This is a genomic window from Novosphingobium aquae, assembly GCF_037572715.1.
Taxonomy (GTDB): domain Bacteria; phylum Pseudomonadota; class Alphaproteobacteria; order Sphingomonadales; family Sphingomonadaceae; genus Novosphingobium; species Novosphingobium aquae.
This window is the reverse complement of record NZ_JBBHJY010000003.1, coordinates 1-57,215: the sequence shown is the minus strand read 5'-3', so window position 1 is coordinate 57,215 and position 57,215 is coordinate 1. Positions and strand designations below refer to the sequence as shown.

The 57,215-nt window shown below is 63.7% G+C and carries 52 protein-coding genes (1 of these 52 running past the window's edge); 23 read left to right on the top strand and 29 right to left on the bottom strand.

The features are described 5' to 3' along the window. On the top strand, positions 1-217 hold the 3' portion of the coding sequence (locus WG900_RS07680; protein WP_339966083.1) for an alpha/beta fold hydrolase. 644 nt of this gene lie to the left of the window's left edge; the window shows 217 of its 861 coding nt (coding positions 645-861); the start codon falls outside the window, past its left edge; the stop codon is at positions 215-217. Then, positions 214-1,587: an MFS transporter gene (locus WG900_RS07675; RefSeq protein WP_339966081.1), complete on the top strand. Its 1,374-nt coding sequence runs from the start codon at positions 214-216 to the stop codon at positions 1,585-1,587. Before WG900_RS07680 ends, WG900_RS07675 begins: the two co-directional genes overlap by 4 nt. 6 nt (positions 1,588-1,593) lie before the next feature. Here WG900_RS07675 and WG900_RS07670 read toward each other — a convergent pair whose 3' ends face one another. The 4 genes from WG900_RS07670 to WG900_RS07655 all read right to left on the bottom strand — a co-directional run bounded on the left by WG900_RS07670 (position 1,594) and on the right by WG900_RS07655 (position 6,665). Then, complete coding sequence (locus WG900_RS07670) at positions 1,594-2,556, bottom strand: alpha/beta fold hydrolase (protein ID WP_339966080.1); 963 nt, start codon at positions 2,554-2,556, stop codon at positions 1,594-1,596. Further along, positions 2,553-3,575 (bottom strand): DUF3089 domain-containing protein, encoded by a 1,023-nt coding sequence (locus tag WG900_RS07665; RefSeq protein WP_339966078.1) that lies wholly within the window; start codon positions 3,573-3,575, stop codon positions 2,553-2,555. The genes WG900_RS07670 and WG900_RS07665 overlap by 4 nt, the downstream gene beginning before the upstream one ends. Beyond that, complete coding sequence (locus WG900_RS07660) at positions 3,572-5,056, bottom strand: flavin monoamine oxidase family protein (RefSeq protein ID WP_339966077.1); 1,485 nt, start codon at positions 5,054-5,056, stop codon at positions 3,572-3,574. Before WG900_RS07660 ends, WG900_RS07665 begins: the two co-directional genes overlap by 4 nt. Positions 5,057-5,159: 103 nt before the next feature. Next, the gene (locus WG900_RS07655) at positions 5,160-6,665 is read right to left on the bottom strand and encodes an aldehyde dehydrogenase family protein (RefSeq protein WP_339966075.1); all 1,506 of its coding nucleotides are present in this window, start codon (positions 6,663-6,665) and stop codon (positions 5,160-5,162) included. Positions 6,666-6,852: 187 nt separating this feature from the next. Here WG900_RS07655 and WG900_RS07650 point away from each other — a divergent pair, with 187 nt between their 5' ends. The 5 genes from WG900_RS07650 to WG900_RS07630 all read left to right on the top strand — a co-directional run bounded on the left by WG900_RS07650 (position 6,853) and on the right by WG900_RS07630 (position 13,660). Next, positions 6,853-8,901 (top strand): hydantoinase/oxoprolinase family protein, encoded by a 2,049-nt coding sequence (locus WG900_RS07650; RefSeq protein WP_339966072.1) that lies wholly within the window; start codon positions 6,853-6,855, stop codon positions 8,899-8,901. An 11-nt stretch (positions 8,902-8,912) separates the two neighbouring features. Beyond that, a complete protein-coding gene (locus WG900_RS07645; protein ID WP_339966070.1) occupies positions 8,913-10,787 on the top strand; it encodes a hydantoinase B/oxoprolinase family protein in 1,875 nt (624 codons plus the stop codon). A 5-nt stretch (positions 10,788-10,792) separates the two neighbouring features. Further along, positions 10,793-11,653, top strand: a complete 861-nt coding sequence (locus tag WG900_RS07640; protein WP_339966069.1) for an isocitrate lyase/PEP mutase family protein — start codon at positions 10,793-10,795, stop codon at positions 11,651-11,653. Then, on the top strand, positions 11,650-12,765 hold the full coding sequence (locus WG900_RS07635; RefSeq protein ID WP_339966067.1) for a zinc-binding dehydrogenase: 1,116 nt from the start codon (positions 11,650-11,652) through the stop codon (positions 12,763-12,765). Before WG900_RS07640 ends, WG900_RS07635 begins: the two co-directional genes overlap by 4 nt. 100 nt (positions 12,766-12,865) lie before the next feature. After that, on the top strand, positions 12,866-13,660 hold the full coding sequence (locus tag WG900_RS07630; protein WP_339966064.1) for an IclR family transcriptional regulator: 795 nt from the start codon (positions 12,866-12,868) through the stop codon (positions 13,658-13,660). 3 nt (positions 13,661-13,663) lie between these two features. Here the strand turns inward: WG900_RS07630 and WG900_RS07625 are convergent, their stop codons facing one another. Genes WG900_RS07625 through WG900_RS07605 form a run of 5 tightly spaced genes read right to left on the bottom strand, consistent with a single transcriptional unit; the run spans position 13,664 to position 19,581 of the window. Further along, positions 13,664-14,560: a DUF1838 family protein gene (locus WG900_RS07625; protein ID WP_339966063.1), complete on the bottom strand. Its 897-nt coding sequence runs from the start codon at positions 14,558-14,560 to the stop codon at positions 13,664-13,666. A 14-nt stretch (positions 14,561-14,574) separates the two neighbouring features. Next, on the bottom strand, positions 14,575-16,080 hold the full coding sequence (locus WG900_RS07620) for an aldehyde dehydrogenase family protein (protein WP_339966061.1): 1,506 nt from the start codon (positions 16,078-16,080) through the stop codon (positions 14,575-14,577). Further along, positions 16,077-17,228: an FAD-dependent oxidoreductase gene (locus WG900_RS07615; RefSeq protein ID WP_339966059.1), complete on the bottom strand. Its 1,152-nt coding sequence runs from the start codon at positions 17,226-17,228 to the stop codon at positions 16,077-16,079. The genes WG900_RS07620 and WG900_RS07615 overlap by 4 nt, the downstream gene beginning before the upstream one ends. Next, positions 17,225-18,139, bottom strand: coding sequence for a polysaccharide deacetylase family protein (locus tag WG900_RS07610; protein WP_339966057.1), 915 nt, complete (start codon positions 18,137-18,139; stop codon positions 17,225-17,227). The genes WG900_RS07615 and WG900_RS07610 overlap by 4 nt, the downstream gene beginning before the upstream one ends. A gap of 2 nt (positions 18,140-18,141) precedes the next feature. Next, positions 18,142-19,581 (bottom strand): flavin monoamine oxidase family protein, encoded by a 1,440-nt coding sequence (locus WG900_RS07605; RefSeq protein WP_339966056.1) that lies wholly within the window; start codon positions 19,579-19,581, stop codon positions 18,142-18,144. Positions 19,582-19,772: 191 nt separating this feature from the next. Here WG900_RS07605 and WG900_RS07600 point away from each other — a divergent pair, with 191 nt between their 5' ends. From WG900_RS07600 to WG900_RS07585, 4 genes are read left to right on the top strand one after another with little or no spacing between them, the layout of a single operon-like run. Continuing rightward, positions 19,773-20,762: an alpha/beta fold hydrolase gene (locus tag WG900_RS07600; protein WP_339966054.1), complete on the top strand. Its 990-nt coding sequence runs from the start codon at positions 19,773-19,775 to the stop codon at positions 20,760-20,762. Positions 20,763-20,764: 2 nt separating this feature from the next. Then, positions 20,765-22,174 carry a 3-isopropylmalate dehydratase large subunit gene (leuC, locus tag WG900_RS07595; protein ID WP_339966053.1) on the top strand — a complete coding sequence of 470 codons (1,410 nt, stop codon included), beginning with the start codon at positions 20,765-20,767 and terminating at the stop codon, positions 22,172-22,174. After that, positions 22,171-22,800, top strand: coding sequence for a 3-isopropylmalate dehydratase small subunit (gene leuD / locus WG900_RS07590; protein WP_339966051.1), 630 nt, complete (start codon positions 22,171-22,173; stop codon positions 22,798-22,800). The genes leuC and leuD overlap by 4 nt, the downstream gene beginning before the upstream one ends. Next, positions 22,797-23,429 (top strand): isochorismatase family protein, encoded by a 633-nt coding sequence (locus WG900_RS07585; RefSeq protein WP_339966050.1) that lies wholly within the window; start codon positions 22,797-22,799, stop codon positions 23,427-23,429. Before leuD ends, WG900_RS07585 begins: the two co-directional genes overlap by 4 nt. Positions 23,430-23,442: 13 nt before the next feature. On the opposite strand, the gene WG900_RS07580 is transcribed toward WG900_RS07585, so the two are convergent. After that, complete coding sequence (locus tag WG900_RS07580) at positions 23,443-24,387, bottom strand: VOC family protein (RefSeq protein ID WP_339966048.1); 945 nt, start codon at positions 24,385-24,387, stop codon at positions 23,443-23,445. Positions 24,388-24,797: 410 nt separating this feature from the next. On the opposite strand from WG900_RS07580, the gene WG900_RS07575 reads away from it, so the two are divergent. Beyond that, positions 24,798-27,344 carry a TonB-dependent receptor gene (locus tag WG900_RS07575; RefSeq protein WP_339966045.1) on the top strand — a complete coding sequence of 849 codons (2,547 nt, stop codon included), beginning with the start codon at positions 24,798-24,800 and terminating at the stop codon, positions 27,342-27,344. 122 nt (positions 27,345-27,466) lie between these two features. On the opposite strand, the gene WG900_RS07570 is transcribed toward WG900_RS07575, so the two are convergent. After that, a complete protein-coding gene (locus WG900_RS07570) occupies positions 27,467-28,474 on the bottom strand; it encodes a Gfo/Idh/MocA family protein (protein ID WP_339966043.1) in 1,008 nt (335 codons plus the stop codon). Further along, positions 28,464-29,798 (bottom strand): MFS transporter, encoded by a 1,335-nt coding sequence (locus tag WG900_RS07565; RefSeq protein WP_339966042.1) that lies wholly within the window; start codon positions 29,796-29,798, stop codon positions 28,464-28,466. The genes WG900_RS07570 and WG900_RS07565 overlap by 11 nt, the downstream gene beginning before the upstream one ends. Positions 29,799-29,949: 151 nt before the next feature. Here WG900_RS07565 and WG900_RS07560 point away from each other — a divergent pair, with 151 nt between their 5' ends. From WG900_RS07560 to WG900_RS07550, 3 genes are read left to right on the top strand one after another with little or no spacing between them, the layout of a single operon-like run. Then, positions 29,950-30,750: an alpha/beta fold hydrolase gene (locus tag WG900_RS07560; protein WP_339966040.1), complete on the top strand. Its 801-nt coding sequence runs from the start codon at positions 29,950-29,952 to the stop codon at positions 30,748-30,750. Further along, a complete protein-coding gene (locus WG900_RS07555; RefSeq protein ID WP_339966039.1) occupies positions 30,725-31,741 on the top strand; it encodes a phosphotransferase enzyme family protein in 1,017 nt (338 codons plus the stop codon). The genes WG900_RS07560 and WG900_RS07555 overlap by 26 nt, the downstream gene beginning before the upstream one ends. Next, a complete protein-coding gene (locus tag WG900_RS07550; RefSeq protein ID WP_339966037.1) occupies positions 31,738-33,054 on the top strand; it encodes an MFS transporter in 1,317 nt (438 codons plus the stop codon). The genes WG900_RS07555 and WG900_RS07550 overlap by 4 nt, the downstream gene beginning before the upstream one ends. Here WG900_RS07550 and WG900_RS07545 read toward each other — a convergent pair. Then, positions 33,051-33,881 (bottom strand): DUF1838 family protein, encoded by an 831-nt coding sequence (locus WG900_RS07545; protein WP_339966036.1) that lies wholly within the window; start codon positions 33,879-33,881, stop codon positions 33,051-33,053. The genes WG900_RS07550 and WG900_RS07545 overlap by 4 nt on opposite strands. Positions 33,882-34,046: 165 nt before the next feature. Between WG900_RS07545 and WG900_RS07540 the strand changes: the two genes are divergently transcribed. Further along, positions 34,047-35,006: an alpha/beta fold hydrolase gene (locus WG900_RS07540; RefSeq protein WP_339966034.1), complete on the top strand. Its 960-nt coding sequence runs from the start codon at positions 34,047-34,049 to the stop codon at positions 35,004-35,006. Continuing rightward, positions 35,003-35,374 (top strand): Cap15 family cyclic dinucleotide receptor domain-containing protein, encoded by a 372-nt coding sequence (locus tag WG900_RS07535; RefSeq protein WP_339966032.1) that lies wholly within the window; start codon positions 35,003-35,005, stop codon positions 35,372-35,374. Before WG900_RS07540 ends, WG900_RS07535 begins: the two co-directional genes overlap by 4 nt. Here WG900_RS07535 and WG900_RS07530 read toward each other — a convergent pair. The 3 genes from WG900_RS07530 to WG900_RS07520 are packed head-to-tail and all read right to left on the bottom strand — an operon-like array spanning position 35,335 to position 37,985. After that, entirely contained in the window at positions 35,335-36,423 is a 1,089-nt protein-coding gene (locus WG900_RS07530; RefSeq protein WP_339966030.1) for an LLM class flavin-dependent oxidoreductase, read from the bottom strand. The genes WG900_RS07535 and WG900_RS07530 overlap by 40 nt on opposite strands. A gap of 4 nt (positions 36,424-36,427) precedes the next feature. Continuing rightward, complete coding sequence (locus tag WG900_RS07525; RefSeq protein ID WP_339966029.1) at positions 36,428-37,615, bottom strand: class I SAM-dependent methyltransferase; 1,188 nt, start codon at positions 37,613-37,615, stop codon at positions 36,428-36,430. A 16-nt stretch (positions 37,616-37,631) separates the two neighbouring features. Next, entirely contained in the window at positions 37,632-37,985 is a 354-nt protein-coding gene (locus tag WG900_RS07520; protein ID WP_339966028.1) for a hypothetical protein, read from the bottom strand. 200 nt (positions 37,986-38,185) lie between these two features. On the opposite strand from WG900_RS07520, the gene WG900_RS07515 reads away from it, so the two are divergent. Further along, a complete protein-coding gene (locus WG900_RS07515) occupies positions 38,186-39,754 on the top strand; it encodes an FAD-binding oxidoreductase (protein ID WP_339966027.1) in 1,569 nt (522 codons plus the stop codon). A gap of 62 nt (positions 39,755-39,816) precedes the next feature. Here WG900_RS07515 and WG900_RS07510 read toward each other — a convergent pair whose 3' ends face one another. Beyond that, positions 39,817-40,812, bottom strand: a complete 996-nt coding sequence (locus WG900_RS07510) for a DUF1838 family protein (RefSeq protein WP_339966026.1) — start codon at positions 40,810-40,812, stop codon at positions 39,817-39,819. 170 nt (positions 40,813-40,982) lie between these two features. Here WG900_RS07510 and WG900_RS07505 point away from each other — a divergent pair, with 170 nt between their 5' ends. Both WG900_RS07505 and WG900_RS07500 read left to right on the top strand, forming a co-directional pair. Beyond that, positions 40,983-42,212, top strand: a complete 1,230-nt coding sequence (locus WG900_RS07505; protein ID WP_339966022.1) for a class I SAM-dependent methyltransferase — start codon at positions 40,983-40,985, stop codon at positions 42,210-42,212. Beyond that, a complete protein-coding gene (locus WG900_RS07500; protein ID WP_339966021.1) occupies positions 42,209-42,580 on the top strand; it encodes a hypothetical protein in 372 nt (123 codons plus the stop codon). The genes WG900_RS07505 and WG900_RS07500 overlap by 4 nt, the downstream gene beginning before the upstream one ends. Positions 42,581-42,583: 3 nt before the next feature. Here WG900_RS07500 and WG900_RS07495 read toward each other — a convergent pair whose 3' ends face one another. The 8 genes from WG900_RS07495 to WG900_RS07460 form a co-directional block, all read right to left on the bottom strand. After that, complete coding sequence (locus WG900_RS07495) at positions 42,584-43,477, bottom strand: alpha/beta hydrolase family protein (protein ID WP_339966020.1); 894 nt, start codon at positions 43,475-43,477, stop codon at positions 42,584-42,586. Further along, entirely contained in the window at positions 43,477-43,869 is a 393-nt protein-coding gene (locus WG900_RS07490) for a c-type cytochrome (RefSeq protein ID WP_339966018.1), read from the bottom strand. Before WG900_RS07490 ends, WG900_RS07495 begins: the two co-directional genes overlap by 1 nt. 90 nt (positions 43,870-43,959) lie before the next feature. Further along, positions 43,960-45,306, bottom strand: coding sequence for an MFS transporter (locus WG900_RS07485; RefSeq protein WP_339966015.1), 1,347 nt, complete (start codon positions 45,304-45,306; stop codon positions 43,960-43,962). Positions 45,307-45,334: 28 nt separating this feature from the next. Next, on the bottom strand, positions 45,335-46,531 hold the full coding sequence (locus WG900_RS07480; RefSeq protein WP_339966012.1) for a CaiB/BaiF CoA transferase family protein: 1,197 nt from the start codon (positions 46,529-46,531) through the stop codon (positions 45,335-45,337). Then, positions 46,531-47,436, bottom strand: coding sequence for a hydroxymethylglutaryl-CoA lyase (locus tag WG900_RS07475; protein WP_339966011.1), 906 nt, complete (start codon positions 47,434-47,436; stop codon positions 46,531-46,533). The genes WG900_RS07480 and WG900_RS07475 overlap by 1 nt, the downstream gene beginning before the upstream one ends. 181 nt (positions 47,437-47,617) lie before the next feature. Next, positions 47,618-49,147 (bottom strand): DHA2 family efflux MFS transporter permease subunit, encoded by a 1,530-nt coding sequence (locus WG900_RS07470; RefSeq protein ID WP_339966009.1) that lies wholly within the window; start codon positions 49,145-49,147, stop codon positions 47,618-47,620. An 11-nt stretch (positions 49,148-49,158) separates the two neighbouring features. Next, on the bottom strand, positions 49,159-50,310 hold the full coding sequence (locus WG900_RS07465) for an HlyD family secretion protein (RefSeq protein WP_339966008.1): 1,152 nt from the start codon (positions 50,308-50,310) through the stop codon (positions 49,159-49,161). Then, entirely contained in the window at positions 50,303-51,775 is a 1,473-nt protein-coding gene (locus WG900_RS07460) for an efflux transporter outer membrane subunit (protein WP_339966006.1), read from the bottom strand. The genes WG900_RS07465 and WG900_RS07460 overlap by 8 nt, the downstream gene beginning before the upstream one ends. A gap of 98 nt (positions 51,776-51,873) precedes the next feature. Between WG900_RS07460 and WG900_RS07455 the strand changes: the two genes are divergently transcribed. Both WG900_RS07455 and WG900_RS07450 read left to right on the top strand, forming a co-directional pair. After that, the gene (locus tag WG900_RS07455) at positions 51,874-52,506 is read left to right on the top strand and encodes a TetR/AcrR family transcriptional regulator (protein WP_339966004.1); all 633 of its coding nucleotides are present in this window, start codon (positions 51,874-51,876) and stop codon (positions 52,504-52,506) included. A gap of 101 nt (positions 52,507-52,607) precedes the next feature. After that, complete coding sequence (locus tag WG900_RS07450) at positions 52,608-53,918, top strand: Hsp70 family protein (RefSeq protein WP_339966002.1); 1,311 nt, start codon at positions 52,608-52,610, stop codon at positions 53,916-53,918. A gap of 19 nt (positions 53,919-53,937) precedes the next feature. Here WG900_RS07450 and WG900_RS07445 read toward each other — a convergent pair whose 3' ends face one another. Genes WG900_RS07445 through WG900_RS07435 form a run of 3 tightly spaced genes read right to left on the bottom strand, consistent with a single transcriptional unit; the run spans position 53,938 to position 54,911 of the window. Next, on the bottom strand, positions 53,938-54,273 hold the full coding sequence (locus tag WG900_RS07445; protein ID WP_339966508.1) for a DUF2322 family protein: 336 nt from the start codon (positions 54,271-54,273) through the stop codon (positions 53,938-53,940). Positions 54,274-54,304: 31 nt separating this feature from the next. Continuing rightward, positions 54,305-54,688: a nuclear transport factor 2 family protein gene (locus tag WG900_RS07440; protein WP_339966001.1), complete on the bottom strand. Its 384-nt coding sequence runs from the start codon at positions 54,686-54,688 to the stop codon at positions 54,305-54,307. 16 nt (positions 54,689-54,704) lie between these two features. After that, positions 54,705-54,911, bottom strand: coding sequence for a hypothetical protein (locus WG900_RS07435; protein ID WP_339965999.1), 207 nt, complete (start codon positions 54,909-54,911; stop codon positions 54,705-54,707). A gap of 116 nt (positions 54,912-55,027) precedes the next feature. Here WG900_RS07435 and WG900_RS07430 point away from each other — a divergent pair, with 116 nt between their 5' ends. Next, on the top strand, positions 55,028-56,326 hold the full coding sequence (locus tag WG900_RS07430; RefSeq protein WP_339965998.1) for a hypothetical protein: 1,299 nt from the start codon (positions 55,028-55,030) through the stop codon (positions 56,324-56,326). On the opposite strand, the gene WG900_RS07425 is transcribed toward WG900_RS07430, so the two are convergent. Beyond that, positions 56,323-56,586, bottom strand: a complete 264-nt coding sequence (locus tag WG900_RS07425; protein WP_339965997.1) for a hypothetical protein — start codon at positions 56,584-56,586, stop codon at positions 56,323-56,325. The two genes, WG900_RS07430 and WG900_RS07425, sit on opposite strands and share 4 nt — an antisense overlap. Between the last annotated feature and the right edge of the window lie 629 nt (positions 56,587-57,215).

Sequence of the window (57,215 nt, the reverse complement as noted above, 5' to 3'; positions counted from 1 at the left end):
GCCCTACATCGCCGCCTTCCGCTACCGCTCGTTCGAGCGGATGCCGGCCATCACCGCGCCCGTCCTGCTGCTTCGGCCCGAGAATGAGCTGGCCCTGCTCAACGCCTCGGTCGCCCGCGCGCTCGAATTGCTGGCCGATGGCCGCGATGCCGCCCTGCCTGCCGGCGACACCCCCAAAGCCGAAGCCATCGTCCGCTTTCTGAAGGAAACACCATGACCGAGCGCTTGAGCCTGAAGACCTGCATCGGCTTCAGCGTGGGCACGGTAGGCGTGTCGATCATGCTCAACGCTGTGACGGCCTATTACCCGGCCTTCATGTCGACCGTGATGGGCCAATCGCCAGAAATCTCTGGCTTCCTGCTGATGGCTTCCAAGCTGTTCGACGCGCTGATCGATGTGGCCGTCGGCACACTGAGCGACCGCACCCGGTCACGCTGGGGCCGTCGCAAACCGTGGCTGCTGGCGGGCGGCATTCTCTCGGCAGCAAGCTTCCTGATGATCTTCTCCCCGCCAGAACTGAGCCAGGGCGCAGTCATGGCCTACATGGTCGCGGCATTGCTGCTCTACAGCCTCGCCTATTCGCTGTTCAACGTGCCCTATATGGCGCTCCCGGCCGAACTGACCGACGGGTTCCATGACCGCACACGCCTGCTTTCGTGGCGCACGCTGTTCGTTTCGATCGGGCAATTGCTGTCGATGGCCGGGACTGCCGCGCTGATCGAGCGGGGCGGCGGCGGGGCAGCAGGCTATGCGACGATGGGTCTGGTCATGGCACTGATCATCGGCGGGGCCATGACCGCGACCGCGCTGGCCGTGCCGGTCACTGGCAATGCCCCGCCCCGCGCGGGCAAACACATGCCGACGCTTGGTCAGCTGCGCGCGATCGTGGCCAACCGGCCTTACATGATGCTGCTGGGGGCCAAGGTGTTCCAGTTCCTCGCCTTCGCCTCGATCGCGTCTTGCGGGGTACTCTACCTGCTGAACGTGCTGGAAGTGGGTTACCGGGGGCAGATCGTTCTGGCGGTGACGCAGAACGTGGTTCAGGCGCTCAGCCTGCCGCTGTGGGTGAGGCTCGGGCGGCAGAAGGGCAAGCGCTTTGCCTATCTCTGCGGGGTTGTCCTGTTCTGCCTTGGCGCGCTGTCATGGCTCACGGCAACGCGTGACATAACCACCATGGGCATCGTCGCGCGCGGGTTGCTGAGCGGCGCGGGATCGGGGGCGATCATCCTCATGTCGATCTCGATGCTGGGCGATACGCTGGCCTATGACCGCTTCATCACAGGCGAGGGCCGCGAGGGGCTGCTGTCCTCCACCGTGGCAGTTATCGAAAAGACCAGCTTTGCCTTGGGCGTCGCCGTGCTAGGCCTGTTCCTCAAGGCGTTTCACTATGTCCCAACATTCGGCGGCAAGATCGTCGAGCAGCCGGAAAGCGCGGTCCTGGCGCTCAAGCTGGGCTTTGCCGTCATTCCGGCGGCGATCTATGCGATCAACGCCTTTTTCATCCTGCGCTATGACCTAGACGAGGCCAAACTTGATGAAGCGAAGCGGGCGGCAGAGGATCGCTTCGGCAGCGGGGACGCGGGCTGAGGCGTCCTACTTCGCGATCACCCGATCGAGAAAGGCAGCTGCCGCCTTCGCGCTCGCCGGTCCGCATTCCTGCGGCATCATGTGGCCGCAATCAGGAATCGCGACGAGCGACTTGTCCGCCGAAGCCAGCAGCGCCAGTGCCCGCTGACCATCGTCCTCGACCGGGGTTTCGGGGTCTTTGTCCGACCACAGGAGCAACGTGGGGACTGTGATTGCCTTCAGATCAGCGGGCGTGCCGGCGAAGGGCTTGCCGCCCGGCCACGGCTTGCGCGGCCAGCTTTGCGTGCGATTATTGAGCTGGGTCCATTCGCGGACCAGTTCGGGGGTCACGCGCGCTTTGTCGGCATAGTTCATCTCAAGCACGCCGCGCCACAAGGCCTGACTGTGCCAGCCCTTGAACCACGGATCGATGGCGGCGGCGAAACGGAACATGGCTGACCTTTGCTGCGGCCGCATGACCAGCGGACCGGCGGCAATATTGGCGAGGATCACCGCATCGACCCGCTCAGGACGGGTCGCGGCGAAATGGGCTGCACCTTCACCGCTGCTCGATGTGCCGACGATGGTGAAGCGGCCAAGTCCCAGCTTATCAGCCAGCTTGGCGATCAGCTCGGCCTCAGCCGTGCCATCGTAGCGGGCTTCAGGATGCGGCCCGCTAAGCCCCATCCCCGGACGGTCGAACCGAATCACCCGGTATCGGTCCTTGAGCGCTTCGGCCCAATCCTGCCACATCCGCAAGGAGCCGTAGGAGCCATGAACCAGCATGACCGCCGGCCCCTTCCCTTCGTCAACCAGATGCAGTGATTGGCTGCCAACCTTGACATACTGCGACCCCGGCAAGCCATATTCAGCCCGCAGAACCCCATCGTCCGGACGCAGCCAGCCGCTGCGGGCAGCGATCATGAAGGCGCCGAGGCCGAGGACCGGCACCAGCAGCACCAGACCGGTGCGGCGCAGGGAGCGCTTCACCGGCCCGCCCGGAATACGGCAGCGCGGCGCGCGGCATTGGCGCGCACATCAGCCCAGAACAGGCCGACATCGTGGTAATGCATCGAGCCGCCGGGCAGCGGCTTCATATCAAGCGCCGGATCGACCTCGACCACCAGCAGGCCCTGTTCGCAGCGGGCGGCCACTTTGCCCCGAACCAGCGGACGCATGGCGCCCGCACCGGGTTCGCCGGGAACTGCGCCCAGTGAAGCGGCGGCAGGAGCGGCAGGCTTGCGCGCGTCGAAGGTCAGCGGGTTGGAGCAGATCGTCTGCTTGCCCGGCAAGTCGCCATAGGCGCTCACGAAAGTCGACTGCGCGCGTTTTGCCGCCGTGGCCAAATCGCTACCGGCAAGGATGGCCTCCCATTGCACCACGCAGCCTGTCTGGCTGGGCGTTTCGCAGGGTTTGACCTGCTTGAAGCGCCGCCCGAAATCACCCTCGGACAAGTTGATGCCGATGATATAGGCCGCGACCAGCCGCCTTTGCAGCGGCGTTCCCTCGATCCGCTTTTCCAGCAAGGTCGCGGCATGGAACGCGCCCTGGCTGTGGCCGGCGATGATGAAAGGCCGGCCCTTGCTGCGGTGTTTCAGGAAGTGGTCGAAGGCTCGTTCGACATCGCTGTAGGCCAGCGCGAAAGCGGCCTTCTGCATCGCCGGATCGGCAAATGAATTGTACGATGCGGCCCGGTAGCGCGGGGCAAACACCCGGCAGCAGCCGTTGAAGGCACTGCCCTGGCGCGCAACGGCGCTTTCATCGACCCACTGGTTGGCCTTGGCGTCCGCCGGGTCGGAATTCATTTGCCCATCAGGGCTGCGGAAGGTGGTCGGGTGCAGGTAGAACACATCGACCTTCGGCGCCTTCACGGATCTAGATGCCCCGGCCGGCAGCGGCGAAGCGGCGGGCGACCAGTTGCCCGGCAGCATATAGTCCGGCGGCAAAGTCTGGGCGGCGGCGGGAGAGACCGCCAGCACCAGACCGGCAAGAAGCGCGAGGCGCCTCATCCGCGGCCCACGATCTCGATAGCCGCGCGCTCGCCGCTTTCCATTGCCGATTCCATGCCGATGTCGAGCCGCCGGGTGTGCTCGCCCGCGAAGTGCAGTACCGCCCAGGGATCGTTCATCCGCCGGGCATAGGCATTCACATGGCCGGGGGCGAGACTGAAGCCGCAGCCGCGCTGCAACGGGTCGCGCGCCCAATCCTTGTAGGTATCAAGCCGGATCAGGCCCTTCGAAGCCGGCCGCAGACGGGCCAGTTCGGCCATGACGAAGGCTTCGGCTTCGGGCCGGTCGCGCGATGCCATGGCGGCGGCGACTTGCCCGACCATGACCACCATAGCCCGGTGGCGACCCTCGCCAGTGTGATTGTCGATGCCCCAGAACATGCCAATCGGCCCGTCGCTGGACCATGAGGCGGGCAGGCCGTCGTCCTTCCAGAACGGCTTTTCAACCGTCATGTAGAGCCGCGCGGTATTGGCATAGGGCATCGAGGCGATGGCCTTTCTCTGGTAAAGCCCGCCCGGCCCGGTGATCGCGACATCGCGCAGCATCGTGAACGGAATGGCCGACACGATGAACCGCGCGGAATACTCGGTGCCGTCGGTGCAGCGCACGGTGCCCGCGCGGTTGGTCATGTCGATCCGTGCCACGCGCTTGTTGAGCCGCACCACATCACCAAGCCATGCCGCCATGCCCAGCGGCAGTTTCTGGCAGCCGCCCTCGATATTGGAAATCATGGCAAGGCCATCGATCATGTTGCGATCGTTCGCCTCGCCAAAGGGGTGGTCCTTGTGCCCCTCGGCGGTGGTGGCGGCGAGCTTGCGATCGATCTTGCCGCGGGTGTCTTCCTGCCACATGCGCAGGACCGACGTAGCGTCGATACTGATACCCGGCGCCGAATACTGGGCCAGGTCGATCGCGGCATCACTATGCCCCTTGCGGCGCATCAGTTCGCGCAGCGAGATGTCATAGTCCGCGTATTTCGGATCGAGCCACTCATCGACTTCCTTGAGCGGGTTGTATTTGCCCACCAATGTCGAACCCATCATCATAGGCGGGATCAGGCGCTCTTCGCCGACCGTCTTGTTAAGGGGGTTGGATTCCCAGGTCTTGTTATCGACCCAGGTATCGCGAAAATGATTGCCGAAGGTCAGCAGGTCACGGTCTTCGGGGATCAACTTCAGGCCGAGCTTCTGGCAGGTATCGAGCACACGGGCATAACCGCGCCCGATCTGGCTGGCACCCACGTCGATCTTGCCATCGGCGGTATCAACCGTTTGCACCCGGCCGCCAATACGGTTGTTGGCATCGAGCACGACCACCTTGTACCCCTGCTCCTTCAGGATCGATGCAGCGTTGAGGCCAGAAAGACCCGCGCCGATGATAACGACATCGCTGCGTTCAGCCGCGAAGGCCATTCCGGGTGCCAGGCCGGTGGCAGCGCCGGCAGCGATTCCCGAGGCGATAAATTTGCGGCGATCAAACATCAGCGGGCTACTCCGGAAGGGCTGACCGCAAGTCTGGCCAGCGCAGGCGTGCTAGCGAGGTTGCAGGCGCGTTGTTACCGCTGTGCGGATAGGATGCAGCAGATCAGACCACCGCGCAGATGGTCTTCCACTCAAGGTAATTGTCGAGCGCCTGTTTACCGCTGTCACGTCCCCAGCCCGACTGGCGCACGCCGCCGATGGGCAGCGCGGCATCGTACATGGCGTGGCAATTGATCCACACGGTGCCGGCGCGGATGTCTCCGGCCATGCGGTGTGCAGTGGAAAGGCTTTCAGTCCAGACACTTGCGGCAAGGCCGTACTGGCTGTCATTGGCCGCTGCGACGACTTCCTCGGCATCGTCGAAAGCCTGGGCCACCACGACCGGCCCGAAGACCTCTTCTTCAACGATTTCCATTCCCGGCTTCACATCAACCACCACGGTGGGCGAGACGAAAGTGCCGGCATCACCGAACCGTTCGCCGCCGGTAAGCAGAGTCGCACCCTCCCCCTTCGCGCGGATCAGGAAGCCTTCGACACGCTCCGCCTGACGCTGCGAGACCAGCGGCCCCATCTGCGAATCGGGCGAAAGGCCGTGGCCCAACTTCATGGCTTTTGCATAGGCAGCGACGCCCTCAACCACCTCGTCGTGGATCGAGCGGTGCACATAGAGCCGCGATCCGGCGATGCAGACCTGCCCGGCGTTGAAGAAGATCGCATTGGCCACACCCGGAATCGCCAGCGAGAGATCGGCATCGGGCATGACGATCGACGGGCTCTTGCCGCCCAGTTCCAGCGTGACGCGCTTGAAATTGGTCTTGGCGGCATCGAGCACGGCGCGGCCCGTAGCGGTGGAGCCCGTGAAGGCAATCTTGTCGACACCGGGATGGGCCGCCAGCGCCGCACCGGTTTCCGCGCCGGTGCCGGTGACCACATTGACCACGCCCGCCGGGAGCCCAGCCTCAAGCAGCAGTTCGCCAAGGCGCAGCGCGGTGAGCGAGGTATCTTCCGCCGGCTTCAGAACCACTGTGCAGCCAGCCGCCAGTGCCGGGGCGAGCTTCATCGCGGTGAGCACCAGCGGCGAATTCCACGGCACGATGGCGGCGACCACGCCAACCGCCTCGCGCACGGTCCAGCTGCGCATTTGCTTGCCCGCCGGCTGGTAGCCGATCGAACTTTCGATGGAGTTGCCCTCGATCGCCATGGCTTGCCCGGCGAAGAAGCGGAACTGGTTGATTGCGCCGGGAATCTCGGCCCAGCGACCGATGAACAGCGGCTTGCCTTGATCGAGCGTCTCCAACTCTGCGAGCGCATCGATCTCGCGCTCGAGGATGTCAGCAATGGCCCAGAGCACCCGCGCGCGGTCGACCGGCAACGTAGCCCGCCAGCCGGGAAGCGCGGCGCGCGCGGCATCAACTGCATCCGACACGTCTGCTGCTCCGGCTGCTGCGATGCGTCCGGTTTCGATGCCGGTGGCGGGATCCAGCGTCGCAAAGGTCGCGCCGCCTGCCGCGCTGCGCCAGGCACTGCCGATCAGCAAGCCTTCACCGCCGGCCCTGCGCGCCAGGAATTCGCGGTTACTCTGGCCGAGCGACCCAAGATCGAAACTCACCGCAATTCTCCCCTTAATCTGTCGGCAGGAGGACTATCGCGCGCTTTCCGACATGTCAGACGCCAAGCCCGAAAATTCGCCAGCCGGATAAGTCTGTCCGAAAACCATCGCGGATGGAACCCGCCGCGCTACCCCGTCGCCAGTGAAATAAAGGCGGGCCGAAACCGCACAGCCAATTGGGGATAGCATGACCTACAGACTGGGTGTCGACGTTGGCGGCACATTCACCGACCTCTTGTTGCTCGATCAGGGCAGCGCCGCATTCTGGCGGCACAAGACGCCCTCGACCCCGCATGACAGCTCCGAAGGTGTGCTGGCCGGTGTCGATGCGATCTGCGCCAAGGCCGGGATCACACCGGCGGAGATCGAATTCTTCCTGCACGGCACGACGGTTGCAACCAATGCCGTGCTCGAAGGCAAGGGCGCACGCGTCGGCCTCGTCACCAGCGACGGCTACCGGCAGGTCATGCAGATCGCCCGTTCCTTCGTGCCCGGCGGCCTCGCCGGCTGGATCGTCTGGCCCAAGCCCGAACCGCTCGCCAGGCTGGAAGACACGGTAGAGATTGCCGGCCGCATGGACGCGCACGGCAACGAACTGCGCCCGATTGATGACGACGATATCCGCAGCGCGCTTGGCAGCCTTAAGGCGCAGGGCGTTCAGGCGCTCACGGTCTCGTTGATGAACGCCTATCTCAACGGCGCGCACGAAGCGCGGGTCGGCGAACTCGCGGCCGAGATCATGCCGGATGTGCCGGTATCACTCAGCCATGTCGTCCTGCCTGAAATGCAGGAATACGAACGTACGCTGACCACGGTTGCCAACGCTGCAGTGCGCCCCGTGATGCGCAAATATATCAGCAACCTGCGCGAACGGCTGCGCTCGGGCGGCATGGCCGGCAATATCTCGCTGCTGCGCTCGGACGGCGGGCTGATGTCGTCGGAAAAGTCGGAGGAGCATCCGGTTTCGCTGCTGATGTCAGGCCCGGCCGGCGGCGTCACCGGCGCGATCTGGGTGGGCCGCAATGCCGGTATTCCCAACATCCTGACGCTCGACGTTGGCGGCACTTCTACCGACGTTGCGCTGATCGAAAACCTGCAGGCGCGCCGTGTGCGCACCACCGAAGTCGGCCACCTCTCCGTCCGTGCCTCGGCGCTGGACGTGAAGACGGTGGGCGCGGGGGGCGGGTCGATTGCCTATGTCCCCGAATTGACCGGCGCCCTGCGTGTTGGCCCGCAATCGGCGGGCGCCGTTCCCGGACCAGTTGCTTACCAAAAGGGCGGCACTGAACCGACCGTCACCGATGCCAACGTGGTGCTCGGCTACCTGCCCGAGAACCTACTCGGCGGCACTTTCCGCCTTGATCGCGAGGGCGCCAAGGCTGCCGTCCAGAAGATCGCCGACAAGCTGGGCATCGGACTGATGGAAGCGGCGCGCGGCATCATCGATATCGTCAATGAGAACATGTTCGGTGCGCTGCGCATGATCTCGGTGCAGCAGGGCTATGACCCCCGCCACTTCGCGCTGATGGGCTTTGGCGGGGCCGGGCCGCTCCACGTCAACGCCGTCGCCCGTCTGATGGGATCGTGGCCGGCAATCTCGCCGGTCTCCCCCGGCGTGCTCTGCGCGCTGGGTGATGTGACCACCCGCATGCGCACCGAAACCGCGCGCAGCTTCTCGCGCCGGTTCTCCGCCACCGGTCTTGCCGAAGTCCAGGCCGTTCTCAGCGAAATGGACGGCCAGACCCGCAGCGAACTGACTGCCGAAGGTGTCGGCGCAGAGGCAATCACCAGCGTCTTTGAAATCGACGTTCGTTATGAAGGTCAGGCCTTCGAAGTACCGCTGGTCGTCACTCCGGAAGATCTCGCCTCGGGCGGACTGGAAGAGGTCATCGCACGCTTCAATGAAGAGCATTTGCGCCTGTTCACCTTCAACATGGACAGCCCGCATGAACTGGTGAACCTGCGCGCCATCGCGCTCGGCCCTGTGCTCAATCTGCCCGCGCCGAAGTTGCCCGAAGGTGATGGCGATCCCATCGCCGCCAAGCTGCGCGACCACGAATTATGGGTCGATGGGGCGATGCGTCCGGCGGTGATCTATGACCGTGCGCTGCTGCGGGCAAACGACCGCATCGAAGGTCCGGCCATCGTTATCGAGATGGACTCGACCACGCTTATCGAAGCGGACTGCATCGGCATTGTCGATGCTTCCGGCAACATCCTGATCAACCTGCGCTGAGGACCAGAGCCATGCCTGCACGCATTATCCAGTCGAACAGCGAGCCCTTCAAGAAGGTCCCGGTCGATCCGGTTACGCTGGAAGTCATCGAAAACGCCCTGCGCAACGCGCGCATCGAAATGGACGCCACCTTGGTGCGCACCGCCATGTCGCCGGGCATTCGCGAACAGGGCGACGCATTTCCGCTCATCGCCGATTCCAAAGGCAAGATGATCGTCGGCCAGTTCGGCAGTTACATCGGACCCTTCCTCGAAGGGTTCGATGGCACGGTCGAAGACGGCGACATGATCTTCCTGTCGGATCCCTATTCGGTCGGCGGCGCGATCAGCCACTGTAATGACTGGCTGGTCCTGCTGCCGGTATTCCGCGAGGGCCGGCTTGTCGCCTATACCTCGATGTTCGGCCATCAGAGCGACATCGGTGGCAAGGTCCCCGGGTCGATGCCGATCGACGCCACCTCGATCTTCCAGGAAGGCGTGCGCATTCCGCCGGTCAAGATCTGGAAGAAGGGCGAGTACAACGAAGACCTGATTAAGCTGGTCATGCATCAGGTCCGCACGCCGGACTGGTGCAAGGCCGATCTCAACGCGCTGATCGCCTCGTGCCGCGTGGCCGCCCGCCGCGTAATCGAGATGTGCGAACGCTTTGGCGATGATGTTTACGCCTCGGCCACCGACCTGCTGCTCGACCGCAATTTCCGCGCGATGAAGCAGCTGATCGAAAGCTCGGTCAGCGAAGAACACGTCAGCTTCGAAGACTATGTCTGCGACGATGGCCTTGGCTTTGGCCCCTACAAGATCAAGTGCACCATGTGGCGCGAAAACGGGCGTGTCGTGCTCGATTTTGACGGCACCGATCCGCAAAGCCAGGCCTCGATCAACATGTTCCTCAACGAGAACATGATGCGCATGTTCTTCGGCATCTACATGATCATGGTCTTCGATCCGCAGATCCTGTTCAACGATGGCTATTATGACCTGATCGACGTGCGCATCCCCGAAGGATCGCTGCTCAAGCCGAAGTTCCCCGCCGCGCTTTCGGGCCGTACCCACGTGCTGGGCCGCCTGTTCGACATCCTTGGCGGACTGCTGGGCCAGAAGACGCCGGAATTCCTTAACGCCGCTGGATTCAGTTCCTCACCGCACCTGTTCTATGCAGGCACCGATAAGACCGGAAAGTGGTTCCAGCTGTTCCAGATCGGCTTTGGCGGCATTCCGGGCCGTCCTCTGGGCGACGGGCCGGATGGTCACTCGCTGTGGCCGGGCTTCACCAACGTGCCGAACGAATTCCTTGAGCGTTATTTCCCGCTGGTCATCGAACGCTATGAAACCGTGGCGGACAGCGGCGGCGCAGGTTTGCACCGCGGCGGCAATGGCATCAATATGGTCTATCGCTTCCTCGAACCCGGCGTGATCGCGATCCATGACGACCGCTGGTTCGTGCCGCCCTGGGGCGTCAATGGCGGCGAGCCGGGTGCGCGGGCGCGCAAGGTGCTGGTCAAGACTGACGGCACCGAGATCGTGCTGCCCAACAAGTGCGAGGACTATAAGGTGGAGGCCGGCGACCAGTTGCAGTTCATCACCTGGGGCGGTGGCGGCTGGGGCGATCCGCTTGACCGCGATCCGGCGCTGCTGGCCAAGGAGCTCAAGCAGGGTCTCGTCACCGCCAAGGGCGCGCTGCGCTATGGCGTGGTGCTGAAGGACGGCGAAGTTGATGCCGCAGCCACCGATGCCCTGCGCACCGAAATGCGCACCAAGCGCGGCGATGTCTCGGTGTTCAACTACGGACCCGACATTGAAACCCTGCGCGCCAATTGCCTCGCGGAAACGGGCCTCCCTGCCCCGCAGGCACCAAAGTGGCAGCACTTCGCCGAGGCGGCCGAGTAAGCAGCATGGCCAACCCGATCTTCAGAGAAAAGCTCGAATCCGGGCAGTTCTTCGTCGTCCCCGGCGTGCAGGACATGATTGCCGCAGTGATTGCCAACAAGGTCGGGTTCGATCTCGTTTACGGCACCGGTTACTGGCTCACGGCCTCGGCCTATGGCCTGCCGGACGCGGGAATCGCGACCTATACCGAGATGCTGAACCGCATGACGACGCTGGTGAAGACCAGCAATGCCGCCGTCATCGCCGATGGTGACACCGGCTATGGCGGCCTCCTCAACGTCCATCACACGGTGAAAGGCTATGAAGCGGCCGGGGTGACCGCCATCCAGCTCGAGGATCAGGAATTCCCCAAGAAGTGCGGCCACACCCCCGGCAAGCGCGTCATCGCCGCAGCCGACATGGCCGAGAAGATCCGCGTTGCCGTTGACGCCCGGGAAAGCCGGGACTTCGTCGTCCTTGCCCGCACCGATGCGCGGCAGATGGAAGGCATGGACGGCGTGCTGCGCCGGCTCGAGGCCTATGCCAATGCCGGAGCCGACGTGCTGTTCCCCGAGGCGCTGACCAGCGAAGAGGAAATGCGCAAGGTCTGCGAGACGTTCGACAAGCCGATCATGGTGAACTGTTCGAACCATGGGGCGACGCCTGTGCCGCCGGCGAGCGTGCTGGCCGAGATCGGCTTTGCCTATGCCATCTACCCCTCGCTCACCAGCCTTGCCGCCAGCGCGGCGATAGAGAAGGTTCTGCGCGATCTGAAGGACCACGGCGTTGGCCAGCCAGATGGCCTGTTCGATTTCAACGAGTTCTGCTCACTGATCGGGTTCGAGGATGTCTGGGCCTTTGACAAGAAGTGGACCCCTGCCCAGTGACCCGGATTGCCGCTGCCGTCCTGTCACAAAGCGGCGGAAATTCGGCGCCTTACGCGGCAAGCAAGCCGATCGAGGTCCGCGCGCTGGACCTGGCTGATCCCAGGCCCGGCGAAGTGTTGGTGCGGATTGATGCCGCCGGGGTCTGCCATTCCGACCTTTCGGTGATCAACGGCGACCGCTCCCGCCCGATGCCGATGGCTCTGGGGCATGAAGCGGCGGCGACCGTGCTCGCGCTTGGCGATCCGGAGGAACCCGGCCTTGCCGTGGGGGACCGCGTCGTGCTGGTATTCCTGCCGTCCTGCGGCCAGTGCCCGGCCTGTCTCTCAGGCGAAGGCTATCTCTGCGCCGCTGCTGCCGCCGCCAATGGCAAGGGCGAATTGCTGCGCGGCGGATCTCGATTGAGCTGCGAAGGCGCGCAGGTTCACCACCACCTCGGCGTCTCGGCATTTGCCACGCAGGCGGTAGTTGACCGGCGCTCGCTGGTGAAAATCGATCCCGACATTCCGCCCGAAACCGCCGCCCTGTTCGGTTGCGCGGTGCTGACCGGCGTTGGCGCGGTGATGAACACGGCGCAGGTCCGGCCGGGCGAAAGCGTGCTGGTCTATGGCCTTGGCGGGGTCGGCCTCGCCGCGCTGATGGGGGCAATCGCGGCAGGGGCTCAGCCGGTCTATGCCGTCGATCCGATGCCGGAAAAGCGCGCGCTGGCTTTGGAACTGGGCGCCGCTGCTGCAGTTGCTCCCGGCGAGGAAGCGATGCTCACCGGGACCGATGTGGTTATTGAGACTGTGGGCAAGGCAGGTGTCCTCGCCACGGCTTACAAGGCAGCGCGACGCGGGGGACGTATCGTCACGGTAGGACTGCCCAACCCCGCTGAGGACCTTTCGATCAACGCGCTGTCGCTGGTTGCTGATGGCAAGACGCTGATGGGCAGCTACATGGGATCGTCGATCCCGGCGCGCGATATCCCGCGCTATATCGCGCTTTGGCGTGCAGGCCAGCTGCCGGTTGAGCGCTTGCTAACGTCAGTAAGCCCGCTTGAGGAGATCAACGAATTGATGGACAAGCTCGCTCAGGGCAAGGCGGTGAGACAGGTTGTCGTGCCCGGCTGGTGAGGATATATATCCGACTGTCGGATAAAATATTGCTCAAATCGGAATTTGCCGCTTCACACGGCACTCTCTTGTCATTGAACCGACACAAGGGGAGTCCAACGTGGAAAAAGGCGTTCCGATTCGTTCGATCACGCGGTCGATTGCAGCCCTGAAGGCGATCAACCGCCATGGCTCGCTGTCGATGATGGAAATCGCCAAGTCGGCCGAGGTCCCCTACCCCACCGCCTGCCGCATCGTGCAGACCCTGCTTTACGAAGGCCTGATCGAACAGGAGCCCGCCCGCAAACGCTACCGCGCCACGGCGTTGGTGCAGACGCTGGCCACTGGGTTCCAGCATGACGACGAACTCGTCCGCCTTGCCCGCCCCCACATCATTGCGCTGACCAAGAAGGTCGGCTGGCCAGTCTCTGTCGCGATCCGCGTCGGCCGGCAAATGATGCTGCGCGATTCAACTCACGCCAATTCATCGCTGACGTTCGAGCACTATTACCCCGGCTTCACCCTGCCGATCCTCGACAGTGCATCGGGCAAGGTTTCGATGGCCTATGCCCCCGATGATGATCGCGAGATGATCCTTCGCTTCATGCGCGTGTCACAAGACATCGACCTTAATTACCTCGCCACCGCCGAGATCAGCCTCGATGTCGAACGGATCCGAGCCCAGGGTTACGCCGTACAGGGCCGCAACCACTTCAACCTGACGCCTGGCAAAACCTCGTCGATTGCCGTGCCCATCTTCCGCAACGGCCATTTTGAGGCAGCCATGACCATGGTCTTCTTCATCGCCGCGATGAAGCTGTCGAACGCGCTGGAAATGTATCTCGATGAACTCAAGGCCACGGCTGCGGCGATCAGTCACGATCTGTCAAACGGTGCCCCCGCCGGCAGCGCCTGACGATCAGGGCTGCGCGACGGCGAGGTATTCGAGGATATCCATCCGCTGCTTGGTCCAGCTTGCCGTATCGAAAATCTCGGGCGTGTATTTCTCCAAACCCTTGCGCGCGGCCAGCGGAATCCCGTCGAGCGAACGCAGCTTGGCTCCGTGCGAATTGCCATAGGTCCGCCCCGGCCGCTGCCCCATGCCCAGCCATGGATGCCAAGACCCCATGTTCTGGAAATGGCAGAAGGCATCGGCGCAAGTCACGCCCTCGTCGAACGCCTGATTGCGCGGCGCGGCATATGTGGCCTGCGATTCCCAATAGGACGTCGGGCCAGCGTAAAGCTTGGGGTATTTCTGCGGATCGATCGGGCTTGGCCGCGCCATGCTTGCCGCGGTCGGCACAATGACCGAAGAACCCACCGCTTCCATGCGCAGTGGCTTTGGCGATAGCTCGGCATTCTTCGTCACGATGCCGTCAGGACCGATGGTGACGTCGAACGGACCGCCAAGGAACTGCCAGACCTTGCGCTTTTCATGAGTGAAGGGGTTTTCCCAATCCTCCAGCACTTCGTCGGTATCGAATTTGCAATAGACGCCGCATTCGTAGGTCTTGGTCACAAAACGGTCGGGCGCGGTCTGCTGCCACTGGTTCACCGACAAGTGATTCATGGTGAAGAAGGGCACCAGATTGCCGCCGTCGTAGCCATAGATGTTGAGCCGGTAGAACATGAAGACGCGCTCGCCTGCGGTCGAACCGATGATGCGCGCGCGCATCCGGGCGCGGGCCACGGGGTCTTCCGGGATGGCGCTGCTGGGAATGGTTGCCGCTTGCACCGCGCCCGTCAAAAGCGAAAGACCCATTATCCCCACCGGGGCCATCATCAGTGCCGAACGCCGATCAAGTCCATCGCTCATGGTAATTCACCCCGTTAAAGTCGTGCGGTCACCGCCTTGGTTTCAAGATAAGCATCCAGTCCGGCCTGACCGAATTCGCGGCCCCAGCCGGATTGGCCGTAGCCACCGAAGGGAATGTTGGTGCCCACCGCGCCGTGGCAGTTGATTGACACCTGCCCCGCCCTGATCCGGCTGACGAGACGGTGCGCGGTGGAAAGGTCGCGCGTCCAGACCGAGCCGGAGAGGCCGTAGGGTGTGTCGTTGGCCAAAGCGGCAATGGCATCGAGATCGTCGGTTTCGAAGCGCTGCACAGCCATGACAGGGCCAAAGATTTCCTCGCGCATGACTGCCATGTCGCGGGTGCAATTGGTGAAGATTGTCGGCTGGATGAAGTTACCGGGGCGACCGAGCTTGCTGCCGCCGGCCACCAGTGTTGCGCCCGCTTCCTGCGCGCCTTCGATAGCCCGCATGACCTTTGCCGCGTGTGCATCTGAAATCATCGGGCCTTGCTGGGTCGCCGGATCGAGCCCGTGGCCAAGCTTCATCATCCCGGCAAAGGCGGCAACGCCCTCCAACAGCGCATCATGGATCGCCGCGTGGGCGAAGATGCGCGTACCGGCCATGCAGTTCTGCCCCTGAAGGAAGAATGTGGCGAGCGCGACGCCCGGCACGGCGAGCGCCAGGTCCGCTTCGGGCATGATGACAACCGGCGATTTTCCGCCGAGTTCCAACGCCACCTTCTTGAGGTTGCCCAGCCCTGCCTCGACGATCTTGCGGCCCGTCGCGGTCGATCCGGTGAAGGAAATCTTGTCGACCCCCGGATGGGCGGCAAGCGCCGCGCCGGCTTCCGGTCCGGTGCCGTTGACGATGTTGACAACCCCCGCCGGGAAGCCTGCTTCAAGCACCATGCGGCCGAGAGCCAGCGCCGAAAGCGGGGTCATTTCGGACGGCTTGACCACCACCGTGCAGCCCGCCGCCAGCGCCGGAGCGAGCTTCAGGATCGCGGTTGAGAGCGGCACGTTCCACGGCACGATCAGGCCGGCGACGCCCACCGGCTCGCGCAGGGTATAGGTCAGCGCCTCGGTCTCGGCGGCGATGTGGCGCGGCGGAGCGATAGTCTCGCCGGCGATGCGCATGATCGCGCCGGCGTAGTAGTCGACCATTTCAACGCAATTGGCCGTGGTCAGCCCGGCAATAAACGAGGGCATCCCGTTGTCTACAATGTCGAGCTCGGTCAGCAGGCGGGAATTGGCCTCCATGATCCGGGCGAGCCGGAACATCAGCGAGGTGCGTTCAGCAACGGGCATTCGCCGCCAGGGCCCTTGAAAAGCCGCGCTTGCTGCGGCTACCGCGCGGTGGATTTCAGCCGCGCCGCCGGTGGCGAAGCTGGCTAAAGGTAGCCCGGTTGCAGGGTCGGTGGACACCATCTCGCCGCTGCCATCCACCCATTCGCCATTGATCAGCATCTGGTGTCGCTCGGCAAGGAAAGCCGCGGTTTCGGGGGCGATGGCGTGGCCGTCAAAGGCAACGGGCGCGCTCATACTTCGACTGTCCGCGGGTCATAGGTGAACAGGCCGAGCGATTCCTCGTCCTTCATGCCCTCAATCCCGAACAGGTCAGTATCCTGTCCCTGCATCCGCTCTGCATTGGTATTGCTTTCGAGCTGGATAAAGGTTGCCCGCTCGTGCCGGGCCTTTTCGTAGCGCGAAAGGCCTTCCGCCGCCGAAGTCGATGCTGCCATGGCGCGAGCAAGGACGATGGCATCCTCGATGCTGCTGGTCGCGCCCTGCCCCAGAAACGGTGTCATGCCATGCGCGGCATCGCCGAGCAGCGACACGTTGCCATCAAGCACCCAGGTGGAAAGCGGACGGCGGGCATTGATTGCCCACTTGTACATCTTCTGCTGGCAGGCCGCTTCGATCAGGCGCTGGGCATCGTCGCACCAGCCGGCATAGGCACTGCGCATTTCGTCGGGATCGGCGGGAATCGTCCAGCCATCGTCGGTCCAGCCGTCCTGCCGGCGGAAGAACACCAGGTTGAGGATCGTCGACCCGCGAACATTGTACCGCGCAATCATGCCACCCGGTCCGATGATGATGCCCGGCCAGTCCGACAAGTCCTGAACCGCCGGCGTCACCGGAATGAGGCAGCGCCAGGCGACATGACCGGTGAAATACGGCGGCTCAGCCTCGAACCGCTGGCGGATCACTGATTTCACCCCATCCGCACCGATCAGCACGTCGGCGGAAATGCGGGTTCCATCGGCGAGAATCGCTGTGGTGCCTTCGCTCGCGACCACCGGGCTGTTCGCCCGAAGATCGACACCGGATTCCCGCGCTACCGCGAGCAAAACCTCGTGGATGTCGGCGCGGTGGATGGTGACATAGGGCGCGCCGTATTTGGCGCGCTGGTCACTGCGGTCGATAGAAACGAGCGTGCGCCCATCCTGCCAGTGCGTAAACCGCTGCTTGCCCGGCTCCACCCCGGCGGCGGCTACACGTTCGCAAGCACCGATGAAATCGAGGCCCTTCATCGCGTTCGGGGTGATCGTAAGCCCAGCGCCGATCTCACCGAATTCGGGTGCAGCTTCGAGCAGGGTGACCTTGAAGCCTTGCTGCGCCAGCGCGGCAGCAGCAGTCAGTCCGCCGATCCCACCACCGACGATCAGAAAAGTCTCGCTGCGGCTCACTTCAATTGTCCGGGAATATGGTCTTCATGGTTTGCGAGGTACCACTCGGCAATCTCCTCGCGCGTGGCCCACCACACGCCGGGCAGCGACTTGGCGTGCTCGATGAATTCGCGCAGCGCCCGTACCCGGTGCGCGCGGCCCGAAACGTGCGGGTGCAGGCCGACGTTCATGATCCGGCCCGTCACCGCGCCCTCTTCGTACAGCACGTCCAGCTCCTCGATCAGCGCATCGCGGAACTGGTCGGTGGTGAAGTTCTTCCGCGTGATGAACGTGAAATCGTTGATCTCATTCGAGTAGGGCACCGAAACGATCGGCCCGTGCGGCGTGCGTAGCAGGTAAGGCTGATCGTCATTCATGATGTCGCAGTAAAACGTGCAGCCCTGTTCGGCGAGGATGTCCGCCGTCTGCATCGTCCCGCGCAACGAGGACGACAGCCAGCCCTTGGACTTGCGCCCCGTGAACTTCTCAAACTGCTGCAGGCTGGCGAGAATGATCTCGCGCTCCCGCGCCGGATCGTGGGCAAAGCTGGAGAGCAGCTCGCCCTGCTCCCAGTTGTGCGTAAGAAGTTCCCAGCCGCGCTCCAGCACGGCATCGGTCATCGCCCCGCGCCGTTCAAAGGTGACGGCATTGGTCGTGCAACTGGCCTTGACGCCCAGCTTGTCGAACAGGTCGAACAGCCGCCAGATGCCTACCCGCTGGCCATATTCGCGCCAGGTGAAATTCGGGAAATCGGGGGTGTTGCCAGGCAGAACATCGGGCAGGATCGCCGGACCGCCCGCGTAATAGGGCTTGTCGGTGTCCTTCGTCAGGTCCCACGTTTCGAGATTGAACGTGAGGATGAGCGCCACACGCGCGCCGTTTGGCCAGATCAGCGGCTTACGCTGTGGCAGCGGAATGTAATCGTAGTCCAAGTTCAGGCTCCCAGCACTTCAAGTGCGACGCGTTCGGCGGATTCGAAGGCCCCTTCAAGCCCGCGCGCGCCGGTTGCGGTGTGTTCCCCGCAGAAATGCACGCGGCCCGCCGGTTTCGCCATATGGTTGACGAAGCCCGAGATGTGGCCGGGACCGAAATAGGCCCAGTCACCCAGGTTGAAGCCCTCGTTCTTCCAGCTGAAGAATTCGGCGGCGCGCAGCTTGCCCTTGGTCGAAGGGCGCATGGTCTCGATCGCGCCGGTGACGGCGGCGAACACGGCGTCGCGCCCCATCGCGTCCCAGGTGTTGGCGAGACCGCCTCGCGCCTGAGCGATGAAACCCGTAATCTCGTCGGGCGAGGCGCCGAAACGCTGCGGCATCAGGTTGCCGGCCATGCCATCGGTCCACATTCCCGGCGCAAGGCCGTCCTCATCCCAGAACGGCGCGGTGGCGGTGAGGAAAACCATCGACAGCGGCTGATAGGGCAGGCTGGCTACGGCCTGCGCCTGCGGGCCTTTGAGGCCGGGCAGGATCTTCACCTTGCGCAGGGTGGAGAAAGGCAGCGAGCAGACCACCTTGCGCGCGGTGAACTGCGATCCATCGCGGCAATAAACCGTCGCCGAAGTAGCGCTGCTGGTGATCGCGATCACTTCCTTGCCCAGCAGGACATCGCCCTTGAGCAACTTCGCCATGCCTTCGGCCAGTTTGATATTGCCGCCCTTGACCGCCATGGACCGCGGCCCGGCAGCGAACTGGGCCTTCACGAAGCCATCGTTGTATTCCAGCATCAGCGCCGAAACGTCAGCCGCCGTCGTGCCGTAATAAGGCGAGACATCGTTACCAAGGCGGATCGCCTCATCCGAAAGCCCCTGCGCCTTCAGGAAATCGCGCAGCGATATGTCGAGCTTGGCGCTGGCCGGGTCGTTCCACGCGGTCCAGTCTGCGAGCCGATTTTTCTGGCCGATCAGCTTGGCGACCAGTTCGCCCGGCATAGTGGTCTTGAGCGCATCGGGAAACGGATTGCCGGGAAATTTCGCCCAATCCTCACGGGTCATAGGTTTGCCATTCAGCCACAGCATCGGCGGCTTGCCGAGCCGATAGCGCGCCCCAACCTCGACCAGTTCAACGCCCGCGCGTTCTGCCGCGTCGAAACCGCGGCCATAGCCATCGGCCATCGAATTGAAGCCCATTTCTGGATAGCCGGGCTGGTCCATCAGCGTTGCGATGCGCCCGCCGACGCGGTTCCGCCCTTCCAGCACTTTGACCTTCAGGCCCTGCTGCTCAAGCATCCATGCCGCCTGCAGGCCCGAAGCGCCGGCGCCAAGCACCACGACATCGAGCATACGTGCGGGCTTGCGGCGCACCTTGGCCTCAAGCGGGCCAGCCAGCGCACCAAGGCCGAAGGCAGCAGCACCGAACGTGAATTTGCGCCTGTCGATCATCGAGGGCAGTCCTTTCTTCCTCATTATGCGGCGAGGGTTAGGGCCGATGCCCGTTCCTCACCCCGTCAAACCCCACAGTCGATCAAAGCGCGACTGGCTCACCACCTGTCGGATAGACGCGCAAGCCTTTCGGAAGCCCATTAAATGGCCGATAACCGGGATAACGAATTTGCACGGGGAGTCTCGGGATAATGGCACTTGGCAGGATCTTTACAGCGCTCGCGCTCAGCGCAGCGGCGCTCGCTCCTTTGCCCGCACTGGCGCAGGCGGCTCCGTCGGCCAGCGAACAGTTCCCGCGCCTCTCTGTGGCTCAACTGCGGAAGAAGTATCAGGACGCGCAAAGCCGCTTCATGACCATCAAGGGCGTCGAGATTCACTACAAGGACGAAGGTCCACGCGGTGCACCGGTGCTGTTCATGGTGCATGGTTCGCAAAGCTCCGTGCGGACTTGGGACCGGATCACCCAGCTGCTCAAGGGCCGTTACCGGGTGATCCGCTATGACATTCCGGGTTACGGCCTGTCCGGTCCGGCCAGCGATGAAGCTGCCGCAAGCGTCCAGCCGGTGGAGATTGCCGAGGGGCTGGTCGACAGCCTCGGCGTGAAGAAGCTGACCTTTGTGGGCGTATCCAGCGGCGGCACCATGGGCATGTACCTTGCTGCCAAACGCCCCGAACTGGTCGAGCGACTGATCCTGTCAAACACGCCGTCCGATCCGGTGAAAACCGATCATCTCGTCCAGCCGCAAAGCTTTCTTGATGCCCAGGCGCGGGCGGTGAAGACCGGCTATCAGGATATGACGTTCTGGAACGAGTATCTTTCCTACTTCGCCGGCGATCCAAAGCGCATTTCGGCGAAGACCCGCGCTGAGTACTTTGATTTCAACCGGCGTGAGAAGGAAAAGCACCCGATCGCCCTGGTCGCCCGGATTGGCGATGGCAAGCAGGCGGCGATCGAGATGGCCAAGGTCAAGGCCCCGACCCTGCTCGCATGGGGCACGGGCGATCCGCTTCTGCCGGAAAGCGCGGCCAATGCCATCGCGCGCTATCTGTCGAACGCGCAGATCTCGCGCCTGATGATGCCCGATGTTGGCCACTATCCGCCGCTCGAAGTGCCAGATCGCTTCGCCCGTCTCATCTCGACCTATGTCGAAGTCGTAATCCCCGCCAAAGCCGTGAAGTAACCATGACCAGAGCGCTTACTCTCTACGAAAAACTTTGGGACAGCCACGTCGTCGCCGACCTGCCCGGCGGCGAAGCGCTGATCTATATCGACCGGCAGCTGCTGCACGAGGTTTCCAGCCCGCAGGCCTTCGTCGCCATGCGCGAAGCAGGGCGGGGCCTGCGCCGGCGCGAAACACACCTTGCCGTGGCTGATCATGCCGTTCCCACCCGGGCGCGCAGCGGCGGCATTGCCGATCCGCTCGCCCGCGCGCAGGTGGCGGAGCTGGAAGGGAACGTCGCGGAATTCGGCATCGAATATGCTTCACTGGATGGGCCGGATCAGGGCATTGTCCACGTTATCGGGCCTGAATTGGGCTTCACCCTGCCCGGTACGACCATCGTCTGCGGGGATAGCCACACCACGACTCACGGAGCGTTCGGGGCGTTGGCATTCGGCATTGGTGCGAGCGAACAGGCGACCGTCCTGGCCGCGCAGTGCCTGCGGCAGGGCAAGGCGAAAACCATGAAAGTTGAACTGGTGGGGCAGCGACACCCGCTGATCTCGGCCAAGGACATCTCGCTCGCGCTGATTGCCCGGATTGGCTCCAATGGCGCGGTTGGCCACGCGGTCGAGTATTGCGGCGAGGCCGTGCGCGCCATGTCGATGGCCGAACGCATGACCCTGTGCAATATGACCATCGAGGCGGGCAGCCGCATCGGCCTTGTCGCGCCGGATGATACTACCTTTGCCTATGTGCAGGGGCGCCGGATGGCGCCGCAGGCGGAGCAGTGGGACGCCGCCCTGGCCTATTGGCGCACCCTCGCCTCTGACGAGGGCGCGGTTTGGGACCGGGTCATCACCATCGATCTTGGCGAACTGGCGCCGCAGGTCAGCTGGGGCACGAGCCCGCATCAGTCGCTGCCCGTCACCGCCGCCCTCCCCGATCCCGCCACGCTTGGCGCAGGCGCGGAGCGGCAGGAGGCCGAGAAGGCGCTGGCTTATATGGGGCTCGCGCCGGGCGGCAAGATCGCCGGAACCGCCGTGACTCATGCCTTCATCGGATCGTGCACCAATGGCCGGATCGAAGACCTGCGCGCCGCTGCGGCCATCGCCCGGGGACGCAAGGTCCCCAGCGGGGTCAAGGCCATCGTCGTACCAGGTTCCGCTGCCACCAAGATGCAGGCCGAGGCCGAGGGGCTCGACCGGATATTCCTCGACGCCGGGTTTGAATGGCGGCTCGCCGGCTGCTCGATGTGCGTCGCGATGAACGATGACCGTTTGCAACCGGGAGAGCGCTGCGCTTCCACGTCCAACCGCAATTTCGAGGGCCGGCAAGGCGCTGGCGGCCGCACGCACCTGATGAGCCCGGCTATGGCGGCAGCGGCGGCTGTGACGGGCTGCATTGTCGATGTCCGGGAGCTTGCATCATGAAGCCGGAACCCTTCACCACCGTCACCGGCACAGCCGCCGCCATGGCTGAGGACAATGTCGATACCGACATCATCTTCCCCGCACGCTTCCTGTTGCTCACCCAGAAAAAGGGCCTTGGCGCGCACGCCTTCCATGACCGGCGGTTCAATCCGGACGGTAGCGAAAACGCGAGCTTCGTGCTGAACAAGCCCCCGTTCCGCGAGGCAAAATTCCTCGTCTGCGGGGACAATTTCGGCTCTGGTTCCAGCCGTGAGCAGGCCGTCTGGACGCTCGCCGACTTCGGCCTGCGCGTGGTGATCGCCACCTCGTTCGGCGAGATTTTTCACTCCAACTGCATGCGCAACGGACTGCTGCCGATCACGGTGAGCAAGGCCACTGCAACGCAGTTGCAAACGGCCGCTGCCGAAACCCGCCGCTTCACCGCCGATCTTGAGGGCATGATCCTTACGGTCGAAGGTCTGAACCCCATCCCTTTCACCTTGCCATCCGAGCGGCGGCAAGCGCTGCTGATGGGCTGGGACGAGACTGACGTGCTGCTAGCAAGCCACGGCGACGACATTTCCCGATTCGAAGCCGCACAGGCGCGCGTCCAGCCCTGGCTCTATCAACAAAAGGCACCCGCATGAGCGACGACGAACTGCTGGCCAACTATGCCCGCGCCTACAACACCCGCGTCGGTTTCGGATCGCGCCCGGCGCTGATCCTGATCGATTTCTGCCAGGCCTATTTCGACCCGGCCTGCGATCTCTACGCCGATGTTGACGATGCCATCGAGTCAGCCCTGCGAGTCCGCGAAGCTGCGCGCGCGGCCGGCGTGCCGGTGGTGCTGACCAACGTGGTCTACCATCCCAGCGCCATCGACGGCGGCCGATTTTTCGAAAAGGCGGCGCCGCTGAAGAACTTCATCAAGGGCAGCCCGATGGGCGCCTTCGGTCCGGGTCTGATCGCGCAGGACGATGAACTGATCGTCTCCAAGCAATACCCCAGCGCCTTCTTCGGCACCTCGCTGGCATCGACCCTGACGGCCGCCGGAATCGATTCCGTACTCCTCACCGGCCTCACCACCAGCGGCTGCGTGCGGGCGAGCTGCATCGATGCCATGTCGCACGGCTTCCGCACTGCGGTTGTCGCCGAGGCATGCGGTGATCGTCACCCGGCCCCGCACGAAGCCAACCTGTTCGACATGAACGCGAAATATGCCGACGTGGTCAGCGAGGCCGAGACCATCGCCTTCCTGAACGGGCTTCCGCGCTAGAATTACTGGCGCGCTAAACCAACTGCAACACCTCGAGCCGCGCGCCCCACGGCGTGCGGATCGATCCGGCAAGGCATCGGCCATGCGGGCGCCAATCGAGCTCCGCCAGCGGCGTAACCGTGCAGTCCCCCTGCCCCGCCCGTTTCAGCAGCGCTGCCGCATCGCTGACCAAAAAGCGCAGGCAAGCCCAGCCGCGACCGGTTGGTGCATCCGAAAAGTCGATACCGCCGCAATCGAAGGCGATGATCTCGACCGATCCTTCCATCCGGCCATGCGGATGATAGATGCCGACCTGCGCCTCTATCCCCGGCGCAAGGCCCAGCGGCAGGCCCATGCAATTGCGCCCGTCCGGGTGCTGCAACTGCGTCTCCTGCACGACCTGCCAGCCCAGGGTATCGCAATAGAACGCCCGCGCAGCTGCGAAGTCCGGCACGATCTGGGTCGAATTGAACACCCACGATGCCGGCCCGCCAATGCCTTCATAGCCCTGCAAGGGCGGTGCAACCCGCTCCATCAGCGCCATGACCACGCCGTCGGCATCAGCCTCAACCACTTCGCGCACCGACAAGGGACCGAAATCCCAGTCAGTAATCGGCGCGGGCGAGGAGAAGCCGTTCAGCGAGAGCGCATGATGCAGCGGCTCGATGCCTTGCAGCGCCCGCAGGTTGATGTCGAAGATGCCGCCCGGATCCCACGGTTGACCACCATCGCGCGTGCGCGGGAGCGGCGTGCCATCGATCCCGATCAGGCGGATCGCGCCGCGCGGGCAGTCGGGGTGGCCGAGTAAGATTTCACTGCCGCTGCGCCCTTCCAGACCCAGCAGATTGAGCGCCGCAGAAGGAACCGCCCCCCGGCAAATTTCTCCATAACGCAGCGTCCGTGACAGCCGCGCCGCCGCGCTTTCCACATCGGCGACAATCGCCACCACTTCCTGGAATCCATTGTCGAGCGAGATCATGATCGCGTTCTAGCCAAGCCAAAGTCCGACTCGGCAATCCATGCCCACCTGTTCGCGCAGCGGAGAAAGGCGCCCAGCCAGAACTGACAGAGGGCATTAGAAGCAGCGAAGTCTGACCGGAACAGAGCGTGCATGGCTTGCGCCGCGCCAGCCGTTAAGTGCAAAGCCGAGCGATAATGGCGCGCGCCCAACCAGTTCGGAAAGGTGCCGGATGGAAATCAATTGCCAATGATAAGAGCCAAGTCTTTGTTTTCTATGGCCCCAACCACGCCTTCAAATCCGACAGGCGAATAATCGGGGTCACTTCAGTTCAAATTGAGCGCGGTGAGGAGGACCTTTCAACTTGATTGAACCGGTACCGGGTTCCCAAAGCCAAAATGGCACCCCGGACCACGCCCATGGGGGGAACTATGAAGACTATTCGATTCCAGCGCCAACTCTCTGCATCGATGTCGCTCGTGGCAATTGCCACTACGCTGGCCGCCGCGCAGCCGGCTTTCGCCCAAGCTGCCGACGAAACCGTCGAAGAAGCCGATGCCGGCGCGATCGTCGTCACGGCGCGTAAGCGCGAGGAAGACATTCTCCAGACCCCGGTGACGGTTCAGGCCTTCACTGCCGAAAAGCTCGATGCCAAGGGCGTCACCACGATGCAGGACCTTGCGGCGAACACGCCCGGCCTGAACATCAATGACAGCTCTTCGGGCCATGCCGACCGCGGTTTCCAGCAGGTCGTGCTGCGCGGTTTCACCCCGGTGACCACGCTGGCCACCACCACTTCGCTGTTCATCGATGGCGTGCCGGTTTCCTCGCCCTCGGCTTTTACCTCGATCTCTTCGCCCGAGCGTATTGAAATCCTGAAAGGTCCGCAGAGCGCCTACTTCGGCCGCAACACCTTCGCAGGTGCCGTCAACGTCGTGAACCGCGAACCCGGCAACGAATTCCATGGCTCAGGCCTCGTCAGCTACGGCACGCACGACAACCAGAAGTATCGCGCCGAAATCGAAGGCCCGATCCTTGAAGACATCCTGTACCTGCGCGGTTCGTTTGATTACTTCAGCAAGAAGGGTTCGTGGGTCAATGCTGCTGCCGGCGGCGGCACGCTGGGCGACCAGTCGTCGACCTCGGGATCGGTGACCGCCGTATTCAAGCCGTTCACCGGCCTGAAGATCAAGGGCTTCATGCTGTTCTCCAAGGACAGCGACGGCGCCCCCGCCAACGGCCGCTACGTTGCCTATGACGTGAAGAACGCTGCCGGTACGGTGATCCTGAAGAACTCGGCCAACTGCTCGTTCACTGGTGATAATCGCGGTGTTCTGGGCGCTGCCGGACTCGTTGCGGTCGTCAACCCATACATCTGCGGCACTGTCGGCACCCCGCCCAACCCGGTCTCGGCAAACGTCAAGAATGACGCGATCACGGCAGGCTTCCTGGCCATCCCGGAAAACCGCCTCGTCCGCCCGCAAAATGGCGTTCAGGGATATGGCCTGCGCCGTAACTATCATCATTATCATGTGACCGGCGATCTCGACATCACTGACCAGATCACCTTCTCGGCACTGGCCGGCTGGGGCACCGAGGCATGGAACACCATGATCGACCTCGACGGCTTTGACGGCAGCCTGATCGCTGCCGGCACGGGTGCCACACCGGCCAACGCTCCGCGCGGGTTCTATGACTTCCCGTTCCTTGTCGAACGCAAGACGAGCGACAATTCGATTGAGGCGCGTCTCGCCTATGAATCGGACAGCCTGCACATGGTCGGCGGCTTCAGCTACCTGAACGCCACGGTCCAATCGGCCCAGCGCGGCACCACCGGCATCCTCGTCGGCGTAGCTCCTGCCCCCGCCGGCGGCTCGGTTGCCGGCGCACCGGGCGGTGTCAGCCGGAACAAGACCTATGGCATCTTCGGGGGCATCACATACGATTTCACCGAACAGCTGTCGATCAGTGCCGAAGGTCGCTATCAGACCGACAAGCTTTACGTCTTCAACGGCGCATTCCCGGTCACCGTCACGGTGCCCGACCTGATCCCGGTGGGCACCTATGCACCCAATGCCCTGCTCGCCAGCGCCACTTACAAGAACTTCATGCCGCGCGTCATCGTCAACTTCCAGGCGACCCCGGACCTGATGATCTATGGCAGCTGGGCCAAGGGCGTGAACCCGGCGCAGTTCAACTCCAACCTGATCACCCAGACGGCGGCAACGCAAGTTGCGGCGGCGGCTGCCGGCGTGAAGGTTGCAGTCCTGCCTGAAAAGATCACCAACTACGAACTGGGTGTGAAGGGCAAGGCGCTTGACGGCGCGCTGCGGTTTGCCGTGGCAGCTTACTATGCCCAGTGGCGTGACCAGATCAACTCGGTCCAGTTGCTGATCCCGGTCGCCAACTCCACGCCAATCCTCACCGGCGGCGTTCAGAATGCGGGTTCAGTCGACCTCAAGGGCATCGAGGCGGAAATCGCTTTCCGGGCAAACGACTACCTGACCATCGACATGGCCGGCGCGATCAACGACAGCAATATCAAGCAGTTCAAGAGCGTTTCGCTGAGCCAGCTGACGGGCATCTACGACTATTCGGGCAAGGAAATGCCCTATTCGTCGAAGTACTCGGCAACCCTTGGCGTTCAGGTCGGTCATGACATCGATGGCTGGGACAACGGCAGCTGGTTCATCCGTGGCGACATGTCCTACAAGTCGGGCACCTGGAGCGGACAGGCCAACACCAGCAAGTCCCCCGACCGTACTGTTGTGAACCTGCGCGCAGGCATCACCAAGGGTCCCTTCACCATCGAAGGTTACGTGACCAACCTGTTCAACAATACCAGCATCACCAGCCTGATCGACCAGACCGCGTTCGATCCGATTGGCGGCACCTTCGGCGTCCGCGCCAATGCCGCGCTGTTCTACAACCTGCCTGACCAGCGCACGGCTGGCGTGGTGGTGAAGGCCAAGTTCTGACGACAGGTCCCTCCCTGACGTAACGAGACGGCCGCACGAAAGTGCGGCCGTTTTCGTATGGGCGGCGGGTAAGCGGAAGATTGGGGGGAGGCTTGGTGCCATCCAGTTCAGGGCCGTCCGGTTCAGCCTTGCAGCGAGTTGACCCGCAGCGAAGCGCGGACCCGGTCGAGCAGTTCGATCCCCTGCGCGGCCTCTTCGCCGGTGGGGCAGCGATGCGGCTCGCTGCGCATGGCCTTTGCGAATTCGATGAGCTGGTTGCGAAAATAATGCGCCAGATCGCGCCCGCCCATGCGGCCGGGATCGGTGACCATTCCCGGCGGCGGCACGATCACCGGCTCGCCGTTCCACAGCAGGGTCTCACCGTGGACGATCTCCATCACGCCGCGCTCAAAGAACAGCACCTTGCGGTCATGGATCGGCAGCTGGTTGTACGACAGGTGCAGCGAGGCCATGCGCCCGCCCGGATAGGCGAGCTGGATCATCGCCTCGTCCTCGCCCTGCCAGCCGCTCTGGTGGCGCGCGCCTTCGGCATGGACGCGGGAGGGGACGTCACCGTTCATGGCGAGCTGGATGAAATCGAGCGAATGCGGCGCGAAGAGCGAGACGATCAGGCCCTCGGCGGGGGTAATGTCCGCCCACCATGGCGCTTGCGGCCCGTCCCAGAATACACAGGCGCTGACCTCAACCGCGCGCAACGGGCCAAGCTCCGCCGCGTGGTCCTGCAGATAGCGAACGGGCGCGCAGTGGCGAAAGGTGTGTCCAGCGCTCAGCACCAGCCCCTTGCGCGCTGCCAGTTCGGCAAGTTCCCGCGCCTGCGCGCCGGTTTCGGCCAGAGGCTTTTCGACGAGCACGTGGACGCCGGCTCCAAGACAGGCGCGCGCCTGAGCAAAATGATCGGCGTTGGGCGTGCACAGCAGGGCGCAAGTCACCCCCGGTAGCGTCAGCGCGTCTTCGAGCGAAGTGAGCGCATGCCCTCCAGAAGGCGCCGCCGCTGCCTTGGCGCGGTCAATATCGGGATCGACTGCCGCGATCAGCCGGTAATCGCCGGGCAGCTCTGCGATGGCGCGCAAGTGCGAGGAGCTGATGCGGCCGCAGCCCACGAGCACGATCCCTGCCGGTTCATGCGGCACTGGGCATCCCCTGCCGTTGGTTGCCAACACATCGCCAGATCAGCGCGGCGGCGACCAGCTTGGCGAGGCCCGGCAGCACGGCATAGGACAGGATAATTCCCGCCGTAGCCGAGGCCGACTGCGCCAGCCCTTGTTGCGCCGCGCCTGCATCGAACCCGCTGGCCGAGAGCAAGCCGCCAACGATCAGCGTACCGCCCAGCGCGATCCCCGCCTTCTCGATCATCGACCAGATCGCCGAATAGACCCCTGCCCGGTTCTCGCCCCAACGCTCGCGCGCGTCGGATATCGCGTCGGCCAGTAGCGACAGCACGATCAGCCCCCAGCCGGCGTTGAACATCGCCATCACTGCGGCGAGGCCGTAGCTCACCCAGATCGGTGCCTGCCCCAACAGCGCCCAGGCCAAGGTCGCGAAGCCGTGCCCGCAGGCGGCGAGGACATAGGTGTTCTTCTTGCCGATCCGCGCCGCAACCTTCACCCAGATCGGCGACCCCGCCATCACTGCGAAAGCCATGATCGCAGACAAAATTCCAACTTGCACAAAGGCATCGCTTCGGTTCATCACGAACTTGATGAAGAAGGCGAATGACGCATAGGAGATCCCCGAAGCCACCGTCATGATCACGGCCGATAGGCACAGGACCATGAAATTGCGGTCGCCAAATGCCTTGGGCAGGTCCCTCAGCGCGAGCGGAGTGCCGGTGCTGACGCGGTCGGGAATCCGGGCGGCATAGCGCCACGCCGTCACCAGACAGGCGAGACAGACGAGGCCGACCAGTCCCGATGTGACCAGATAGGCGCCCCGGTCACCGCCGAGATAGCCCACCAGCGCCGGCGCAGCGGCGGAACTGAGCAGCACGCCAACTCCGGTAAAGCCGTGCTTCCACGCCATCAGTTCGGTGCGCTCTGCCGGGTCGGGTGACATCTCGGCGAACTGCGCCAGATAGGGCACGGAAAAGGTGCTGAACGTCGCCATGTAAAGGCTGAACGTGACGAAGACCCAGATCACCTGCAGCGTTGGCGAGCCATCGGGAACGGCAAACACCGCAAGCATTGCCACGGGCGCAATCGCTCCTCCGGCGATCAGCCAGCCCCGCCGGGGAAAGCGCGCGGCCATGCGGTCGGACCCGATGCCCACGGCAAGATCGAACCCCGCGCCAAAGATCACCTTGGGCAGAAAGATCGCCGAACCCGCGACCGCCGGGGCTATGCCCATCACCGTCGTCAGATAGAACAGCAGCAACAGCGAGGGCACGTCGCGAAACAGCTGTCCGGCAATCTGGCCAACTCCGAAGCCCGCCTTGGTAGCGGTTGCCAATTTCGCCATGAAAGTCTCCCCGACTGGAAGGGCGATTGGATAGGCAAAGCGGCACCGGGCCTCGCCTTGCCGGGGGTTTGTCCGCATGGTGGATAGGCTGGCGGCGCTGCATGGGCGCGGGTGGCTTGCCCGTCATGTTCGCGCCATCAAAGGAACACGCATGGCAATCGAGCGCGCCTATACGACCTGCCGTTATGGGCAGATGCATTACCGGACCGCCGGCAAGGACACGGGAAAGCCGGTGCTAGTCCTGCTGCACCAGAACCCGTCCTCGTCCTATGAGTACGAAGCCCTGATCGCCGCTTGCGCTGCCGATCGCCGGGTCATTGCCTTTGACACGCCGGGCTATGGCATGTCGGATGCACCCCCTGCCCCTCCCGGCATCCCTGGCTATGCCGCCGCTTTTTCCGACGCGCTCGATACGCTGGGGCTGACCGGGCCGCTCGATTGCTACGGCTTTCATACCGGCACGCTGCACACGATCGAGCTTGCCTTGATGCGGCCCGATCTGATCGGCCGGATCGCACTGACCGGCATCCCGATGTATCCGCCCGAAGCCCGCGCCGGAAAGCTGGCGGAAGCGCTGAACTACCCAGAGCCCGATGCGGACGGCGAAGTGATCAAGGCGCTGCTCGCCAACCTGTGGACTTACGTGGTCACCAACCGCGATCCCCGGTTGCCGCTGGACAAGGCGGTGCTGAACTTCTCCGACAAGGCCAAGGTGCTGCACCGCTTCACGTGGGCCTACAAGGGCGTCTGGGAATACGATTATTCGCGCTTGCCCGAAGTCACTCAACCAGCCCTGCTGCTCCAGCCGGAAGAAGACATCGCCGACATTTCACGCGCGGCAGCGGCCCTGCTTCCCAACTGCACGGTCATCGACCTGCCCGACCTAGATCGCGACATCTTTGACGTCGCCCCCGAAAGGATTTCCGATGCTCTGCGCACCTTCTTCGCCTGACAATCCCCTCGTGGGCGCCGTGGTATCGCACTCGGTGCTGCACCCCGATTTCATCGCCGCGGAAGTGGCCCGTCGTTATGACCTGCCGGCCCCAGTCGATGCCTTCCTGCTCTACCGCGGCATGAATGACGTCTATTTGATCAAGGACGGCTCGGGCACGCAGTTCGCGCTTCGCTCATGGCGCAAGACCTGGCGCGATGTGGATTCGGTGGGCTACGAGCTGTCGTTCCTCGATTTCCTGCGCGAAAAAGGCTTCCCCGCTTCGGTCGCGGTCCCGCAGAAAGATGGCTGCCTGTGGTTCAAGACAGCTGCCCCCGAAGGCGACCGCGCATTGGCGCTTTATGACTGGGCACCCGGCTGCAAGTTCGGCGACTGTCTGAGCGAGGACACCGCCCATCGCATCGGCGCACTGTTCGCCGAAATGCACCTGCTGGGTTCGCAATGGATCGGCGCGGACCATAAATACACGACCGATCAGGCCAAGGAATATTCGGTGTGGATGCCGGCGCTGATCGACTTCGTCTATGACCGGCCCGACGACCTGCGCGACTATCCGATCATTGCCGAACGCATGGCCGAACGGTTCGACAAGCTGGCCGCCGAAGGCATGCCGATGGGCGTGTGCCACCGCGATTTCCATCCCAGCAATGTTCACGTCAATGAAGACGGCCTGATCACCCTGCTCGATTTCGACGCACTGGGTGAGGATTTCCTCATGCAGGACGTCAAGAACTACACTTGGGGTAATCTGTTCTATGGTTTCTCGCCCGCGTACAGCGAAGCCTTCGAAGCGGGCTATGCCTCGGTCCGGCCGTTCACCGCAGCAGAGATCGAAAATCAGGAGCTGTTCCTGATGGCCAAGGCCTTCCGGCTGGTTTCAGGCATGGCCGATAGCTCGCGCTCGGTCGGGCGCGGCACTCTGCGCTTTCGCGGGCTGGACTGGCTGGGCGACTATATCAAGACCCGCGCCCAGGCTCTGGAGCTGCTGTGAGCGAGGCCGCCTGGCCGTCCCCGCGTCGCGCATGGGGCTTCATCGCCCTGCTGTTCCTCGCCGGGTTGTTCTCAGTCATTGACCGGACCGTGCTCAATGTCGTGGTCGATCCCGTTCGGCACGATCTTGCCATCAGTGACCAGCAGATCGGCCTTCTGCAGGGCCTCGCCTTCGGGCTGTTCTATGCCTTCATGGGGCTGCCCATGGGGCTTCTTGCGGACCGCAAATCGCGCCGCAACCTTGTCATGGCCGGGATTGCCCTGTGGAGTCTGGCGACGATTGCCAGCGGGCTGGCACAAAGCTTTGGACAGATATTTACCGCCCGCCTGCTGGTCGGACTGGGCGAAGCCGCGCTCAGCCCGGCGGCGATTTCGCTGATTGCCGACCTGTTTCCACCCGAACGGCGCGGCCCGCCACTCAGTATTTTCATGCTGGGGCAGAGCCTTGCCAATGGCCTGGCGATCGCGCTGACCGGCCTGATCCTTGCCCATGCCGCAAGCGGGGCCTTTGCCGGATTGCCCCTTGTCGGCGTACTGGTGCCATGGCGCCTCGCCTTCGTGCTGTTTGGCAGCTGCGGCATTCTGGTGGCGGCGTTGATGTTGTTCTGCCGCGAACCGGAGCGGCGCGGTTCCGTGGACCATGTCGCCGCCATCCCCGGCAAGGATGAATTGCACTTCCTGATCGCCCACCGCGCCGTGCTGGTGCCGCTCTACCTTGGTTTCGCGGTGTGTTTTGCTGTCGTCTATGGCGCGGCGGCCTGGGCGCCGGCCATGCTGATCCGCCAGTTTGGCGCGACACCGGCGTTCTTTGCCAGCTTCCTTGGCCCCGTATCGCTGGCATTCGCCGCGCTCGGTCCTTTGCTCGGCGGCTGGCTGCTTGATCGATCCATGCGCGCCGGCAAGCCGTTGGCGCGCTTCACCATCCTCGCGCTGGTGCCGGTCTGCGCGATCCCGGCAGAGCTGGCCGTGCTGGCCGGACATCTGCCGCTTGCCGCGCTGCTGGTAGCAAGCTCGGGCACGGCCTTTGCCGTGCTGGGCATCGTCATGCTGGCCACGCTGCAGTCTATCGTTCCGCCCCGGATGCGCGGCGCCGCCGTGGCGCTGACTCTGGTGCTCAACACAGTGATCGGCGCGACGCTTGGGCCTCTGGCGGTTGCATCCATCACCGAGCGTGTATTTGGCGATCCTGCCATGGTCGGCTGGTCAATCGCCAGCTTTGCCCTGCCAGCGCTCGGCGTGGGCATGGCGCTCTATGCAATGGCACGGCGCAATATCCGGCGCGATGCGGAGCTGATGGACCTGCTCGGCGCTTAACGCGCGTCCCACAAGGGCGCGAGCATCGATGCCGGATCCTTCAGCACTTCAGGCTGGCGCGCGCGGGTTGCTTCGATCCATGCGGGCGGGAACATGTCGAACGAGGACGTATGCTGCCCGGCGCCGGTCGCGGTCAGATGGCCGGCGTGGTCGCCCATTTTGAGCCATGGCCGCCACGAAACAACGTTGGTGAACGACACGTCGCTGGTCACGCGGGTCGCGCCCCGCGCCTCGATCGCCGAGCGTTTGGCCTTGAAGATATTGCTTTCCGAATACCGCATGGGCTTGGCCTGACCGGGGACCGTGAAGCTGCTGCGCGAACGCTCGGTCAGCCAGAGGTCATTGCCACGCGAGACCGGACCCAGCACTTCATGGGCAAATTCCATCCCCGGGACCGACCGTGACAGCCGCATCGACAGGTCCGGCATGAACATGATCTTTGATGGCGAGAGACCGCCCGTGGGTACATCAACCATTTCCCCTGTATAGGGATTGCGATAGCGATCCAGCGCCTTGCCGTTGTCCTTGTCGACAAACCAGGCCAGTTCGCCGCTGACGCCTTCGAAGCTGCCATCGGGCAAGCGCCGGTAGCGGGCAAAGACGGCGGCGACGACGTCGAACAGCGGCTCCATCCGGTCATCGACAACGCCGTAGTAATTGGCCGACATCCAGCTGGAAATCAGCTTTTCATCCAACGCGCCGCGCATCAGCATGAAGGTCCGCATCCGGCTGGCCGGCGAGGTGCCAGCCGTTCCCGCCGCGCTGACCTGCGTTGCAATTGCCCCCGCGGCGAGCCCGCCCAGAACCATGCGCCGGTCGATATCCATTGGCTTCTCCTATGATCGCCAAGGCTCCGACAGAGAGGCCCACAGCGCCATGCACCCCGGCTGTCTATCCGCAGACCGGAGAGGCTGGCAACGCTCGTGGCCCCCGCCTTGCCCGCACCTAGCCTGCCGCCGACACAGTCTGCCAGCAACACAGGGGAGTCCAGCATGGTGAAGCGGATCGGCAAACTGCTGCTTGTTCTTGTATTACTGGTCGCGGGCGTGCTTGGCACGATGCGGCTGGGCTTGTGGAACCCTTCGTATGAAAGCGTGAAAGCCCATCAGGCCGCCGCGCCATCGCGGTTTGAACAGCACGGCACGGTCAACCTTCATATCCGCGACGAGGGCGAAGGCCCCGTGGTGCTGATGCTCCACTCCTCGATGACCAACCTGCGCGAATGGGATGCCTGGGCCGATGCGCTGAAGGGCCGATACCGGGTTATCCGGTTCGATTGGCCGCCCTATGGCCTGTCGACCGATTCCGCCCCATCAAGGGGTATGCCCGGCGTGGTTGCGCTGATCGAAAAGGTGGTTGCGGCGAAAGGTCTGAAGCAGCTCTCGATTGTGGGAACTTCCAGTGGGGCGACCATTGCCACGCTTTATGCGTCGCGGCACCCGGATCAGGTGAAGGCGCTGGCGCTGTCCGCCCTGCCGCTGGAGGCACCGCCGCCGCCGGAGTTCAGCAAGCTGATGTGGTCCATGGTCTGGACGCACGAAAAGCTGGTCCCGAACTATTACCCGCGCGCCTATTACCGCCAGTCGCTGTCCGAACTCTACGGCAAGCCCGAGCGGCTGACCGACGAGACCGTCCAGTGGTATTATGAGACCAACACCATTCCCGGCGGCTTTGCCAAGGTGAAGGAGTACTGGGAAGCAAACAAGAAAGCCGTCTGGGCAAAAGGTGCCGGCGGGGACGCCGCCAAGGTTACCGCGCCGATCCTGCTGCAATGGGGGGACCGTGATCCCGTGTTGCCCAATTACTTGGCCGACAAGGCGGTGAAGCAGTTTTCCTCGGCTCAGGTGACCTTGGTGCATTACCCCGATGTCGGGCACTATCCCATGCTTGAATTGCCGCAGGAAACCGGGCGCGATCTGGGCGCCTGGCTCGACAAGGTTCATGCCAAGTGACGTGGGATGTTGCCGGGATCTGGGAACTGGCCGGACGGGCCATCGGCCCGGATGGATCGGAACTCTACCGTTGGGAAGCGCAGGTGACGATGCGCGCTGATCTGTCGGTCACGCTCCAGACGCGGGGTGAGCGCCTGTCCCGCTCGCATTCCTATGCCGAGCGGCTCCGCGCTCTGCCTGATGGGCGCTGGAAGCTGACTTACGGCTATGAAATGGAGCCCGACAGCGGCGCGCCGGAAGGCTACGAGTTCTTCGGCATGAGCCAGTTGACCTTCGCCGCCGACCTGCAAAGCGCGCAGGGCAATTCGTGCAACTGGAACGGCACGCGTTACGTGGTGATGGAATTGGCGCTCACCCGCGCGTCATAATCCGCCGCCTTGGCGCGGAGCAGCGGGGCGAGATCGCGGCCGATGGCGATCACATCCTCGACCGGATCGAAGCCGCGCAGGATAAACTTGGTCACCCCCTCGCGGTAATAGTCCATCAGCGCTTCGCTCAGCGTTTCCGGGCTGCCGACCAGCGCGCCCGAATTGCTCTGCCCTCCGCGCAGCTGGTTGATACCGTTCCAGAAGCAGCGCTCCAGCCGGTCGCCGCGCTGGGCGAGCGCCTCGGTGCGGCGAAAGCCATCGGCAGCGGAGGCAGCCTTGTTGACCGCGAGTTGCCCCATGTTGGCCGCCACCGTCTCGCGGATGGCATCAGCCTTGGCCCAGGCGGCTTCGTCGGTCTCGGCCATGACAATGCGGATCGACATGAGGAACGCGGGATCGCGGCCATGCGGAGCGGCTTCGGCGCGGACTTTGCCGACCGCCTCCTTCATGCCTTCGACGGTGTCGGACAGCGTTGCGAAGACGTCTGCATATTCACCCGCCACAGACAGCGCGGCGGGCGACATGCCGCCGAAATAGACCGGAATCTCGTGCAACGGCTTCACCGCCGCAAAGCCGCCGGTGAAGCGGAACCATTTGCCATCGTGATCGAACGGAGCATCGCTGCTCCACATGCGGCGCAGCAGGTCAATGTATTCGCGCGCGCGGTCATAGCGCTCAACCTTGCTGAGGTAATCGCCGTCCGCCTGCGTTTCGACGTCGCTGGCGGCCGTGATAATATGCACGCCGACGCGCCCTGGCATCAGCTGGTCCAGCGTCGCCAGCATCCGCGCGGCCATGGTCGGCGGGATGAAGCCCGGCCGGTGAGCCAGCATCACCCCCAGCCGCTCGGTCTGCGCGGCGATGAAGGCGGCAATGGTGAAATTGTCCGGCATGATCGAGGCATTGGCGACCAGCACCCGGTCATAACCCCATTCGTCATGCAGCCTCGCCATGCGGCCAATCCCGTCTCGGTCGAAGGTCTGGAACGGCAGCGGGTGGGTTTCGGACGAGACGTTGTGGTTCAGCAGGCCGTTGATCTCGACAGGCACCGGCTCAGTCCTTCACCGACGAACAGGCGTACCAAGATCCCAGCATCGTGCGCCCTTCCGGGTGGCCTTTGGTGAAGAAATCCTCGCGCTTAGGATCAAGTTCGCGCACCCCGCGGCGATAGCCGACCGCCGTCTTTTCCTCGGCAAACCCGGCCGCCTTGGCGACTTCCATCCAGTCGGTGCGGGCGAGCACGGTCATGAAGGGTTCGTTGTTGTAGTGCGATTCCCAGTCGAGCCGCATCTGGTCCCACAGGCCCAGATGCTCGTGCCGCGCCGGCACATCGACGTGAACCATCACCCCGCCGGGACGCAGCAGGCGGTGACTTTCCTTGAAGATCGCGCGCATGGCCTTGGTCGAGGTTTCGTGCAGCACGGCGGCCGAACAGACCAGGTCGAAGCTGCCGTCAGAAAAGTCGGTACATTCGGCGTTCTGCTGGCTGAAATGGATCGCGGCGCCCAGCGCCTCGGCGCGGGCATGGCCGTAGCGCAGCATGGGCGCGCCGACATCGACACCATAAATTTCGGCTTCGGGAAAGGCCGCAGCCAGCGCCACGGTCGACTGACCGATCGAGCATCCAAGGTCGAGAATGCGCTTTGGCTTGAGGTCGGGGTAGAAATCGAGGACATGGCTGGCCACCGTGTGACCGCGCCCGTCGTTCTTCCAACCGCCATTGAAGTTGCGCAGATAGGTTGATGAAAACCGGTCATAAAGAGCACCGGCCCGGAAATCGTCCTCGGCGGTATCAACCATGTAGGAACCCGGCATCCGGTGATTGTCAATCGCGGTAATATAGCGCGGCGCGACGAAGTCCGGGGCCAGCCGCAGCGAGCCTAGCGGCGCGGCGACATGCTTGTTCACTTCCTCGGCAAGGGTGTCGTATTGCCGGTCAATCGATTCATCAATCGCGTGCCACATGCGGTCCTGATAGGCGAGCGTCAGGGTCAGCCAGTACTGGTGGAATGGCTCGGCTTCGAGCGCGCGGCGCACTTCGCTGCTCTTGCCCGGAGCGCGGCCAAGCGCCTCAGCGACTTCGGGCACGACAACCTCGTCAAGCAACCGCCGGTCAAGCGGATCGAGATTGCGCGCGGTCCATTCGCGGAGCGCAAGGAAATGGTCTTCCAGCGCCTGCTCGTCATGGTTGGCCTGCGGCATGACGGCATGGCCGTAATGGTCGGGTGCGTTCCTGAGCATTGTCGCGTCCTTACCTTCAGTCCGCCACGGCGGAGAGCGTTTCGTCATATTGCTGCTGCTCGGTCAGCAGGTCGGGCACCAGCTTGTCGCGCCCGGCCCCCAGCACGCGGTTGTAGCTGGCATTGCGAACCTGCGCGCGGTGCGCCTTGGCAGCGGCATCGGGCTGGAAGGCATCGACCTTGTCCGGCCCGTGCAGTCCGGCCTGTTCCAGAAGGCGTTCGTTGGCATCGAGCCGGTCGCGCAAAACCGCAACTTCGCCCAGCAAGGCGATGACCATGGCGGCAAGCGCGTCGACGGTCTGGCTTTCGAACACCACCGGCTGGCTACCCTTGGCGTGCTGGATGCGGTCGCGGTTGATGCGTTCTGCCATGGGCTTACTCCGATGCGCCAAGAAAATAGGGGATCACGGCCTGACACTCCACATCTGTCGCAGCGTGTGATGATGGTATGCGAAACGCCGGTCCTATCGCGCGCAGCCCCGAGTCTCCGCTGTCCGGATAAGGCCGGGCGGGCTAGTCTCTTGCCGGGAGACTGGCCGCAAGAGACGGAAGCAAGATTCTGGTGGGGTTTATGATGGCTACGAAGACCAAGGCAACCGCTCAAATGCTCGTCGATGCACTGCGCGGCGCGCTGGGCGATAGCGCTGTCGTCACCGATGCCGCCAGCCTCGATTACTACGCCAACGACGTTTACCGCACGGGCGGCGCGCCGCTTGCCGTGATCCGGCCTGCTACGGTCGAAGCCCTGCAACAAGCCGTGCGGCTCTGCTCTGACGCCGGTGTGGCCATGGTCCCGCGCGGCGGCGGGGCGTCCTACACCGATGGCTATGTCCTGCCCGAAGGCGGCCATGTGTTGTTCGATACCGGCGCGCTCGACACCATCGTGATCGACGAGGCCAATGCCACGGTCACTGCCGGAGCCGGCGTCACCTGGGCGAACCTCAAGACCGCGCTCGATGCCAAGGGCTTCCGCACGCCGTTCTGGGGGCCGTTCTCGGGCATTGCCGCCACAGTAGGCGGCAGCCTCAGTCAGAACACGGTGAGCCACGGCACGGCGGCGCACGGGATTTCGGCGCAGTCGGTGCTGTCGATGGACGTCGTTCTGGCCAGCGGCGAGCTAGTCTCGACCGGGACCGGCAGCGCTGTCCGCAACTATGGCCCCGACCTCACCAGCCTGTTTACAGGCGATTGCGGCGCATTCGGGATCAAGGTCGCCGCGCGCCTGCCACTTATCGGCTTACGCAACCATTTCGAATGCCTGAGCTTTGCCTTCGACGACTTCGCCGCTTTCCATGCTGGTTCGCGCGCCGCGCAACTTGCTGGGATCGAGGACTCGCAGTTCGGGCTCGATCTCGCGCTGTCGCAGGGACAGATAGGCCGGCAGGACGGGATTGGGGCAAAGCTGGAGATTGCCGCACAGGTGCTGAAACGCGCGCCCAACAAGTTGAAGGGCGTGGCGCAGCTCCTCCGCATGGCCATCGCCGGCGAGGATGCGATGCGCGCCGGGGCCTATATGCTCCACTTCATCGTCGATGGTGCAGACGCCGAGGAAGCAGCGCTGCGGGCAAAGCAACTCCGCCGGGTCCTCTCCACTCACGGGCGAGAGATTGCCAACTCAATTCCGACTTTCGTGAAATCGCTGCCCTTCGCGCCGCTGTTCAACATCCTTGGCCCTGGCGGCGAACGCTGGGTGCCGATCCATGCCGTGTTGGCGCACGATCAGGCGGTGGCCTTCGACACCGCGTTCAAGGCGCTGATCGCTGCCCGCAAGGCGGAGATGGACAAGCTGGGCGTCTGGCTGGGGAACATGTTCTCACCCGTCGGCTCGACCGGGTTTCTCTATGAGGTCGCACTCTACTGGCCCGATGCCCGCACCGCCTATCACGAGCGGACGCTGGGCGCGGAATACCTCGGCGGCCAACCGGACTTCAAGGCCGATCCAGACAGCCGCGCCTATGCTGATGAGTTGAAGAATGCCATCATTGCGGTGATGCAGGATCACCGCGCCGCACATTTCCAGATCGGCCGCGCCTATCCCTATCAGGTCCGCCTTGCGCCGCAGATGCAGAGCCTGCTCGGCGCGATCAAGCGCGAGCTTGATCCCAAAGGGCTGATGAACCCCGGCGTTCTGGGGCTGTAAAAAGGAAACCCCTCCCCGCCGGTCCACAGGCGGAGAGGGGCCTTTAGCGGTTCTTAAATACCTTACTTCTTTAGCGAAGGCGGCTGCGGCGGCGTCCAGCCTTCGGGCACCGGCGCGGGCTTCTGCTCGCGCGCATAGTTTTCCAGGCTGGAGAGCGAAGGACCGTAATCCTCGGTCGGCGCGCTCAGCCACTTGTCACCATATTTCCGCGCCGCGGCCACCAGATCCGCCGGCAATCCGGCCACGCCGTTCGGTATGGTCTGGAAGTTGGTGAAATAGTTCACGTGGCCCGGCGCCTGCCCCATCAGCATCCACGGCAGCCATGGCGTCACGCGCGACCACGAACCGATGTGCGGGATGTGGGTGAGGTTCGGGTTCTCCACGTCCTTGCGCTTCACCACGTAGATGAAGTGTTCGGACACGCGGTTCATCGGGCCCGAGCTTTCGCGCACCCAGACATCGGGCTTCAGCGCGTTGGGATAGATCATGTCGACTTCGGTGCGCAGGATCATCGTGCCTTCGGGGCCGAATTCCCAGTTCTGCAGGAAGGGCTTGCGCGGCGGCTTGTCTTTGTTCAGCCCGCCATAACTCGGCGGTTCGGGTGCCCATTCACCGATGGTGAAGTTGAACGGATCGTTGGCGATCGGCACGACCTTAACGGTCTCGTTCGTATAGGGATTGTGCCAGGATTCCATGATCTTGCCGGTGTTGATATCGCGGTAGAACACGATTTCGCGCAGCATGCGGCGATAGGAGCCGTCCTCCAGCCGCTTGGTTCGCACGAAACTGAACCCCTCCACGTCGAACAACGGGCGCACCTTTTCGCCGTCGCGCACGCCATAGGCGCGGCCCTTCAGCCAGCCGCACTTCTCCTTGGTCGGATCGATATCAGCATCGATGCGCACATAGGTGTCACGCGTCCACTTCGGGTCCTTGAAATCGATCTTGGTGATGAAGCGCGGTTTGGCCCCCTTGGCCAAGGCGGGCGCAGCAACGGCCCCTGCCGCCAGAGCCGCCAGGCCCAGGCTGTCGCGCCGCGAAAACTTTGCTCCGTCCATCTTGAAATCTCCCTGTGGGTCTGCACACCGTTTTTCCGCTTTCCGCCCGGTACAGGAGCGCGATAGCATGGCCTGTCCGCCCTGCGGATAGCGGACCGGCCGGGACCTTGCCCCGGGGCCACAAGCGCCGCAAGACGCGGGCTGACGTACAGGATGGAGCGGAGAAGCGGATGTTGAATACCTTCCAGCAGGCACCCCATGCCGCGCTGCCTACCGCGACTCACGACGAAGCGTCGCGGCAGGAGTTCGCCAAGAGCTTCAAGGGCTTCATCCAAAGCACCCTGCTTCCCGGCCTGACGCCGATTTACCAGACCCGCGCTGCACCGCGTTTCCAGCGCGAGACCGGCCACGCGCCGGCAGATCGCCGCGAAATTCGTGCCAGCATGGTCGGCGACATCTATTTCCAGCACTACGCCGCCGCGAACCGCATCGCGCAGGAACTGTTGTGGGAATCGGTCAATGTCTCGGTCGACCGCCAGCTTCCCGAACTGAACGCCAAGGCCAAGGAACTTTCGGCCAGTACCAAGGCGGAATTGATCATTCCAGAGGGCTTCGTCCCGCCGCGCTATGTCACGGCGCTGGACATTCACTGCATGCCGGGCGGCTATTGTTCGGAAGTGTGCGAAGACGACATCTCGGTCGGCGCGTTATATGATCGGGGCGTCTACCTCTATTCAATGGGCTATACCGGGCCGAACAATGACGACATGGGCCGCTCGGTGGTCAATTACCTGAAGCGCAACCTGCCCGACTTCAAACCGCGCCGTATCCTCGACATGGGCTGCACGGTTGGCCATTCGACCCTGCCCTATAAGGAATTGTTCCCCGAGGCAGAGATCTGGGGCATCGATGTGGGCGGACCCTGCGTGCGTTATGCCCATGCGCGGGCCGCCGCCTTCGGGCTCGAGGTCAACTTCGCGCAGATGGATGCGACGGCGACGACTTTCCCGGACGGCCATTTCGACCTCGTCGTCAGCCACATCCTGCTGCACGAGACCAGCGGCAAGGCGATGCCGAAAGTGTTCGAAGAGACCTTCCGCGTCCTCGCGCCGGGCGGCCTGATGATCCACGCCGATCTGCCGCCGTTTGACCTGATGGACCCGTTCACCCAGTTCATTCTCGACAACGAGACCTGGTACAACAACGAACCGTTCTGGGGCGCGATGCGCGACATGGACCAGTACGAACTGGCCGTGAAAGCCGGCTTTGACCGCGCCGATGTGCGCTTTGACACGGCCCCGATGGCGGTCATGGAATTCGCCGCGGCGGCCGACGGCTACAGTCAGGAAGCATCCGAACACGTGGCCGAGCGCGACTTTACGGCGGGCGAATTCGCCCCTGGCGGCGGCTGGGAAGTGTTCATCGGCCGCAAGGCAGAAGCAAAGGCAATGGCAGCATGAACGCCGGAAATACACCCACTGAACGCCCTCATGTCATCCGCCACGCGCGAGGAAAGCGGCCTGAATTTTACGAAACACCGGGCCTTGATGAGGCCATGTCGATGATCATGGTGCTGGCTAGCGAGCTTGCCACCCTGCGCGACCGGCTCGATTCTGCCGAGCGTGCCGCCAAGGCACAAGGGGTTGATCTTGCAGCTGGAATCGAAGCACTCCAACTGGATCAGGAGGCGCTGGAATCGCGAGAGGCATGGCGGCAGGACTTCCTTGGCCGCCTATTCTACCTGACGTCGAAGGACGCCGCCGAAGCCGCTGAGGCGCAGACCGCGGAAGCGTATCGCAAGACCATCGAGGAAGTCGCTGAGGGCTGAACCCTATTTGCGAAGCAACTGCACCGGCATTGCATCACTGACTTGCCGGTCCAGCAAGCGCATTGCCGCGCGGTCGCCCGCCCCGAAGGCGCGCAGGAACTGGGTCGAGATCCGTTTGGCATCTTCCAGCCGGGCAACTTGCTGCGGCCCCGGTACTTCATAACGGCAGATCAGCCCGCCGAAATAGTGGTCGACGCCTTCCAGCACGAGGCCATAGCGGTTCCCTCCGGGCGCAGCCGCATCATAAGGCGCGAGGTGTCCCTTCCACGATCCAGGCACGGGTGCGAGGCCCGGCCCGGCGGGCGGATTATCCGCCGTGCCGGTCTGGATCAGCGCGGGCACGGCCAGCTTGGCATAGCCCTCCGCCGTGCACAGCACCGGGACCGGCGCGGGCGGCGAGAAGGCGACCACGGCGCGGACATTCGCGTCCGACAGCGCCCCGGTAATTCCCGGCGGCGGCACGGCCGCTGCGCCGCCCATGGTCAGCGCCACCAGTCCGCCATAGCTGTGTCCGGCTGCGACCCATGGACGCTTGCCGACATGGGCGGACAACGCGCGCATATCCTCAATTCGCGCTTTCCAGCTGGCGAGACCGGGGAATTCCCTGGTTCCGGGGTGCTCTTCGGAATCGACATGCAGCGGCGCCAGCACATGCCAGCCATCGGCTACCCAAGTCCCGATCACTGCTTCGTAAAGCTGCGGAGCGGAAAGTGCGCCGTGGGAGAACAGGATCGTCCCCCGCTTGCGCCCATTGGGCCGCCATTCGGTGATGGCGATGCTCCGACCGCCCGGCCCCTCCAGATCAAACGCCCGGCGCGCAGGTGCCGCCGCGCCAAGCGGGCCGGCCAAGGGGGCCAGCAAGGCGCCAAGGGAAAAAGCCCGGCGGCTGATGTCCATCAGGGAACCGGCTTCTTGAGATAGGCGATCACCGCCTTGCGATCGGCGGGATTGGGCAGGCCGGCAAACACCATCGACGTGCCCGGAACCACTCCGGCCGGACGCGCCAGCCACTTGTCCAACGTGGCATCATTCCACTTGATCGGGGTCTTCTTCATCGCCGCCGAATAGGTAAAGCCCGGAACGGTGCCCGAAGTGCGCCCGACAACGCCTTCAAGGTGCGGGCCGACTTTCTTGGGGGCTTTGGCAGTCATCGCATGGCAGGCGGCGCAGCGCAGATAGATAAGCTTGCCCTTGGCCGCGAGACCTTGCTCCGGTGGCGCAGCTATGGCGGGAGCGGCAGCCGCCAGAATGAGCGGAAGAGCGATCAGCGAACGGGACATGGCACGCATTTCGAAAAGCCTTTCAAATCTTCAGACGGATTTAGCGGCAGCTTCATGGCGCACAGGTGAACGCCCGCACGCTCTCCGTCTGTCGGGCAGTCATGCGCTTTTCGGCAGGCGATAGCGGCTGAACACTGCCAGCGCGGTCAGCTGCGTCGCCACCGGGACTAGGCTGTACAGCAACACGATCCCGCGGATCGCCTCGGGCGTCTGTTCCACCATGCCGCCGGTCGATTCCTTGAAGCCGTAAACACTCATGACCACGCCCGCGATCACGGGGCCAAGCGCGAAGGCCAGCTTTTCCGCTGCCGAAAAAATGCCTGAGAATACGCCTTCGTTGGCCGATCCGGTGCGGTCGCGTTCATAGGCGATGGTGTCAGTCAGCATCGACAGGGCGAGCATTATGAACGAGGCGTTGAACACGCCGATCACCATGGCCCGCACCAGCACAAGAATATGCTGCGTGCCAAGCCCGGCGAAGATAACGTCGTCTGCAGGCTTCACGAAGAACCAGCTTGCCGTAACCAGCGTCCACCCCAGCATGGCCGCGACATAGCAGCGTTCCTTGCCGAAGCGGCGCGACATGGCGACCCACACCGGCTGGCTGGCAATCGCAACCACCGACATGACCAGCACGAACGGCAGAATGATCCACACCGCTTGCACGGCATAGAGATAGATGAAGGCAATCACGGTATAGCTCGATGCCTGCCCCACGCTCTGGATGAAATGCGCGGTCAGAAGCACGCGGAACGGCGTATTCTGGCCTACCTGCTTCAACTGCGAGAGGAAATTGCCCGGTGCAGCCTCGCCTTCAATCAGTTGCACGCCCTTCAGGCCGATAGCGGTGATCAGCATGGTGCCGATGCACAGCAGGCCGAAGACCAAGCCCATCGCCCGCCAGCCAGCCGCGCCGCCACCAAAGGCCGCCATCAGCGGCTGGGCCGCGCCCACACCAACGACCACGCCGATGGTCATGAAATTGAGCCGGTACATCATCACCCGCGTGCGCTGGTGCGGATCGGGGGAAAGTTCCGAGCCGATGGCGAGATAGGGCACCGAGAACATCGAAAACGCCGTAGAGCCGACGAAGAACAGCGCGCAGGTTACCGCCGCCGCCATGGCCGCGCTGGAATAGCCGGTGTGCCAGAACAGCGCGACGAAGGTCAGGCTGGTGAGCACGGCCCCGGCCAGCAGGAACGGCGTGCGCCCCCGGCTGGGCTTCACCCTGTCAGACCATGCCCCCATCAGCGGATCGCAGGCGATCAGCCACAGCTTGGGCACCAGCACGACAAGCCCGGCGATCCACGGCGCCACGCCAAGCATGGTCGTCATGAACAGCGGCAGCAGCACTGCCGGCGTGTCGCGGAAAATCTGCGCGCCAAGCTGGCCCGTGCCATAGGCAAGCGCCACTCGCGTGGGCACTGCCGTGTCCGTGGTCCCCATTTCTCCCCTTCCGCCCGTTCAGCCGGGACTAGATGATGCCGCGTGTCGCCAATTCGGCAAGTTCCTCTGCGCCCAGCCCCAGCCGTTCGCCCAGAACTTCGGCATTGTGTTCTCCCGGAAAGCGGGAGGCAGCGCGATGGATTGAAGACGGAGTGTCCGAGAGACGGGGAAAACAGGCCTGCATCTTTACCGAGCCATGCTCTTCATTGGGCACTTCTACGATGGCCTGCCGCGCCGCGAAATGTGGGTCCCGGAGCATATCCGGCGCCTTGTAGACGCGGCCAGCCGGGATCGAATATTCGATCATCTTCGCCTCAAGCTGGTCGATGGTCAGCGTGGATGTCCAGGCATCGACCAGATTGTCGAGTTCCACCTGATTTACCCCGCGCGCACCGTGCGTGGCATAACGTTCGTCAACGGCGAGTTCGGGCTGGCCCATCGCCGTCGCCAGACGCGCGAAGATGGCGTCGCCGTTTGCGCCGATCATGTATTCGCCGTCAGAGCATTTGTAGACGTTCGACGGCGCAATGCCCTTGAGCACCGAGCCGGACCGCTCGCGCATGATGCCATCGACATCGTATTCCACGACAAGGCTTTCCATGACCTGCAGCACGGCTTCGTACAGCGCGGAATCGACCACCTGCCCGCGACCGGTCTGATCCCGCACGCGCAGCGCCGCCAGCGCGCCCATGCAGCCATAAGTCCCGGCAAGAGAATCGCCGATGGACACGCCCATGCGGCTTGGCGGAAGGTCTGGATCGCCGACGATCGCGCGCCAGCCGCCCATCGCCTCGCCAATCCCGCCAAAGCCTGCCCGGTCCGAATAGGGGCCGTCCTGGCCATAGCCCGATACGCGCACGATGATCAGGCCGGGATTGATCGCATGGAGCGTTGCGGGATCGAGGCCCCACTTCTCCATCGTGCCGGGCTTGAAATTCTCGATCATGATGTCGGCATCGGCGAGCAATTTGCGCGCCAGCGCCTGTCCTTCGGCAACGCGCAGGTTGATGGAGACCGAGCGCTTGTTGCGGCCGATCACCTGCCACCACACCTTGTGCGTGCCATTGCCCCAGACGCGCATCGGATCGCCCACGCCGGGAAGCTCGATCTTGACCACGTCGGCACCCATGTCGCCCAGCAGCTGGCCGCAGAACGGCCCGGCGATCAGCTGTCCCAGCTCGACCACCTTAACCCCTTTGAGCGCGCCGGTATTCTCCTTCAACATCACTTCGCCTCACCTTTTGGAAATCCGCCCGCCTTCGCCAGCTGCGAAGGAAGCTGCTTGCCCATCACGCCGCCCAGCCAGTGCGAAGTGGCGACCAGCGCGTCGAAATCGAGATTGGTTTGCACGCCCGAACGGCCCAGCAGATAGACCACGTCCTCGGTCGCGACATTGCCCGCCGCGCCGGGCGCGAACGGACAGCCGCCCAGCCCGCCGATGCTGGCATCGATGGTGCTCGCGCCTGCCTCCACCGCCGCCCAGACATTGGCGATGGCGGTGTTGCGGGTGTCATGAAAATGCGCGCGCACCGGGATCGGAGCGATGGCCGCTTTGACCTGCGCCACCAGCCGGAAAACTTCCGCCGGCACCGCAACGCCAATGGTATCGGCCAGCACGATCTCGCAGGGACCGGCATCGGCCAGCTGCCGCCCCATGGCGACGACCTTCGCCGGATCGACCTCGCCTTCGAATGGGCAGCCGAAGGCCGCCGAAATCGTCACTTGCGCCGAAAGACCCGCCGCCTTGCCCTGCGCGATGATGCGCTTGGCCACTTCGACGGATTCGGCACTGGTCTGCTTCTGGTTGCGGATGCCAAAGGTGTCGCTGGCGAGCGTCACAGCGCCAAGCTGATCGAGCCCGCAGGCTATCGCCCGGTCGGCACCTTTTTCGTTGAGGACAAGCCCGATCCGCGTCACGCCTTCAGGCCGGCCGAGCAGCTTCACCACCTCTTCCGCGTCGGCCATTTGCGGCACCCGCGCAGGGTTGACGAAGCTGGTCACTTCCAGCCGCGTGATCCCGGCCGCAATCGCGCGCCGCGCCAGTTCCACCTTGTCGGCGGTGGCGATCATCACCTTTTCATTCTGCAGCCCGTCGCGCGGGCCAACCTCGACTATTTCGACCGCAGCCATGACGGCGCTCCGCTCCTGCCAGTTACAGACTGTGTGTCGCAGCTATTGCGGCTGACGCAAAGTCTGGACAGATTCATCTGAATAACCGTCAGGCGGTTGCACGATGGTCGTAGAGGCGCAATGCACGGGCCAAGGGCATATCACGCCCTCTCAGCGGGCCCTGCGGATCAGTTTGACTGGCCTAGTGCACTGCAATCGTGTCGACTTCGCGCTGCGGCCGAGGGGCCAGCCAGACGATCATCGCCGCCCCGGCAAAGACCAGCGCGGCGATCTGGAACACGTGGTTGGTGGCAAGCGCCAGACTTTGCTGATCGACCAACTGACTCACAGCAACACGTGTCTGGTCGACAGTCCAGCCCTGCGCCGCGAGCGCATCCTGGGCCTCACGCGTGTTGAGCCTGCCGGTCATCTCGCTTCGCGCAACCACGGCATTGTCGTTCCAGATGGTGGCTGAAATCGATGTCCCGATCGCCCCTGCCATGGTCCGCAGGAAGTTCATCACGCCCGCCGCCGACGCGGTTTCCTCAGGCTCGACCGCCGCCAAGGCGAGCGTGGTCAGGGGCACGAAGAAGAACGGCATGCCAAAGCCCATGATCAGCTGAGGCATGGCGAGTGTCCAGAAATCGGCCTGACTGTTCCATTGGGAACGCAGCAGCGCGGTCATGCCGAGCCAGAGGATGCCGAAACAGACCAGCAGGCGCGGATCGACGCGGGTGGAAAGCTTGGCCACGACCGGGGCCATGACAATTGCGGCCACGCCGGTGAAAGCGGTGGCATAGCCGGCATAGGTTGCGGTGTAGCCCAGGCTCGCCTGCAGCCACTGCGGTATGATAACCATGGTTGAGAAGAACGCCGCGAACGAGAACGACAGCGCCGTTACCGCGACCGTAAAGCCCCGGTGTCGGAACACGCGGATGTCAACGATCGGCTGCCTCTCCCCCAGTTCCCAAGCAATGAAGACGGCAAAGCCGATCAAAGCGGTAAAGCCGAGCAAGACCATCGACGTGTCATTGAACCAGTCATGCTCGCGGCCCAGATCGAGCAAAATTTGCAGCGCGGCAATCCACAACACCATGAGGAACAGCCCCGTCCGATCCACCTTGAGCGGCTGGCCCGGGGTTTCGATCGGGCGCAGCAAGTGCATCGCGCCAAAGCCGCAGAGCAACGCAACAGGCAAGTTAATCAGGAATATCCAGTGCCACGACAGGTTATCGCTGATCGATCCGCCCAGAATCGGGCCGATGATCGGGGCGACCAGTGTGGTCATGGCCCACAGCGCCATGGCCTGCACCTGCTGATCCTTGCGGAAGATGCGCAGGAGCAGCGTCTGCGTAAGCGGCATCAGCGGTCCGCCGCACAGCCCCTGACCGATCCGGCAGGCGACGAGCATCGTCAGCGATGTCGACAATCCGCACAGCACCGAGAACAGTCCGAAGCCGAACATGCCGACAGTGAAGGTCCGCACGGCTCCGAAGCGGCCAGCCAGCCATCCCGTCAGCGGCACGCTGATCGCCTCGGCGACAGCGTAGGACGTGATCACCCAGACGCCCTGACTTGGCGATATACCAAGGCTGCCCGCGATGTGCTGCACCGAGACATTGGCGATCGTCGTATCGAGGACGATCATGAAATTGGCGAGCGCGAGGACCATGCCCGCCATCAGCAGCTTTTTTCCGGTGAACGGCGCCGATGCCGCCTCGTTCGCTGTCATGGGCCGGCTCCCTACTGCGCCGAAACGTCGATTACCGCTTCCATCGACAGGCCAACCCGCAGCGGACGGGCGCGCAGTTCGCGCGGGTCGAGGGCAACCCTCACCGGAAGCCGCTGAACCACCTTGATCCAGTTGCCGGTGGCATTCTGCGCCGGGATCAGCGCGAAGGACGAGCCGGTGCCGCCCGACATGCCGACAACCTTGCCGTGGAATTCAACTCCGCTGCCGTAGAGGTCAGAGGTCAGCGTCACCGGCTGGCCAATCTTGAGCCGCCGCAGCTGCGCTTCCTTGAAATTGGCGTCGACATAGACCTGCTCGACCGGAACGATCAGCATCAGCGGCGCGCCCGAGCCGACGCGCTGTCCGGTCTGCACGCTGCGGCGGGTGATCACGCCGGCAATCGGCGCGCGCACGACGGTGCGCTCAAGATTGAGCCGCGCCAGATCAAGCCGCGCCTGCGCTGCCAGAACATCAGGCGAGGAGACCGCCGTGGTGCCACTGATCAAGGCATTGTTGGCTGCAAGTTCGCCGCTTGCCGCATTGCGGATCGCCCCGGCCTGCGAGATGCCGGCGCGAGCCAGATCAAGGTTGGCACGAGCGGCTGCATAGGCACTGGTAGCCGAGGACAGTTCGTCGCCCGACACCGCGCCGCCGGGTGCAAGTTTGCGCCGGCGTTCAAGATCGACGCTGGCCTTGGCAAATTCGGCCTGCGCCGCCGAAAGCTGGGCGCGGGCGCGGCCCTCCTCGGCTGAGCGGGCCTGCACTTGTGCGGCCAGCGCGCTGCTCGTAGCCGCTGCCTGGCCGAACTGGCGTCTGGCCTTGGCGAGATCGGCCTCCGCCTGGGCAAGCGCGATCCGCGCCTCGCTGTCATCAAGCCGCACCAGCACGTCGCCTTTACGGACCACCTGGGTATCGGCCACGGCGACCTCGATAACCTGACCCGAAACCATCGGCGTGACACTGGCGGTATCGGCGCCGACATAGGCATTGTCGGTGCTGATCGTGCGGCTGCCGACCAGAAAATACCACGCGCCATAGATCAGCAGCGCGGCAAGAACCGCAATGCCGATGATCGATAGCAGCTTGTTGCGGCGGGCCTTGCGTCCCGCGTCCGCAGTGTCGAGTTCAAGCCCTTCGAGGACTCCGGGATCGGCTTCAGCCATTGGTCTTGTTCCTGGGCGCGGCCACCGCCGCATTTTCGGTAGTTGTTGAAAAGCCGCCGCCCAGCGCGCGCACCAAAGCAACGTCGAGGGTGAAGGCCCGTGCTTCGAGATCGGCAACGATCATGCGGGTCTGAAGCAGTTTCTCCTCGGCGCTGAGCACGTGGAGATAGGTCGAAAGACCGCCTTCGAAACGCTGGCGGGCAATCGAATAGGCCTGTTCGGAATTGCCGAGTGCGGCCCGGCTCTGGGCCAGCCGCGTCGCCAGCGCGTTGCGGCTCGTGATTGCATCGGCGACCTCCCGGTATGCGCTCAGAACGGTACCGTCGTAGGCCGCGACAGCCGCATCATAGCTGGCGCGCGCGCCCTTGTACTGGCCGGCCAGCTGCCCGCCGCGAAAGATCGGCAAGCTGATAGCAGGGCCAGCGGAGCCGAAAGTCGAACCGCTGCTCAGCAAGTTGCCAAGACCAAGCGACTGGAAGCCGATCATCGCGCTCAGATTGACCGCCGGATAGAAATCCGCGCGGGCAACCTTGATCCGGCTGGCGGCTGCTTCAACCCGGGCGCGGGCGGAGGCGATGTCTGGTCGGCGGCCGACAAGATCGGTGGTGAAAGCCGCGGGGATCATCGCCGCGCTGCCCAGCCGGGCGGGCAGCGCAATGGCCAGACCACGGTCAGGGCCGGCGCCGACCAGCGCGGCGATGCGATTGCGGGTCAGACCTATGGCCTCGTCCGACGCAGCCAGTTCAGCGCGCGCCAGCGGTACTGCGCCGCTTGCCTGTTCAAGTTCAGCCCGGGTGTCGAGCCCGACTGCAACCCGGTCCGCGACCAGCTTCTGAGTGTGCATGCGAACCGCCAGCGCCTGATCCTGAACCGAACGCTCGGCTGCGAGGCGCGCCAGATCGGCATAGGCGGCGGCGATGCTCGTCGAGAGCACGAGGCGCGCCTGTGCCACCTCGATCCGCGCGGCATCGGCATCAGACGTCGAGGCGGCGAGCGCGGCGCGGTTCTTGCCCCAGAGGTCGAGGTCGAATCCGAACGTCGCGGCGACGCGTCCGCTGTCGTTCCAGCCCTGCGGCACGAAGGCGGGCGGGATGCCGTTGTTGTAACTCTGCTTGCTGGCTGAAGCGCTGGCTTCGACGCCCACTTGCGGTTGCCGGGCGGCTCCGGCTTGCTGGGCATAGCCTTCGGCGGCCCGCAAACGCGCGGCGGCCGCGGCAAGATCAGGCGAATCGCTGAGTCCCTCGGTGATCAGCTTGCTGAGCTGCGCATCGCCATAGACGCTCCACCAGTCACCCGCAGGCCAAGCAGAAGTTGCATTGTCAGTCGCAACCGAACGACTCGCTGCAATCGCAGATGCCTCGCGCATCTCGGGCCGTTCGCCGAGCTGCGGTACAGAGGCGCAACCGGCAAGCAGCAAGGGCAGCGTCAGCAGGGCAAGGTGAATGTGGCGGGGGGAATCGCGCATGGGAATAACCGTACTAGAGGGTACGGCTTTCAGATGGTCGCGCAATCCGGACTTGTCAACACAAAACTGTACCCTATAGTACGTCTATGGGATTGGATGTGAAAACCTTGGGCAAACGCGAGGCCAACAAGCTTGGCCGGCGTCAGGCCATCGTCGAAATCGCTGCGCTTTCATTTATGGAACACGGCTATGCCGGCACTTCGATGTCGGCAATCGCTACCGAACTAGGCGGATCGAAAAGCACGCTTTGGGGCTACTTTCCCTCCAAGGAAGACCTGTTCGCCGCCGTCATGGACGATGCGACGGCCGAGTTTCGCGCGCAGCTTGACGATGTGCTCGCCCACAAGGGGGAACTGGCCGATACCGTCCTGGCCTTCTGCCGCAAGTTCATCACCAAAGTTACCTCACCCGATGGTTGCGGCCTCTATAGGCTGGTTGCGGCAGAAAGCGGGCGCTTTCCGGAAGTCGGCCGGATCTTCTCGAGCCGCGGCCGTGAGCCTGTCGGACGACTGCTCGCCCATTATTTCCAGTCTCAGATTGACGCTGGCACGATGCGTCCCTCCGACCCCGTGCGTGCCGCCCATATGGTCCTCAGCCTTTGCCTTGGCGACCTGCACCAGCGCACGCTGCTGCTGGGGTTCCGTGCCTCCCCGCAAGACATAGTCGCTGAAGCCGAGGCGGTAACCGCTGACTTCCTGCGTGCCTATGCCAGCAGCGAAAGCGCTGGCTAAAGACGCGATTGCCAGAGCACGGCTGGCAAAGCGATTGCCGGATCGCCGCCACGCTGCCATAGGCGCCGACCGTTTCCGGATAGTCCGAGGTTACCCGATTCATGCCGGCCAGCATTTCCCCCGCCCGCGCGGTTGGCATCGATTTTGGCACGACCAATTCGGTCATCGCCATGGCATCGGGCACCGGCACAGCCGAACTGGTCGAATTTGACGCGCCCGGCGGTACCAGCTCGGTCTTCCGGTCGGCCCTGTGCTTCTGGCCGGAAGATAGCGCTCCGGGCGGGCTGGCCCACGAAGCCGGTCCGTGGGCAATCGCCGAATTTCTCGATTTCCCGCAAGGGTCGCGCCTGCTGCAAAGCTTCAAGTCGGTCGCCGCCCGGGCCACGTTCGAACATGCCAACCTGTTCGAAAAGCGGCTGCGCTTTGAGGATCTGGGCCAGATATTCCTGAAGCACCTGTTGGCCCACGGCGAAGAGGCTCTGCGCAATCTGCCCGAACGCGTCGTGGTGGGGCGGCCCGTGCGCTATGTCGGTGCGCAGCCCGATCCGGAACTGGCGCGCCGCCGCTATAATGCGATGTTTGCGCTGCTCGGCCGGGAAATCCACTATGTCTACGAACCGCTGGGTGCGGCCTATGGCTTTGCCACCGGCCTGTCCGACCCGGCGACTCTGCTGGTGGCGGATTTCGGCGGCGGCACCAGCGACTTTTCAATCGTGAAGGTCGGCCCGCCGGGCGCGGCACAGCGCTGCGTGCCGCTTGGTTCGGCCGGCATTGGCATAGCGGGCGACAGGTTCGACAGCCGAATCATGGACAAGCTTGTGCTCCCCCTGCTGGGCAAGGGCGGCACGTATAATTCCTTCGGCAAGGTGCTGGACATTCCGGCCGGGCATTTCACCGAATTCGGCGATTGGTCGCGCCTCGCCCTGATGCGCAACCGCCGGACGCTTGCCCAATTGGCGCAGCTGGAACGCAGCGCTACCGATCCCCCCGCCATAGCCCGGATGATCGCGGTGGTCGAAAACGAACTGGGCTACGCGCTGTATGAAGCCGTGGGCCAGCTCAAGCGCAGCCTGTCGAGCGAAACCCATGGCCACTTTCACTTCGAAGGCCCCGGCCTGATAATCGATGCAGAGGTCAGCCGCAGCGATTTCGAAAGCTGGATCGCGCCCGACCTGCTCCGGATTGGCGAAACGCTTGACGCGGCGTTGGCCAATGCCGGGCTGGATGCCCGCCAGATCGATCAGGTGTTCCTGACGGGCGGTTCGTCGCTGATACCTGCCGTGCGCCGCGTGTTTGAACAGCGCTTCGGGCCGGACAGGATCGCCAGCGGCAATGAGATGACCTCGATCGCCCATGGCCTCGCCCTGCTGGGAGAAGCTCCTGATCTGCATGACTGGATCGCGCTCGACTAGCGACAGCCGGGGCGGCTGGTTAGTGGCCAGCGCCGATGATTTGAATGTCCAGTGCTTCGTCGCCCGCGGCGATCGCCAGCAGCCGATCGACATTCGGATGGGCGCCCGGACGCGCGCGGGCATCCGCTGTGTGCTCGCCAAACACGAGCAGGCCATGCTCTGCCGCCGCACTGTCCAGCCTACCAAAGGCTTGCTTCAGGTAGTGATAGACGACCACCGAGCCCTGCTTGCCCGGTTGATTCTCGATGCTGGCAACGACGAGGCCATTGGCGTCGATGAGGTCTATCCGCTGCACGCCGCTTACCGGCGGCAATTGCTGCAAGTTATCCTTGAACGTCGTACCCGGCTCAATCATCGCCACAATCCCTGTCAGGTGTTTCACCAATTCACGCCAGAGTGAGAAAAATCTCGGCCTCAAGCATCCATTCCCCGCCGGCCTTTCGCCATTTGGCGGCGTAGGTCCCCGATGCCAGATCGATCCCGGACAAGGTCACGCCTTGCCATTTGCCGTGCTCCATGGCGATCGGCGCAACTGCCGACAGCTCGATCTTGTCGGGAAGGCGCGTGTAGACCGTACGATCGGCGCTCGCGAATTCGCGCTTCCACGCCAGCAGCTGCGCCTTGCGGCCGGACAGCAGCGCACTGTCCGTCCCGGCCACCAGCACGGCATCGTTCGTCAAAAACTGGCCGATGGCCGCAAGATCCGAGTGCGCAATCGCACGGTTGAAGGCGGCGCGGCGCAGACGAATAGCAAGATCGGCAGAATCCATGGCGCCCTTCCCCGGCTCAGTCCGCGGGCTTGAGTTTGACCCATATATCGACCGGCGCGGCAAACTTGCCGGGCGCCGGCTTGCCCACGTCGACGCGCTCGGCCACCACCAGTTCTCCGGAGGCAAGGTTGAAGCTCGCCCATGGCTTGGGCATCCGGTTGAATGTCACCTTCTGGATGGGGCGGCCAGTCGCCGAATTCATGATCGTTGCAATGATGCTCATGGGCTGCCGCTAACCGGATTTTCGGCAAGTCGCCAGCCGGTCCTGTACGCAATCGACAGTCTGGTGCCCGCCACAAGCGCCCTTGTGCGCACGCCGCATCGTGCTAGCCGCGCGGCATGACACAGACGGCGATCATTGACTGGGCGCGAGGCGACCTGTTCGGCCTCGACTTCCCGGCCCATCCCGAAGCGCTCCAATCCGGTGGGCCGGAATTCCTGACGCGCGCCTTTCGCGCCAGCGGCGCGCTAGGGGCGGACAACCGCGTCACGGCGATCACCGGCCTCGACGAATGGATGCTGGGCGGCACCGGGGTCAAGGCGTTGCTTTCGGTAGCTTATGAACGCGACGAGCCCGGCCTGACGTACGATCTGTTCGTGAAATTCTCGCGTAATTTCCGTGACAAGGTGCGCGATAGTGGCAGCTATCACATGCCGTCCGAAGTGCGGCTGGCGAACCTTTCGCGCAAGGCCGGTTTTCCGGTCGTAGTGCCGCACTGCTATTTTGCCGATATTCAGCAGGACACGCTGACCGGCATCCTGATCACGGAACGCATTGCCTATGACCAAGGCGCGATCGAGCCGCATTACCCAAAATGCATGGACCACCTGCTGCCCGATCCGTCGCCGCACTACCGGGCTCTGATCACCAATCTGGCGCGACTTTCAGGCGAGCACAAATCGGGCCGGCTGGGTGACATTGTCGAGCGCGATTTCCCGTTCGATGCCGACCGCCTGATCGCGCGCCGTCCGCCATTTGACCTGCCGTTGCTGGCCAAGCGGATCAACCGCCTCGCCGAATTCATCCTGCAATATCCGCACCTGTTCCCCGCGCACATCGCCGACCGGGGCTTTCTGGATGCCTTCTGCGCCGCCGCCCCGCTCGCGGCAGAACACCAGACGCAAATCCTGCGCCTCCTGCTCGCCCGGCCAGAGATGATCGCGCTTTGTCACATGAACGCTAACATCGACAATGCGTGGTTCTGGCGCGAACCGGACGGCGCGCTGCGCTCTGGACTGATCGACTGGGGCAGTGTCGGGCAGATGTCGGTGGCCCAGTCGATCTGGGGCTGCCTGGGTGCAGCGGAGCCTGAAACGCATGATCGGCATCTCGAGGGCCTGCTTGATCTCTTCATCGCCGAATATGCGCAGGCAGGCGGGCCGATGCTCGATCGGGGCGAGCTGGCGCAGCACGTCGAAATGCACGTGATGCTGTCAGCCCTGCACATGACGACAGCCCCGCCAGCCATCCTGCGCGAAGTGCCCGACCCGGCGGAGGCGGCGGATCGTTACGATCCGGTCTTCACCGCGAATGAAACCGCTCGGGTGCAGCTAAAGGTCACGATCGCGCTGCTTAACATGTGGAGCCGCCGCGATCTCGGCCGCCATCTCCGGGCCGATGCGGTCTGGCGGCGCTAGTTGGCCGGCGTTTCGACAAGCTCGGCGATCTCAAAGGAAAAACTCTTCCATCCCCGAGTCCGCGCGGCCTGCTGGGCCGGCGCCTGCTTGCGGCGCGCCTCGGCAAGCGAGCGCGTATGGCCCCAGAACACCTCGGTCTTGCCGCCTTCAAGCTCCGCAACAATGCGCCAGTAATGCGTGAAACTGTCAGCCGTTGGCCCGATGGTCTTCACATAGCCATCGGGCATGGTTGCAGTGAGATACCGGCGTTTCTTGCTCATGGGCACCCCATTCGCCAACCACCAGTGCAATGCAATACCGTTGGCGGAAAGGGACCACGAAGTTGCAACCAAAGGCCCGCCGGCCGCGCATGACTGCATCACCCTAGCGGCAATCTCGCATTTCGTTCTGTTATCAGAAGGTTATGGCGGAGAGGGTATCCGCCACTATCCCCCTGCAATTGGGGCGCTTATCCCCGATTTCCGGCAGAAGTCCGTGATAACCGTTCGCCGTCATTCGAGCTGGTTCGTCCCAGTGAGGAGCATGCGTTAGGGACGGCGTTAGAGATGGACCTGCTTACGAGCGTAACGCTAGGCCCCCACCACCCTCGCCGCAGCCACCATGCGCGCTGCATGATCACGAGACGAAAGGCCAGCCAGGGGCTCTGCCTAACTGATGGCCTTAAGCGAGCCGTTGCGTTCAAGCCTTTTCTTCATGAAAGTAGCAACAGCCGCCTTGTCGCAGGTTTTGGTGACATAGCTTTCGAGGACCCCGCCTTACTGGTCAACCGCGCGCCACAGTCTTGCATCTCGCCATTGATCTTCACGTAGTCCTCGTCAGTCACTGCCCGAAGCCCTCCATCCGGCTCAACCTCTGCCGGGAGGTGTGGGCGGCACATAACGACCGGAGT

Excerpts from the sequence above, each read along its gene's own strand:
- WG900_RS07675 (WP_339966081.1), top strand. The coding sequence starts at position 214 with ATGACCGAGCGCTTGAGCCTGAAGACCTGCATCGGCTTCAGCGTGGGC.
- WG900_RS07665 (WP_339966078.1), bottom strand. The coding sequence starts at position 3,575 with ATGAGGCGCCTCGCGCTTCTTGCCGGTCTGGTGCTGGCGGTCTCTCCC.
- WG900_RS07660 (WP_339966077.1), bottom strand. The coding sequence starts at position 5,056 with ATGTTTGATCGCCGCAAATTTATCGCCTCGGGAATCGCTGCCGGCGCT.
- WG900_RS07650 (WP_339966072.1), top strand. The coding sequence starts at position 6,853 with ATGACCTACAGACTGGGTGTCGACGTTGGCGGCACATTCACCGACCTC.
- WG900_RS07645 (WP_339966070.1), top strand. The coding sequence starts at position 8,913 with ATGCCTGCACGCATTATCCAGTCGAACAGCGAGCCCTTCAAGAAGGTC.
- WG900_RS07640 (WP_339966069.1), top strand. The coding sequence starts at position 10,793 with ATGGCCAACCCGATCTTCAGAGAAAAGCTCGAATCCGGGCAGTTCTTC.
- WG900_RS07625 (WP_339966063.1), bottom strand. The coding sequence starts at position 14,560 with ATGAGCGATGGACTTGATCGGCGTTCGGCACTGATGATGGCCCCGGTG.
- WG900_RS07620 (WP_339966061.1), bottom strand. The coding sequence starts at position 16,080 with ATGAGCGCGCCCGTTGCCTTTGACGGCCACGCCATCGCCCCCGAAACC.
- WG900_RS07605 (WP_339966056.1), bottom strand. The coding sequence starts at position 19,581 with ATGATCGACAGGCGCAAATTCACGTTCGGTGCTGCTGCCTTCGGCCTT.
- WG900_RS07600 (WP_339966054.1), top strand. The coding sequence starts at position 19,773 with ATGGCACTTGGCAGGATCTTTACAGCGCTCGCGCTCAGCGCAGCGGCG.
- leuC (WP_339966053.1), top strand. The coding sequence starts at position 20,765 with ATGACCAGAGCGCTTACTCTCTACGAAAAACTTTGGGACAGCCACGTC.
- leuD (WP_339966051.1), top strand. The coding sequence starts at position 22,171 with ATGAAGCCGGAACCCTTCACCACCGTCACCGGCACAGCCGCCGCCATG.
- WG900_RS07585 (WP_339966050.1), top strand. The coding sequence starts at position 22,797 with ATGAGCGACGACGAACTGCTGGCCAACTATGCCCGCGCCTACAACACC.
- WG900_RS07580 (WP_339966048.1), bottom strand. The coding sequence starts at position 24,387 with ATGATCTCGCTCGACAATGGATTCCAGGAAGTGGTGGCGATTGTCGCC.
- WG900_RS07575 (WP_339966045.1), top strand. The coding sequence starts at position 24,798 with ATGAAGACTATTCGATTCCAGCGCCAACTCTCTGCATCGATGTCGCTC.
- WG900_RS07565 (WP_339966042.1), bottom strand. The coding sequence starts at position 29,798 with ATGGCGAAATTGGCAACCGCTACCAAGGCGGGCTTCGGAGTTGGCCAG.
- WG900_RS07560 (WP_339966040.1), top strand. The coding sequence starts at position 29,950 with ATGGCAATCGAGCGCGCCTATACGACCTGCCGTTATGGGCAGATGCAT.
- WG900_RS07555 (WP_339966039.1), top strand. The coding sequence starts at position 30,725 with ATGCTCTGCGCACCTTCTTCGCCTGACAATCCCCTCGTGGGCGCCGTG.
- WG900_RS07545 (WP_339966036.1), bottom strand. The coding sequence starts at position 33,881 with ATGGATATCGACCGGCGCATGGTTCTGGGCGGGCTCGCCGCGGGGGCA.
- WG900_RS07540 (WP_339966034.1), top strand. The coding sequence starts at position 34,047 with ATGGTGAAGCGGATCGGCAAACTGCTGCTTGTTCTTGTATTACTGGTC.
- WG900_RS07525 (WP_339966029.1), bottom strand. The coding sequence starts at position 37,615 with ATGCTCAGGAACGCACCCGACCATTACGGCCATGCCGTCATGCCGCAG.
- WG900_RS07520 (WP_339966028.1), bottom strand. The coding sequence starts at position 37,985 with ATGGCAGAACGCATCAACCGCGACCGCATCCAGCACGCCAAGGGTAGC.
- WG900_RS07515 (WP_339966027.1), top strand. The coding sequence starts at position 38,186 with ATGATGGCTACGAAGACCAAGGCAACCGCTCAAATGCTCGTCGATGCA.
- WG900_RS07510 (WP_339966026.1), bottom strand. The coding sequence starts at position 40,812 with ATGGACGGAGCAAAGTTTTCGCGGCGCGACAGCCTGGGCCTGGCGGCT.
- WG900_RS07505 (WP_339966022.1), top strand. The coding sequence starts at position 40,983 with ATGTTGAATACCTTCCAGCAGGCACCCCATGCCGCGCTGCCTACCGCG.
- WG900_RS07500 (WP_339966021.1), top strand. The coding sequence starts at position 42,209 with ATGAACGCCGGAAATACACCCACTGAACGCCCTCATGTCATCCGCCAC.
- WG900_RS07495 (WP_339966020.1), bottom strand. The coding sequence starts at position 43,477 with ATGGACATCAGCCGCCGGGCTTTTTCCCTTGGCGCCTTGCTGGCCCCC.
- WG900_RS07490 (WP_339966018.1), bottom strand. The coding sequence starts at position 43,869 with ATGCGTGCCATGTCCCGTTCGCTGATCGCTCTTCCGCTCATTCTGGCG.
- WG900_RS07485 (WP_339966015.1), bottom strand. The coding sequence starts at position 45,306 with ATGGGGACCACGGACACGGCAGTGCCCACGCGAGTGGCGCTTGCCTAT.
- WG900_RS07480 (WP_339966012.1), bottom strand. The coding sequence starts at position 46,531 with ATGTTGAAGGAGAATACCGGCGCGCTCAAAGGGGTTAAGGTGGTCGAG.
- WG900_RS07475 (WP_339966011.1), bottom strand. The coding sequence starts at position 47,436 with ATGGCTGCGGTCGAAATAGTCGAGGTTGGCCCGCGCGACGGGCTGCAG.
- WG900_RS07470 (WP_339966009.1), bottom strand. The coding sequence starts at position 49,147 with ATGACAGCGAACGAGGCGGCATCGGCGCCGTTCACCGGAAAAAAGCTG.
- WG900_RS07465 (WP_339966008.1), bottom strand. The coding sequence starts at position 50,310 with ATGGCTGAAGCCGATCCCGGAGTCCTCGAAGGGCTTGAACTCGACACT.
- WG900_RS07460 (WP_339966006.1), bottom strand. The coding sequence starts at position 51,775 with ATGCGCGATTCCCCCCGCCACATTCACCTTGCCCTGCTGACGCTGCCC.
- WG900_RS07450 (WP_339966002.1), top strand. The coding sequence starts at position 52,608 with ATGCCGGCCAGCATTTCCCCCGCCCGCGCGGTTGGCATCGATTTTGGC.
- WG900_RS07445 (WP_339966508.1), bottom strand. The coding sequence starts at position 54,273 with ATGATTGAGCCGGGTACGACGTTCAAGGATAACTTGCAGCAATTGCCG.
- WG900_RS07440 (WP_339966001.1), bottom strand. The coding sequence starts at position 54,688 with ATGGATTCTGCCGATCTTGCTATTCGTCTGCGCCGCGCCGCCTTCAAC.
- WG900_RS07435 (WP_339965999.1), bottom strand. The coding sequence starts at position 54,911 with ATGAGCATCATTGCAACGATCATGAATTCGGCGACTGGCCGCCCCATC.
- WG900_RS07430 (WP_339965998.1), top strand. The coding sequence starts at position 55,028 with ATGACACAGACGGCGATCATTGACTGGGCGCGAGGCGACCTGTTCGGC.
- WG900_RS07425 (WP_339965997.1), bottom strand. The coding sequence starts at position 56,586 with ATGAGCAAGAAACGCCGGTATCTCACTGCAACCATGCCCGATGGCTAT.